Annotated in this window: 58 protein-coding genes, 1 pseudogene and 2 riboswitches (2 of these 61 only partly in view); of the genes and pseudogenes, 22 read left to right on the top strand and 37 right to left on the bottom strand. The window is 67.4% G+C overall.

Annotated features, from left to right (window positions below):
- The 12 genes from BGO82_RS01930 to BGO82_RS01875 all read right to left on the bottom strand — a co-directional run.
- A protein-coding gene (locus BGO82_RS01930; RefSeq protein ID WP_291303857.1) for an extracellular solute-binding protein crosses the window boundary here: on the bottom strand, positions 1-764 show its 5' portion. The gene continues 664 nt to the left of window position 1, outside the view; 764 of the gene's 1,428 nt are visible here — the first part of the coding sequence; it begins with the start codon at positions 762-764; its stop codon lies off the left edge, out of view.
- A 316-nt stretch (positions 765-1,080) separates the two neighbouring features.
- Positions 1,081-1,992 (bottom strand): carbohydrate ABC transporter permease, encoded by a 912-nt coding sequence (locus BGO82_RS01925; protein ID WP_291303856.1) that lies wholly within the window; start codon positions 1,990-1,992, stop codon positions 1,081-1,083.
- Positions 1,992-2,966 (bottom strand): ABC transporter permease subunit, encoded by a 975-nt coding sequence (locus BGO82_RS01920; RefSeq protein ID WP_291303855.1) that lies wholly within the window; start codon positions 2,964-2,966, stop codon positions 1,992-1,994. Before BGO82_RS01920 ends, BGO82_RS01925 begins: the two co-directional genes overlap by 1 nt.
- A complete protein-coding gene (locus tag BGO82_RS01915) occupies positions 2,963-4,021 on the bottom strand; it encodes a LacI family DNA-binding transcriptional regulator (RefSeq protein ID WP_291303854.1) in 1,059 nt (352 codons plus the stop codon). The genes BGO82_RS01920 and BGO82_RS01915 overlap by 4 nt, the downstream gene beginning before the upstream one ends.
- A 136-nt stretch (positions 4,022-4,157) precedes the next feature.
- Entirely contained in the window at positions 4,158-5,330 is a 1,173-nt protein-coding gene (locus BGO82_RS01910; RefSeq protein ID WP_291303853.1) for a mandelate racemase/muconate lactonizing enzyme family protein, read from the bottom strand.
- Position 5,331: 1 nt separating this feature from the next.
- On the bottom strand, positions 5,332-6,243 hold the full coding sequence (locus tag BGO82_RS01905) for a dihydrodipicolinate synthase family protein (protein WP_291303852.1): 912 nt from the start codon (positions 6,241-6,243) through the stop codon (positions 5,332-5,334).
- The gene (locus BGO82_RS01900) at positions 6,240-7,076 is read right to left on the bottom strand and encodes a carbohydrate ABC transporter permease (RefSeq protein ID WP_291303851.1); all 837 of its coding nucleotides are present in this window, start codon (positions 7,074-7,076) and stop codon (positions 6,240-6,242) included. The genes BGO82_RS01905 and BGO82_RS01900 overlap by 4 nt, the downstream gene beginning before the upstream one ends.
- Position 7,077: 1 nt before the next feature.
- On the bottom strand, positions 7,078-8,022 hold the full coding sequence (locus BGO82_RS01895; protein ID WP_291303850.1) for a sugar ABC transporter permease: 945 nt from the start codon (positions 8,020-8,022) through the stop codon (positions 7,078-7,080).
- A gap of 51 nt (positions 8,023-8,073) precedes the next feature.
- A complete protein-coding gene (locus BGO82_RS01890) occupies positions 8,074-9,351 on the bottom strand; it encodes an extracellular solute-binding protein (RefSeq protein WP_291303849.1) in 1,278 nt (425 codons plus the stop codon).
- A gap of 74 nt (positions 9,352-9,425) precedes the next feature.
- The gene (locus tag BGO82_RS01885; protein ID WP_291303848.1) at positions 9,426-10,232 is read right to left on the bottom strand and encodes an SDR family oxidoreductase; all 807 of its coding nucleotides are present in this window, start codon (positions 10,230-10,232) and stop codon (positions 9,426-9,428) included.
- Positions 10,229-11,317, bottom strand: a complete 1,089-nt coding sequence (gene ugpC / locus BGO82_RS01880) for a sn-glycerol-3-phosphate ABC transporter ATP-binding protein UgpC (RefSeq protein WP_291303847.1) — start codon at positions 11,315-11,317, stop codon at positions 10,229-10,231. The genes BGO82_RS01885 and ugpC overlap by 4 nt, the downstream gene beginning before the upstream one ends.
- A gap of 5 nt (positions 11,318-11,322) precedes the next feature.
- Positions 11,323-13,041, bottom strand: coding sequence for an SMP-30/gluconolactonase/LRE family protein (locus tag BGO82_RS01875; protein WP_291303846.1), 1,719 nt, complete (start codon positions 13,039-13,041; stop codon positions 11,323-11,325).
- A 100-nt stretch (positions 13,042-13,141) separates the two neighbouring features.
- Here BGO82_RS01875 and BGO82_RS01870 point away from each other — a divergent pair, with 100 nt between their 5' ends.
- The 5 genes from BGO82_RS01870 (at position 13,142) to BGO82_RS01850 (ending at position 18,597) form a co-directional block, all read left to right on the top strand.
- A complete protein-coding gene (locus tag BGO82_RS01870) occupies positions 13,142-14,293 on the top strand; it encodes a mandelate racemase/muconate lactonizing enzyme family protein (protein WP_291303845.1) in 1,152 nt (383 codons plus the stop codon).
- 105 nt (positions 14,294-14,398) lie between these two features.
- Positions 14,399-14,764, top strand: coding sequence for a DUF488 domain-containing protein (locus BGO82_RS01865; protein ID WP_291303844.1), 366 nt, complete (start codon positions 14,399-14,401; stop codon positions 14,762-14,764).
- A complete protein-coding gene (locus BGO82_RS01860; protein WP_291303843.1) occupies positions 14,757-16,169 on the top strand; it encodes a nitronate monooxygenase in 1,413 nt (470 codons plus the stop codon). The genes BGO82_RS01865 and BGO82_RS01860 overlap by 8 nt, the downstream gene beginning before the upstream one ends.
- A gap of 176 nt (positions 16,170-16,345) precedes the next feature.
- The gene (gene ctaD / locus BGO82_RS01855) at positions 16,346-17,962 is read left to right on the top strand and encodes a cytochrome c oxidase subunit I (RefSeq protein WP_291303842.1); all 1,617 of its coding nucleotides are present in this window, start codon (positions 16,346-16,348) and stop codon (positions 17,960-17,962) included.
- Between the two features lie 8 nt (positions 17,963-17,970).
- Positions 17,971-18,597 carry a Tim44 domain-containing protein gene (locus BGO82_RS01850; RefSeq protein WP_291303841.1) on the top strand — a complete coding sequence of 209 codons (627 nt, stop codon included), beginning with the start codon at positions 17,971-17,973 and terminating at the stop codon, positions 18,595-18,597.
- Here the strand turns inward: BGO82_RS01850 and BGO82_RS01845 are convergent.
- Complete coding sequence (locus tag BGO82_RS01845) at positions 18,594-19,463, bottom strand: LysR family transcriptional regulator (protein ID WP_291303840.1); 870 nt, start codon at positions 19,461-19,463, stop codon at positions 18,594-18,596. The genes BGO82_RS01850 and BGO82_RS01845 overlap by 4 nt on opposite strands.
- A gap of 218 nt (positions 19,464-19,681) precedes the next feature.
- Here BGO82_RS01845 and BGO82_RS01840 point away from each other — a divergent pair, with 218 nt between their 5' ends.
- On the top strand, positions 19,682-20,956 hold the full coding sequence (locus BGO82_RS01840; RefSeq protein ID WP_291303839.1) for an aminotransferase class I/II-fold pyridoxal phosphate-dependent enzyme: 1,275 nt from the start codon (positions 19,682-19,684) through the stop codon (positions 20,954-20,956).
- A 36-nt stretch (positions 20,957-20,992) separates the two neighbouring features.
- Here BGO82_RS01840 and BGO82_RS01835 read toward each other — a convergent pair whose 3' ends face one another.
- The 5 genes from BGO82_RS01835 to BGO82_RS01815 form a co-directional block, all read right to left on the bottom strand.
- Positions 20,993-21,622: a TerC family protein gene (locus BGO82_RS01835; protein WP_291303838.1), complete on the bottom strand. Its 630-nt coding sequence runs from the start codon at positions 21,620-21,622 to the stop codon at positions 20,993-20,995.
- A 66-nt stretch (positions 21,623-21,688) separates the two neighbouring features.
- The gene (locus tag BGO82_RS01830; RefSeq protein ID WP_291303837.1) at positions 21,689-23,206 is read right to left on the bottom strand and encodes a tripartite tricarboxylate transporter permease; all 1,518 of its coding nucleotides are present in this window, start codon (positions 23,204-23,206) and stop codon (positions 21,689-21,691) included.
- Positions 23,203-23,739, bottom strand: a complete 537-nt coding sequence (locus tag BGO82_RS01825) for a tripartite tricarboxylate transporter TctB family protein (protein ID WP_291303836.1) — start codon at positions 23,737-23,739, stop codon at positions 23,203-23,205. The genes BGO82_RS01830 and BGO82_RS01825 overlap by 4 nt, the downstream gene beginning before the upstream one ends.
- A complete protein-coding gene (locus tag BGO82_RS01820) occupies positions 23,736-24,686 on the bottom strand; it encodes a tripartite tricarboxylate transporter substrate binding protein (protein WP_291303835.1) in 951 nt (316 codons plus the stop codon). The genes BGO82_RS01825 and BGO82_RS01820 overlap by 4 nt, the downstream gene beginning before the upstream one ends.
- Positions 24,687-24,862: 176 nt before the next feature.
- Entirely contained in the window at positions 24,863-25,927 is a 1,065-nt protein-coding gene (locus BGO82_RS01815; protein WP_291303834.1) for an ABC transporter substrate-binding protein, read from the bottom strand.
- 68 nt (positions 25,928-25,995) lie between these two features.
- Here BGO82_RS01815 and BGO82_RS01810 point away from each other — a divergent pair, with 68 nt between their 5' ends.
- Both BGO82_RS01810 and BGO82_RS01805 read left to right on the top strand, forming a co-directional pair.
- On the top strand, positions 25,996-26,667 hold the full coding sequence (locus BGO82_RS01810; RefSeq protein WP_291303833.1) for a response regulator transcription factor: 672 nt from the start codon (positions 25,996-25,998) through the stop codon (positions 26,665-26,667).
- Complete coding sequence (locus BGO82_RS01805) at positions 26,664-28,040, top strand: sensor histidine kinase (RefSeq protein ID WP_291303832.1); 1,377 nt, start codon at positions 26,664-26,666, stop codon at positions 28,038-28,040. The genes BGO82_RS01810 and BGO82_RS01805 overlap by 4 nt, the downstream gene beginning before the upstream one ends.
- A 13-nt stretch (positions 28,041-28,053) precedes the next feature.
- Here the strand turns inward: BGO82_RS01805 and BGO82_RS01800 are convergent, their stop codons facing one another.
- On the bottom strand, positions 28,054-29,280 hold the full coding sequence (locus BGO82_RS01800; protein ID WP_291303831.1) for an NnrS family protein: 1,227 nt from the start codon (positions 29,278-29,280) through the stop codon (positions 28,054-28,056).
- A gap of 77 nt (positions 29,281-29,357) precedes the next feature.
- On the opposite strand from BGO82_RS01800, the gene BGO82_RS01795 reads away from it, so the two are divergent.
- Positions 29,358-29,645: a DUF1858 domain-containing protein gene (locus tag BGO82_RS01795; protein ID WP_366246921.1), complete on the top strand. Its 288-nt coding sequence runs from the start codon at positions 29,358-29,360 to the stop codon at positions 29,643-29,645.
- On the opposite strand, the gene BGO82_RS01790 is transcribed toward BGO82_RS01795, so the two are convergent.
- Complete coding sequence (locus BGO82_RS01790) at positions 29,584-30,294, bottom strand: Crp/Fnr family transcriptional regulator (protein ID WP_291303830.1); 711 nt, start codon at positions 30,292-30,294, stop codon at positions 29,584-29,586. The two genes, BGO82_RS01795 and BGO82_RS01790, sit on opposite strands and share 62 nt — an antisense overlap.
- A 201-nt stretch (positions 30,295-30,495) precedes the next feature.
- Here BGO82_RS01790 and BGO82_RS01785 point away from each other — a divergent pair, with 201 nt between their 5' ends.
- The 4 genes from BGO82_RS01785 (at position 30,496) to copD (ending at position 33,579) form a co-directional block, all read left to right on the top strand.
- Positions 30,496-30,933 (top strand): pseudoazurin, encoded by a 438-nt coding sequence (locus BGO82_RS01785; protein ID WP_291303829.1) that lies wholly within the window; start codon positions 30,496-30,498, stop codon positions 30,931-30,933.
- Positions 30,934-31,116: 183 nt separating this feature from the next.
- On the top strand, positions 31,117-32,280 hold the full coding sequence (gene nirK / locus BGO82_RS01780) for a copper-containing nitrite reductase (protein WP_291303828.1): 1,164 nt from the start codon (positions 31,117-31,119) through the stop codon (positions 32,278-32,280).
- Between the two features lie 18 nt (positions 32,281-32,298).
- Positions 32,299-32,694: a copper homeostasis periplasmic binding protein CopC gene (gene copC, locus BGO82_RS01775; RefSeq protein ID WP_291303827.1), complete on the top strand. Its 396-nt coding sequence runs from the start codon at positions 32,299-32,301 to the stop codon at positions 32,692-32,694.
- Positions 32,695-32,703: 9 nt separating this feature from the next.
- Positions 32,704-33,579 carry a copper homeostasis membrane protein CopD gene (gene copD, locus BGO82_RS01770; RefSeq protein ID WP_291303826.1) on the top strand — a complete coding sequence of 292 codons (876 nt, stop codon included), beginning with the start codon at positions 32,704-32,706 and terminating at the stop codon, positions 33,577-33,579.
- A 9-nt stretch (positions 33,580-33,588) separates the two neighbouring features.
- On the opposite strand, the gene BGO82_RS01765 is transcribed toward copD, so the two are convergent.
- From BGO82_RS01765 to BGO82_RS01750, 4 genes are all read right to left on the bottom strand, one after another.
- Positions 33,589-34,197, bottom strand: a complete 609-nt coding sequence (locus BGO82_RS01765; RefSeq protein WP_291303825.1) for a hypothetical protein — start codon at positions 34,195-34,197, stop codon at positions 33,589-33,591.
- A gap of 2 nt (positions 34,198-34,199) precedes the next feature.
- The gene (locus tag BGO82_RS01760) at positions 34,200-34,466 is read right to left on the bottom strand and encodes a hypothetical protein (RefSeq protein WP_291303824.1); all 267 of its coding nucleotides are present in this window, start codon (positions 34,464-34,466) and stop codon (positions 34,200-34,202) included.
- Positions 34,463-35,677, bottom strand: coding sequence for a YeeE/YedE family protein (locus BGO82_RS01755; RefSeq protein WP_291303823.1), 1,215 nt, complete (start codon positions 35,675-35,677; stop codon positions 34,463-34,465). Before BGO82_RS01755 ends, BGO82_RS01760 begins: the two co-directional genes overlap by 4 nt.
- 96 nt (positions 35,678-35,773) lie before the next feature.
- Positions 35,774-36,694 carry a sulfurtransferase gene (locus BGO82_RS01750; protein ID WP_291303822.1) on the bottom strand — a complete coding sequence of 307 codons (921 nt, stop codon included), beginning with the start codon at positions 36,692-36,694 and terminating at the stop codon, positions 35,774-35,776.
- A 223-nt stretch (positions 36,695-36,917) separates the two neighbouring features.
- Between BGO82_RS01750 and BGO82_RS01745 the strand changes: the two genes are divergently transcribed.
- Positions 36,918-37,340: a thioredoxin family protein gene (locus BGO82_RS01745; protein ID WP_291303821.1), complete on the top strand. Its 423-nt coding sequence runs from the start codon at positions 36,918-36,920 to the stop codon at positions 37,338-37,340.
- A 6-nt stretch (positions 37,341-37,346) separates the two neighbouring features.
- Positions 37,347-38,063, top strand: coding sequence for a cytochrome c biogenesis protein CcdA (locus BGO82_RS01740; RefSeq protein ID WP_291303820.1), 717 nt, complete (start codon positions 37,347-37,349; stop codon positions 38,061-38,063).
- A 92-nt stretch (positions 38,064-38,155) separates the two neighbouring features.
- On the opposite strand, the gene BGO82_RS01735 is transcribed toward BGO82_RS01740, so the two are convergent.
- From BGO82_RS01735 to BGO82_RS01720, 4 genes are all read right to left on the bottom strand, one after another.
- Entirely contained in the window at positions 38,156-38,386 is a 231-nt protein-coding gene (locus tag BGO82_RS01735) for a hypothetical protein (RefSeq protein ID WP_291303819.1), read from the bottom strand.
- Between the two features lie 58 nt (positions 38,387-38,444).
- Positions 38,445-39,278, bottom strand: a complete 834-nt coding sequence (locus BGO82_RS01730) for a spondin domain-containing protein (protein WP_291303818.1) — start codon at positions 39,276-39,278, stop codon at positions 38,445-38,447.
- A 91-nt stretch (positions 39,279-39,369) separates the two neighbouring features.
- Positions 39,370-40,056 (bottom strand): NrsF family protein, encoded by a 687-nt coding sequence (locus BGO82_RS01725; RefSeq protein ID WP_291303817.1) that lies wholly within the window; start codon positions 40,054-40,056, stop codon positions 39,370-39,372.
- The gene (locus BGO82_RS01720) at positions 40,053-40,664 is read right to left on the bottom strand and encodes a sigma-70 family RNA polymerase sigma factor (RefSeq protein ID WP_291303816.1); all 612 of its coding nucleotides are present in this window, start codon (positions 40,662-40,664) and stop codon (positions 40,053-40,055) included. Before BGO82_RS01720 ends, BGO82_RS01725 begins: the two co-directional genes overlap by 4 nt.
- Positions 40,665-40,713: 49 nt before the next feature.
- Here BGO82_RS01720 and BGO82_RS01715 point away from each other — a divergent pair.
- A pseudogene (locus tag BGO82_RS01715) lies at positions 40,714-40,887 on the top strand (SDR family NAD(P)-dependent oxidoreductase); the annotation flags it as partial.
- A gap of 9 nt (positions 40,888-40,896) precedes the next feature.
- Here BGO82_RS01715 and BGO82_RS01710 read toward each other — a convergent pair.
- Genes BGO82_RS01710 through BGO82_RS01700 form a run of 3 tightly spaced genes read right to left on the bottom strand, consistent with a single transcriptional unit; the run spans position 40,897 to position 42,479 of the window.
- Positions 40,897-41,301: a DUF2177 family protein gene (locus tag BGO82_RS01710; protein WP_291303815.1), complete on the bottom strand. Its 405-nt coding sequence runs from the start codon at positions 41,299-41,301 to the stop codon at positions 40,897-40,899.
- Positions 41,302-41,304: 3 nt separating this feature from the next.
- A complete protein-coding gene (locus BGO82_RS01705; RefSeq protein WP_291303814.1) occupies positions 41,305-41,949 on the bottom strand; it encodes a ChrR family anti-sigma-E factor in 645 nt (214 codons plus the stop codon).
- On the bottom strand, positions 41,946-42,479 hold the full coding sequence (locus BGO82_RS01700; protein ID WP_291303813.1) for a sigma-70 family RNA polymerase sigma factor: 534 nt from the start codon (positions 42,477-42,479) through the stop codon (positions 41,946-41,948). Before BGO82_RS01700 ends, BGO82_RS01705 begins: the two co-directional genes overlap by 4 nt.
- Before the next feature lie 233 nt (positions 42,480-42,712).
- On the opposite strand from BGO82_RS01700, the gene BGO82_RS01695 reads away from it, so the two are divergent.
- Together BGO82_RS01695 and BGO82_RS01690 are read left to right on the top strand one after the other, a co-directional pair.
- Positions 42,713-44,062, top strand: coding sequence for an FAD-dependent oxidoreductase (locus BGO82_RS01695; protein WP_298800582.1), 1,350 nt, complete (start codon positions 42,713-42,715; stop codon positions 44,060-44,062).
- On the top strand, positions 44,059-44,820 hold the full coding sequence (locus tag BGO82_RS01690) for a DUF1365 family protein (RefSeq protein WP_291303812.1): 762 nt from the start codon (positions 44,059-44,061) through the stop codon (positions 44,818-44,820). Before BGO82_RS01695 ends, BGO82_RS01690 begins: the two co-directional genes overlap by 4 nt.
- Here BGO82_RS01690 and BGO82_RS01685 read toward each other — a convergent pair.
- The 5 genes from BGO82_RS01685 to BGO82_RS01665 form a co-directional block, all read right to left on the bottom strand.
- Entirely contained in the window at positions 44,817-45,575 is a 759-nt protein-coding gene (locus BGO82_RS01685; protein ID WP_366246922.1) for an SDR family NAD(P)-dependent oxidoreductase, read from the bottom strand. The genes BGO82_RS01690 and BGO82_RS01685 overlap by 4 nt on opposite strands.
- Positions 45,576-45,678: 103 nt before the next feature.
- The gene (locus tag BGO82_RS01680; RefSeq protein WP_291303810.1) at positions 45,679-46,548 is read right to left on the bottom strand and encodes a universal stress protein; all 870 of its coding nucleotides are present in this window, start codon (positions 46,546-46,548) and stop codon (positions 45,679-45,681) included.
- Positions 46,549-46,608: 60 nt separating this feature from the next.
- The gene (locus BGO82_RS01675; RefSeq protein WP_291303809.1) at positions 46,609-48,438 is read right to left on the bottom strand and encodes a heavy metal translocating P-type ATPase; all 1,830 of its coding nucleotides are present in this window, start codon (positions 48,436-48,438) and stop codon (positions 46,609-46,611) included.
- A gap of 133 nt (positions 48,439-48,571) precedes the next feature.
- Entirely contained in the window at positions 48,572-49,006 is a 435-nt protein-coding gene (trxC, locus tag BGO82_RS01670) for a thioredoxin TrxC (RefSeq protein ID WP_291303808.1), read from the bottom strand.
- Positions 49,003-49,326, bottom strand: a complete 324-nt coding sequence (locus BGO82_RS01665) for a metalloregulator ArsR/SmtB family transcription factor (RefSeq protein WP_291303807.1) — start codon at positions 49,324-49,326, stop codon at positions 49,003-49,005. The genes trxC and BGO82_RS01665 overlap by 4 nt, the downstream gene beginning before the upstream one ends.
- Before the next feature lie 74 nt (positions 49,327-49,400).
- Between BGO82_RS01665 and BGO82_RS01660 the strand changes: the two genes are divergently transcribed.
- Genes BGO82_RS01660 through BGO82_RS01650 form a run of 3 tightly spaced genes read left to right on the top strand, consistent with a single transcriptional unit; the run spans position 49,401 to position 50,906 of the window.
- On the top strand, positions 49,401-49,616 hold the full coding sequence (locus BGO82_RS01660; RefSeq protein WP_291303806.1) for a DUF2892 domain-containing protein: 216 nt from the start codon (positions 49,401-49,403) through the stop codon (positions 49,614-49,616).
- Position 49,617: 1 nt separating this feature from the next.
- A complete protein-coding gene (locus BGO82_RS01655) occupies positions 49,618-50,517 on the top strand; it encodes an MBL fold metallo-hydrolase (RefSeq protein WP_291303805.1) in 900 nt (299 codons plus the stop codon).
- Between the two features lie 20 nt (positions 50,518-50,537).
- Positions 50,538-50,906, top strand: a complete 369-nt coding sequence (locus BGO82_RS01650) for a TIGR01244 family sulfur transferase (RefSeq protein WP_291303804.1) — start codon at positions 50,538-50,540, stop codon at positions 50,904-50,906.
- A 44-nt stretch (positions 50,907-50,950) separates the two neighbouring features.
- On the opposite strand, the gene metE is transcribed toward BGO82_RS01650, so the two are convergent.
- Positions 50,951-53,203 (bottom strand): 5-methyltetrahydropteroyltriglutamate--homocysteine S-methyltransferase, encoded by a 2,253-nt coding sequence (metE, locus tag BGO82_RS01645; RefSeq protein ID WP_291303803.1) that lies wholly within the window; start codon positions 53,201-53,203, stop codon positions 50,951-50,953.
- A 162-nt stretch (positions 53,204-53,365) separates the two neighbouring features.
- A riboswitch (cobalamin riboswitch) is annotated at positions 53,366-53,545 on the bottom strand.
- Between the two features lie 115 nt (positions 53,546-53,660).
- A riboswitch (cobalamin riboswitch) is annotated at positions 53,661-53,816 on the top strand.
- Between the two features lie 105 nt (positions 53,817-53,921).
- On the opposite strand from metE, the gene BGO82_RS01640 reads away from it, so the two are divergent.
- Positions 53,922-54,348: the start of a ribonucleoside-diphosphate reductase subunit alpha gene (locus tag BGO82_RS01640; RefSeq protein WP_291303802.1), read on the top strand. It continues 2,456 nt past the right edge of the window; the window shows 427 of its 2,883 coding nt (coding positions 1-427); it begins with the start codon at positions 53,922-53,924; the stop codon falls past the right edge of the window.

Below are 54,348 nucleotides of genomic sequence, written 5' to 3'. Positions count from 1 at the left end.
GTGACGAATTCCTTGTCGTAGAGCCCCTCCGCCGCCAGCTTGGCGTAGTAGGCGATCTTGGCCTTCTCCTGGTCGGTGATGCGCGCATTGACCCACTGCCCGCTCGCATCCTTCATCCAGGTGCCGGTGACGCCGAACGCCTGGTTGAAGATCGAGTCGAGCTCGGAGGTGTTGGCGTAGCCGGTCAGCCCCAGCGTGTCGCCGGTCTTGCCGTCGCCGTCGAGGTCGGCGTCGTGGATCGCCTTGAACAGCTTCTCGTAGTCGTCCACCGTCTGCGGCAGCGGCAGGCCCAGCTTGTCCAGCCAGTCCTTGCGCATCACCGGCTGCGGCGCGCGCGGAGGATAGATGTAGAGCAGGTACGGATAGTTCTTCAGCCGCTCCACATTGTGCGGCCACAGCGCCGCCTTGAGGTTGGGCTCCTTGTCGATCCACGGCGTCAGGTCTTCCAGCACGCCCTGGTCGGCCATCTTCTTGTCGCCGCCCTGGAAGTAGATGACGTCGGGAATGTCGCCCGACAGAAGCTTCACCCCCAGCGCATCGGCATAGCCGGCGCCCGGCATGTCGACGATCTCGATCTTGATGTCGCTGCCCGCGGCCTTCAGCCCGGCCTCGATGGCCTGCATCTCCTTGACGTCGTCCGGGTTGCTGGTCAGCAAATCCTTGCTCACCAGCCTGAGCGTCACGGGATCGGCCATCGCCGGCACCATGAACGCCAGCGACACCGACAACGCCGTCGCCCCCATCAGCAGAGTTCTACGAAGCATGGATCTCTCCTCCTGTTATGCTTGTTGATCATCATCATCACCAGCGGTTGGCCGAGCGGTCCTTCTCTCGGGACCGGTCGGCCAGAGCGCAAAAAAGACTCTCCACCTCCCCTCTCCCCTCCGGGGAGAGGGTGCCTCGCGCAGCGAGGCGGGTGAGGGGCCGTCGCACCATCTCGCAGTCGGGACTCCTTCTCCCGCTTGCGGGGGAAGGTGGCACGCGCAGCGTGACGGAAGGGGGCGGCCCCACGCGCCGGCGCCGGTGCTCCCATCACAAATGTGTGGGGGCCACACCCACCGGCCAGCAAACCCATGCCCCTCATCCCTTCACCGCCCCCACCATCGTCCCCTTGGTGAAATACCTCAGGATCAGCGGGTACACCGCGAGGATCGGCACGATGGTGATCAGGATCATCCCGGCCTTCAGCGCCCGGATGTTGATCTGCGCGATGCCGATATTGTTGGCGGCGTTGTCGGCGCCCACGATCGCCACCTTGTCGCCGCCGATCACGAATTGCCGCAGCACCACCTGCAGCGGCCATTTGCTCTGGTCGTTGAGGTAGATCATCGCCCGGAAGAACTCGTTCCAGTGGAACACCAGGTAGAACAGCGCGATCGTCGCCAGCGCCGGCCGCGCCAGCGGCAGAACGATGCTCCAGAAGATGCGGAACTGGCTGGCGCCGTCGAGCTGCGCCGATTCCAGCAGCTCCTCGGGGATTTCCTCGAAGAAGCGCACCAGGATGATCAGGTACCAGGCGTTCACCGCCTGGTAGAGGATCACCGACCATTGGTTGTTGATCAGCCCGAGATGCTTCATCAGGAAATAGTCGGGAATGATCCCCGGCTCGAACACGATGGTGACCAGCACCAAAATGAAGATGGTGCGCCGGAACGGCAGCTCGCGCCGCGACAGCGGCCAGGCCATCAGCGCCGTGCCGACGGTGCCGATCAGCACGCTCATCCCGGTCATCCACACCGAATTGAAGATGCCGCGCTGCACATAGGGGTGCTGCAGCAACAGCAGCCACACATTGGGCGAGAACCCGTCGGGAATGATCGACAGCCCCGAGAACCCCGCCACCTTGCTCGGATCGCTGAGCGACAGCGCCAGCAGGTTGAGCAGCGGCTGCACCGTCACCACCACCAGCAGCAGCAGCGTCGACAGGATCAGCGCCGATTCGATCCGTTCCATCGGCGTGCGCGCCCGGCGCTGGGTGAACTCGTCGGCCATCACCACAAGCCCCGGCCGGTCAGCCGCTTGCTGACGAAATGCGAGATCAGCACCAGCCCCATGCCGAGCACCGCCTTGAACAGGCCGGCCGCGGTCGCCAGCGAATATTCGCCGGTGTTGAGCCCGATGCGGTAGACATAGGTGTCGATGATGTCGATGGTCGACGAATTGACGTCGTTCTGGAAGTTGATGACCTGGTTGAGATCCGCCCGCAGGAACATCCCCATGTTGAGGATGAACAGCGTCGCAATGGTCGGCGTGATCCCCGGCAGCGTGATGTAGCGGATCTTCTGCCAGCGGTTGGCGCCGTCGATGTCGGCCGCATCGTACAGCGCCGGATCGATGGCGATGATCGCCGCGAGATAGAGCAGGCTGTCCCAGCCGGCCGAACGCCAGTTCTCGGATAGAACGAGAATCCAGCGGATGCTGCCGGTATTGGTCATGTAGTTGACCGGCGGAAAGCCAAGCGCCTGCGTGATCTGTCCCACCACCCCGTCGCTCGGCGACAGGAGCGCGATGAACACGCCGGCGATCACCACCCAGCTCAAAAAGTGCGGCAGGTAGATCGCCGACTGGATCCATTTGCGCGCGCCGCTGCTGCGCACCTCGTTGAGCAACAGCGCCACCACGATCGGCACCGGGAACACGAACAGCAGCTTCATGCCGGAGATGATCAGCGTGTTGAGCACCACCTGGTAGAACACCGGCGACGAAAACAGCATCTGGAAGTTCTTGAGCCCGACCCATATGTTGGGCGGAATGATCCGCACCTGCTCGAAGGCCATCTTGGCCTCCCAGATCGGCACGTAGTGCCAGATCAAAAAGAAGATCAGCCCCGGCGCCATCATCGCGTAGAACGGCCACCAGTGCCGGAAGCCGCCGCTCGGGCCACCGCGATTGCCGCCCTGCGAGACCGCCAGACCGGGAACGTTCCCGTGCGCGCGCGAACCAGCGATAGCCTGCGTCTGTGTCATGGTTGCGCCGCCATCTCGGCCACCGCCGCGGCGGCCGGCCGGCCGCTGCGATCGGCCAGCGAGCCCCGCTCCACCAGCCGGCATGGCAGGTACACCCGGCCATGGTCGGCGCGGCCGGCGAGCTCGTCGAACAGGCACTCCACCGCCCGCCGCCCCATGGCCCGCGCCGGCTTCTCGATGGTCGTCAGCCCGGGCCACGAGAACGCCCCGGCCGGCACCCCGTCGAACCCCAGGATCGACACGTCGTCCGGGCAGTTCCGCCCCGCTTCGCGCGCCGCCATCATCGCCCCGAGCGCCATCAGGTCGTTGGCGGCAAACACGGAAACATGCCCCGAGCGGTCGCGCTCGAGGATGCGCCGCATCGCCGCCTGGCCGCCGGCCACGGTGTATTCCCCCTCCTCCATCGGCAGGCTGGCGGGGTCCACGTCGCGCTCGACGCAATGCTCGGTGACGGCACGCAGGAACCGTGCCCGGGCGATGCGCCAGCGCGGTCCCAGCATCAGCCACGGCCGGAAATGTCCTTTGGAAACAAGGTGATCGAGCCCAAGCCGCACCGCCTGGGCAATGTCCGAGCCGACGCTCGAGGTCTCCGGAAAGCGCTCGGCGCTCGAGCCGATCAGCACGAACGGCAGCCCGAAGCGATGCAGATCGTCGAAATTGTCGGCCACCGGATTGACGATGGCGCCGTCCACCCGCGCCTGCCGCAGCGTCCTCAGATGCTGCGCCTCGAGCCCGTGGTCCCAGTCCGACGAAAAGATCATCAGCGACGAGCCGGCTTCCTGCGCCCGGTCCTGCGCGCCGCGCGCCACCTCGGCCCAGAACGGATTGGCGATGTCGGGGATCACCAGCCCGAGCAGCCCCGAGCGCCCCGAGCGCATGCCGACCGCCAGCCGGTTGCGCTCATAGCCCGCCGCCCGCGCCACCTTCAGCACCGCCTCGCGCGTCGCCTCGGAAATGTCGCCGTCGCCGGCCAGCGCCCGCGCCACGGTGCTCTTGGACACGCCTGCGAGTCGCGCCACATCGACGATCGTCAATGGCCGTGCCGCCCGCTTCATCGCCCCTCCCGCATCGACATGTCTATGCACGTCTTTCCGGGAACGATACCGGCGATTTTGCCGGACGGCAAGATGGCGCGCGCAGCCGCCATTCCGGCACCCGCAAACCACGGACTATCGCTGTAGATTCAACGTGCTAGCGCACGAAGGCGAACACCTCGTCCTTCGGCTCGGCGCCGATCCCCACCCCGGTCGGCACCAGATAATTCCCGGCCGCGCACGACATGTCTGTCCCCGTAAACTCGAGGTTCCGGTCGAAGATCGAGTGCTGGTATTCGTGGTACGGCACATCCCTCAGCGTCGACGCCACTTGCAGGCTCGCCGCCATGAACAGCCCGACGCTGATCGAGGCATGCGGGATCACCCGCATATGCGCCGCCTGCGCCATCCGGCCGATGCCCGCGAACTCGGTGATGCCGGTATGGCCCATCTCCGGCTGCACGATGCTCATCGCCCGCCGCTCGATGCGCTGCCGGTACTCGAACACCGTGCGCAGCTCCTCGCCCAGCGCCAGCGGCACGCCGATCCCCTGCGCCACCCGCAGCTGCCCCTCGAGATCCTCCGGCGCGCACGGCGCTTCGGCGAAATAGAGGTCGTACGGCTCGAGCTTGCGGATCAGCCGGATCGCCTCGGCCGCCTCGAATTTCCAGTGCAGGTCGACCATGATGTCGACCTTCGGCCCCAGCGCCTCGCGCAGCGCCGCCATCTCGGCGACGATGCCCTCGTCCGACACCACCGCCGCGAACTTCACCCCGGCAAAGCCCTTGCCCACCCACTCGACGGCGAACTCCACCCGCTCGCTGAGCGTCGCCCTGGGCAGCCCCGACACATAGGCCGGAATCGTCGCGTGCCGCCGGCCGCCGAGCAGCGTCGACACCGGCACCCCCAGCCCCTTGCCGAACAAATCCCACAGCGCGATGTCGAGCCCCGCCAGCGCGTCGACATAGAATCCGCCGAAAAAGCCGCGCACCCGCATCAGATCGTAGAGATCCTCGTGGATCACCGCCACGTCGCCGGGGTCGCGCCCCACGATCACCGGCCCCAGCACGTCGTCGACGATCGCTCTGGTCGCCTCCGGCGCAACGATGCCGTAGCATTCGCCCCAGCCGACCTTGCCGCTCTCGCCCGTGACCTTGATGAGCAGCGTCATGTCGGTCGAGGGATAGATCGTGCGGTTGCCCTTGCGCACCAGGTAGCCGCGCGCGTTGATCGCCTCGCCCGGCTTCAGCGGCCCCAGATACGGCACCTCGCGCGGGATCGAGATGATGAACGTCTCGACCTTGGCGATACTGTCGACGACATTGGCCATCTCACACCGGCGCGTTGAGCATGTAGGGAAGCTGCGCCTCGGCCAGCAGCTGATCAAGCTCGCGCCGGTCGCCGGCGTCGAATTTCGGCCCCTTCGCCCGCACGAAAACGTGCTTCAGCACGCCCCGCCGCCGCAGCACCTCCTTGGTCATGTGCATGCGGAACACCGCCTGGAAGTTGAGCAGCGGCAGCGACGCCGAATAGAGCCGGCGCGCCGTCTCGACATGCCCCGCCTGAAACGCATGCACCAGCGCCGCATGGATGTCGGCGAGCTCCGCGGCCGGCATCGTCCCGGCCGCGCCGCGCGCCATCTCGTCCATGATGTAGCGCCCGCCTGCCCCCCCGAAGATGCCCTTGACGCTGTCGTCGAGCACCGCCCGCATGCGCGTCAGATGCTGCCCGCAGGGGGGCGTTTCTTCCTTCACGTACTGGATCGCCGGCACCGCATTGGCCACCGCCGCCGCCTCTTCCGGCGTCAGCCCGGCGCCCACCGGCTTGGGCTGGTTCTGCAGCATGATCGGCACATTGGCCCCGGCCGCGACCTCGGTGAAATACGCCGTCTGCTGGGCCACGTCGTTGCCCAGCGCGAACGGCGCGATCACCATCGCCGCCGCCGCGCCGATCTCCGCCGCGAGCGCGATGTGCCGGCGCGCCTGCGCCGGATCGGGGTCGCTCGCCCCCACGATGATGGGGATGCGCCCGCCGATCCGGTCGGCGAGCAGCCGCACCTGCCGCGTGCGCTCCGCCGCGCTCAGTGTTTCCACCTCGCTGGCGACGCCCGGATAGACGACGCCGTCCGAACCGGCCTTGATGGCGAAATCGATGACGGCGACGAAATCGTCTTCGTCGATGCTGCCGTCGTCGCGGAACGGCGTCGGCAATACGGGGAACGAACCGGCGAGCGTCGGGGTCATTTGACGGCCCCGGCGGTCACGCCCTGGATGAAATAGCGCTGCAGGAACATGAAAGCGATCACGATGGGAAGGGACACGAGCAGTGAAGCGGCCATCGCGCCGCCCCAGTCTGCGTTGGTTTCGTTGAGATAGGTGAGCAGCAGGCCCGGCCCGATCGTGCGCTTGTCCTCCGACACGATCAGCGTCAGCGAATAGAGCAGATCGTTCCAGCTCCACATGAACGAATAGAGGAACACCGTCACGATCGGCGGCACCGAGATCGGCAGCACGATGGTGTGGAAGATCCTGAGGTCCGACGCCCCGTCGGCCCGCGCCGCATCGATCAGCTCGTCCGGCACCTGGCTGAAATAGCTGTAGAGCATGTAGGTCGCCACCGGCAACGCGAACACGATGTAGCTGAGGATCAGCCCCGGCCGCGTGTCGAGCAGCCCCAGGCTCGTCATCACCGGATAGAGGCTGATCAGCAGCAGCCCGAACGGGAACATCTGCGCCGACAGCATGAACAGCATGATCGGCTGCCGCCCGGCATAGCGGTATTTGGCGAAGCTGTAGCCGGCATAGATCGCAAGGATGGTGTTGATCGTTGCGCTGGCGCCCGAGGTGATCAGGCTGTTGCCCAGATAGACCAGCAGCCGGCTCTCGGCGATCGCCGACCAGAAATGGCTGAAGGTGATCTCGTGCGGAAAGAAGGTCGGGATGATCTGGTACAGCTCGGCATTGTTCTTCAGCGCCGAGGTGATCATCCAGTAGATCGGAAAGAACAGGTAGAACCCGATCACCACCAGCAGGCCGCCGAACACGATTTTGGAGATGCGGCTCGAAAGGTCGAACATCTCAGCGCCTCACCAGCAGGCGCAGGTAGAAGAACGCCGGCGGCAGCAGCGTCGCCACCCACAGCACGCCGATGGCCGAGGCCATGCCTACATCCCATTGCTCGAACGCCTTGCGGTAGACCTCGACCGACAGCACCGCCGTGGCGCGCACCGGCCCGCCGCCCGTGAGCGCGTAGATGGTGTCGAAATCCTGCAGCCCGCCGATCACGCCCAGCACCACCACCACGATCAGCACCGGCCGCAAATGCGGCAGCACGTGGTCGCGCAGGATGGCGAAATTGCCGGCGCCGTCGACCCGCGCCGCATCGAGCTGCTCGGTGTCGACGTTCTGCAGTCCGGCGAGGAAGAACGCCATGAACAACGGGATCGAGCGCCAGACGCGCGTCAGGATCACCGCCAGCATCGCCCCCTCCGGCGTCGACAGCCACGCCTGCGGCACCTGGATCAGGTGCAGCTCGAGCAGCAGCCCGTTGATCAGCCCGAAGCGAGAATTGAAGATCCAGGCCCAGATGAAGGCGCTCACCGTGCTCGGCACCACCCACGGCATCAGCGTCAGCGCCCGGATCACGCCGCGGCCGCGGAATTTCTGGTTGAGCAGCAGCGCCCAGCCGAGCCCGAGCACCAGCGTGCCCAGGGTCGAGCAGCCCACATAGATCACCGTCGTGCCGAACGAGCCCCACACTTCCGGATCGGTCAGCACCTGCTCGAAATTGCGCAGGCCGATGAAGGTCGGCGTGATCGATTGCAGCGTGTCCTCGAACAGCGACAGCGCCAGCGCCTGCCCGAAGGGATAGAGAATGACCACGGCGAAGGCGATCGCCGCCGGCGCCAGCATCAACAGGCCGATCCGGCGCTGCACGGCCTGCAGCCCGCCGCGGCGGGCGTGGCGCGAGACCGGATAGTCTTCGATGCGGGTCGGTACGGGGCCGGCGGTGTCGCTGCTCATGTCGTGTATCCGAAGGATAGGCGTCCGGAGGTCCCGGACGCCCTGCTTTGCTTACTGCGCGTGACCGGCCTTGATCATCGACTCTTTCATGCGCGCGCCCATCGAGGTGATCGCATCGTCGGCCGACTTCTGCCCGAGCAGCGCCGCCTGCACTTCCTCGGCGAGGATGTCGGTCAGCTCGCCGCTGTTGCTCCAGATGCCCACTTCGTTGCGCTTGGGATTGGTGTTGTTCTTGGCCCAGGCGCTGAGATAGGCGTCGTCGGCGACGATCGGATTGGCCCGCGCCGAGATGGTGCCCGGCAGCGCGCTCTGTTCCACCGGGAACTGCGTCTCCACCGCATCGTCACCCAGCCAGGCCACGAACTGCATGTTGGCGTCGTCCTTGGTCGGCGGGTTGCTCTGCTGGAAGGCGATGATCAGATGCGCCCACTGGATCGAGGTCGGCTCCTGCCCGGCATTGGCCACCGGCACCTGCATCGGCTTGATGTTGACGTCGAAATCCTTGCCCTTGCCCGAGAAGCTGCGCAGGAACGTGCGCGACTGCGGCGCATCGAGATAGAACGCCGCGGCGCTCTGGCCGACGAGGCGGCGTGCGTCGGGACGCCCGATCTCGGGCGCGATCAGCCGCTCCTTCATCAGGTCGACGAGGAAGCCCAGCGCCTTCTTGCTGGCGTCGCTGTCCACCACCACCTTGCCGTTGGCGTCGATGATGTCGGCGCCGAACGCATATTCCCAGGTCTGGAAGTCGACCAGGATGTCGGAATTGTTCTTGGTCGCCATCGCATAGGGCACCGAGTTCGGCACCTTGTCGCGGATGGCGATCAGGTCCTTCTTGAACTCGTCGGTGGTCTTGGGCATCTCGGTGATCCCCGCCTGCTGCAGCACGGCGTTGTTGGCGACCATGCCGATCGAGCCCGACATCAGCGGTAGCGCCAATTGCTTGCCGTCGACCTGCCCCATCGCCAGCGCCTCGGGGGCGTAGATCTTGGCGAGATTGTCGGCGCCGAACACCGTGTTGTAGTCGACCAGGCCCGGCAGGCTGGCGAACGACGGCAGCCAGCGCTCCGAGATCTGCACCACGTCGGGCTGCGTGTGCGAGCGCACGCGCAGCAGCAGGTTCTTCTGCAGATCGCCGAACGCCGAGGCGATCGGCTCGACCGTCTTGCCGGTCTTGGACGTGAACCCGGCGATGATCTTGTCGACCGACGGCTTGGCCGATTCCTCGGCATAGCTGTAGCCCATCCAGCTCACATCGGCCGCCTGCGCGGCGCCGATGCCCAGCATGGCAACCGCCAGCGCGGTCCCCATCAGTCCTTTTACGTGCTTCACTTCAGTCCTCCCTTGGAACTCGGTTTCAAGTGGTCGAAAACCCGCAAAGCCCCCTATGGGCGTCGCGGTATTGCTTAGACGACGCCTCCATCCACGATGAAGGTCTGTCCGGTGATGAGGCGTGAATCGTCGGCGGCGAGGAACAGCGCCATGCGGGCGATGTCGCCCGGCAACAGATGTTCCTTGAGGCATTGCGCCTCCAGATATTCGGCGAACTTGCCCTGGTAGATGCGCTTGGCGCGTTCGACCTGGCGCTCGGTCAGCACCCAGCCCGGCGCGATGGAATTGACGCGGATGTTGCGTTCGCCCAATTCGCGCGCCAGCGACTTGGTCATCCCCATCACCGCCGACTTGGCGGTGGTGTAGAAGATGAGCCCCGCCGCCCCGCGCATCCACGAGATCGAGCCCATATTGATGATGGCGCCGCCGCCGGCCTTCGCCATCCCCGGCGCCACCGCCTGCACCGCGAAGAACTGGTGCCTGAGATTGGTCGCCATGCGCTCGTCCCAATAGTCTGGCGTCACCTCTTCGAGCGGCCGCCGGTCGTCATTGCCGGCATTGTTGACGAGCACGCGGGCGGGTCCGACGCGCTGCTGCAGCCGGTCGAGCGCCGCGTGCAGCGCCTCGATGTCGCGCAGATCGGCCACTTCGGTCTCGGGACGATGGCCGGTCGCTTGATCGACCGCCTCGGCCGTCGCCTTCGCATAATCGGCGCTGAGCTCGATGAAGCCGACCTTGCATCCCTGCGCGCAGAAATGCTCGACGAGGCCCGCGCCGATCCCCGAACCGCCGCCGGTGACGATCACGCTCTTGCCCGCGAGGCTCGGATAGCGCGCCACCTCGACTGCGACCTTGGGGATCAGTTCGGCGTGCATGGTCATGCCGCCTCCAGCGCCACGGGACGGGCCGATGCGAGCATGGTGCCGTCCGCGGCGAACACATGGGCCATGCCCGGGTCGAGCGCCACGCCCACCTTCTGGTTGGTCTTGAGCGCCCGTTCGCCCGAAAGGCGCACCACCAGCAAATCCTCGGTCCCCGGCAACGCCACATAGGCGTAGGTGTCGCTGCCCAGATGTTCGGTCATCGTCAGCGTGCCGCCGAGCGTGCCGCTGCGGCCCGCCTCGACGATTTCCAGATGCTCCGGCCGCACCCCGATCGTCGTCGCGCCCTCGAGGCCGGCGCGCAGCGCGATCTCGCCGCCCGGCAGCGCGTAGCTGTCGCCGTGGCGCGCGCCCAGGGTCAGGAAATTCATCTTCGGCGAGCCGATGAAGCCGGCGACGAACCGGTTGACCGGCGCATTGTAGAGCTCGAGCGGCGAGCCCACCTGCTCCACCCGTCCGGCGTTCAGCACCACGATCTTGTCGGCGAGCGTCATCGCCTCGATCTGGTCGTGCGTCACATAGATCATCGTCGTGCCGAGCCGCTCCTTCATGCGGGCGATCTCGATGCGCATCTCGACGCGCAACGCCGCATCGAGGTTGCTGAGCGGCTCGTCGAACAGGAAGATGCGCGGCTCGCGCACGATGGCGCGGCCGATGGCGACGCGCTGCCGCTGTCCGCCCGAAAGCTGCCGCGGCTTGCGCTCGAGATAGTCGGCGATGCGCAGCACCTTGGCCGCCGCCAGCACCCGCTGCTCGATCTCGGCCTTGGGCGTGCCGGCGAGCCTGAGCGCGTAGCCCATGTTCTGCGCCACGCTCATATGCGGATAGAGCGCATAGGACTGGAACACCATGGCGATGCCGCGCTTGGCCGGCGGCACGTCGTTGACGATCTCGCGGTCGATCGCCATCTGCCCCGCGGTGATCTCGTCGAGCCCGCAGATCAGCCGCAGCAGCGTGGACTTGCCGCATCCCGACGGCCCGACGAAAGCGACGAACTCGCCATCCTCGACCGTCAGGTCGATGCCCTTCAGCACCTCCGTGGTGCCGAAACTCTTGCGAACATCCTTGAGCTCGAGCCGGGACAAGTGCGCTAGCCTCCATACACGTTCTCGGGCAACCCCTTGATGCCCGTATCGATCGCAAACACGCTCCCCGACAACGGTGCCTCCGCCAGTTGCCCCGCCGAGAGGCGGATGCGGGCCGAGGTGACGAACAGCGTCTGCATGTCCGGCCCGCCGAACACGCAGCTCGTCGGTCGCGGCACCGGCAGGTTGATGACGCGGTCCACCTTGCCCTGCGGGTCGTAGCGCGTGACGCACCAGCCGTCCCAATGCGCCACCCACAGGAAGCCCTGGGCGTCGACGGTCATGCCGTCCGGCTTGCCCTCGCCCTCCGGCACGGTGATGAACGGCCGCCGGTTGGCGATCTCGCCGGAGGCAAGATCGAAATCGTAGGCGTAGACCACCTGCTTCTGCGTGTCGGTGAAATAGAAGGTCTTGTCGTCCGGGCTCCAGCCGAGGCCGTTGGCGACGTGGAAGCCGCGGTCCATCTCCATCGCCCGGCCGTCGGTATCGATGCGCCACAGCCGCCCGCGATCGGGCGCCGTGTCGATGGCGAGCGTCCCCGCCCACAGCCGCCCCGCGCGATCGCATTTGCCGTCGTTGAAGCGGTTGCCCGGCCGGTCCGCCTCGGGGCGAACAATGGTGGTGATGTCGCCGCTCGCGAGATCGAGGCCGCGGATCTCGCCATGCATGGCCGCGACGAACCCGCCGCGCCGGCGCGGAATGACGAAGCCGATCAGCTCCGGCAGCGGCAGCGCCCGATAGGTGCCCGCGACCGGATCGCCGATGCACACGGCAGGCGCCAGGATGTCGACGAAATACAGCTTGCCGTCCGCCGCCGACCAGTGCGGCCCCTCGCCGAGGAACGCGCTCGCCGGAATCGCGCAATGCACGTCGGCCCGGTCGGGACCGAGCGGCCGCGGTTGCACGGCGATGGACATGGCGAACTCTCCGATATTGCCCGAAATGCGTCGTGCCGCCTCGATCACGTCGCGGCCGAGCGCGTGCAGCCGGTCGACCGGCAGCCGGAACGACGGCCCGATGATGCCGATGGCGCCGATCGGCTCGCCGCGATGGTTGAGCACCGGCGCCGCCACCGACGAGATGCCGACATTCTGCTCGTCGACCGAAATCGCGTAGCCGCGCGCCTTGGTCAAATCGAGCTGGTGGATCAGCTCGTCGCGATTGACGATGGTGTTCGGCGTGAGCCGCTCGAACTCCACCGCGCTGAGCAGCGCCCGGCGGCGCTCCAGGCTCAGATGCGCGAGGATCGCCTTGCCCAGCCCGCTGGCATAGGCGTCGACCTTGCTGCCGACGCCATTGTTGAGCCGGAGCGGCTGCGGCACCTCGCGCTGGTCGACATAGAGGACGCTGTCATCCTCGAGCACGCCCAGCCGGATGGTCTCGCCGGTCAGGTCGCGCAGGCGCACCAGCTCGGGCTCGGCGGCGCCGCGCAGATCGAATTCGTCCCACACCTTGTGCGCCCACTGGAACACCCGGGACGCCAGCCGGTACGTCTGGTCGCGCGCGTCGAGATTGAGCAGCCGTTCCTCGGTCAGCGCCTGCAGCATGCGGTGCAGCGTGCCTTTCGGCATGCCGGTGCGCTCCAAAAGCTCGGTGAAGCGCAAGCCACGCGCCGTCGAGGCAACCTCTTCGAGGATCTGGATCCCGCGGGTGAGCGCTTGTACGCCCGGAATCCCGCCCAGCTCGGCCTCAGACTCCTCCGATTTGAGCTGCGTGCGCGCCATTCCCCATCCCTGCCGGCCGCCCCCTTGCGCGGGAGCTTGTGCCTTGCGACGGCCTGTGCTGTATCTTGGAACTGAGTTCCAAGTCAACAGGGAGAGTTTCGTGCGCATCACCAGGGTCGACCACATGCTGGTCCGGATGCCCTTCACCGAGGATATCCTGTGGGGATCCGGGCGGCGCATCGGCACCACCCGGCTGATCTGTAAAATCGAGACGGATCAAGGGATTAGCGGCTGGGGCGAGACGATTTCGCTGATCGCCGCAGTGCCGGCGGTATTCGCCGACATCGTCGCGCCCCTCGCCGTCGGCTACGACGTGGCCGACGCCGAACGTTTCCACAGGCATGTGCTGGGTGCCGGCTACTACCACCACAAGCGCGCCGCCGTGATGGCCATCGCCGCGCTCGAGATGGCGATGTGGGACGCGCTGGGTAAAAAGGCCGGCCTGCCGCTCCACGCCCTGTGGGGCGGCCGCTGGCGCCGGGAGGTCGAGGCCTCCGCCTACCTGTTCACCAACGACCGCCAGGGCCTGGCCGAGCGGCTCAAGCGTTTCCTCGACCTCGGCTACACCACCTTCAAGGTCAAGATCGGCTTCGATGAGCCCTCCGACATCGGCCTCGCCGAAACCGCACGGCAGGTGATCGGCGACAAGCCGCTCCGCCTCGACGTCAACGGCGCCTGGACCGTTCCCACTGCCAAGCGCCAGCTCGAAAAGCTGCGCGCCTTCGATCCTGCCTATGTCGAGCAACCGCTCGAGCTCGACGACCTCGCCGGCCACGCGGCGCTGGTCGCCGCTTCGCCGGTGCCCATTGCCCTCGACGAGAGCGCCTATACGCTCACCGATGTCGGCAACATCGTCCGCGCCGCCGCCGCCGACGTGGTGCTGCTCGATCCGCACGAAGCCGGGGGGCTGTGGCAGACCGTCAAGGCCGCCGCCATCTGCGAGGCCGTCGGTATCCCGGTGACGCTGCATTCGGGCGCCGAACTGGCGCTGTCGCAGGCCGCCTACATCCACCTCGCCGCCTCGATCCCCAACATGAACATCGCCATCGACACCGAGCGCGCTTACCTCGGCGGCGACATCTCGCCCAATCCGCCGGTGCTCGCCAATGGCCGCTTCGCCGTGCCCGAGGGGCCGGGCCTTGGCGTCGAGGTCGACGAATCGGCGCTCGAAAAATACCGCGTCGACGGCATCGCCGGGGCCTATCTCGACAAGGCCCGCCCCGACTGGTTCCCCGTCAAGCCCGCCTATTGAGGGCAGCCCGCGCCCTGCGACGTTGCGGCCTGCGATTTGCCCTTACCTGCGGCGGTGCCGCCTGCCTACATTGGCGCCTTGCGGCATCTTGGGTGGCGGTGAAGCATGACCGGCAGCTTTCGGATAAAGCGCATCTACCTGCCCGCGGACGACGCGGATGGCCAGCGCGTGCTGGTCGACCGCCTGTGGCCACGCGGCATCCGCAAGGCCGACGCCGGGATCGATCTCTGGCTTAAGGACATCGGCCCGAGCACGGCCCTGCGCCAATGGTTCGGGCACGATCCCGAGCGATTCGCCGAATTTGCCCGCCGCTATCGCGCGGAGCTCCAGTCCCACGCCGACCTGCTGGCGCAACTCCACCAGCTCGCCGCCAGGCATCGTGTAACGCTGCTCTATTCGGCGCATGACGAGGCCCACAACCAGGCGGTTGTGCTCAAGCAGGTTCTGGACGAAGCTGCACCGCATGACTGACCGTGCGCCAAGCCGCATCCTGTCCCTGCTCGGCTGCCGGCACCCATTGGTGCTCGCCGGCATGGGCGGCGTCGCCCGCTCGGAGCTGGTCGCCGCCGTCAGCGAAGCCGGCGGCTTCGGCTTTCTCGGCATGGTGCGCGAGCCGCCGGCGCTGATCCGGCGCGAAGTCGAGGCGGTGCGCCGGCGCGGCATCGAGCGCTTCGGCGTCAACATCATTCCCGCCGCCACCGACCGGCTGCTGCTCGAGCAGCAGGTCGACACCATCCTCGAGCTCGAGGTGCCGGCGGTGGCGCTGTTCTGGGATTTCGACGCAGCGCTGGTGCGCCGGCTGACCGACGCCGGCATATGCGTCGTCTACCAGGTCGGCTCCGCCGCCGAAGCCGCGGCGGCACGGGACGCCGGCGCCGCAATCGTCATCGCCCAGGGATGCGAGGCCGGCGGGCATGTACGCGGCACCATCCCGCTCGCACGGCTGCTGCCGGACGTGGTCGCCGCCGTCGATATCCCGGTACTGGCCGCAGGCGGCCTTGCCCGCGGCGACGATCTCGTCACCGCCACCGCGCTCGGCGCCGAAGGCGTCGTGCTCGGCACGGCGCTGATGGCCGCCGAGGAATCCTTCGCCCACCAATACCACAAGCAGCGCCTGCTGCTTGCCGCCGCCAGCGACACGCTGCTCACCGACACCTTCCACATCAACTGGCCGATCGGCGCCAGGGTGCGCGTGCTGTCGAGCGCCGTGGCCGCCGGCGAGCGGGGGCCGGACGCGCCTGATCGGCGTGTCGTCATCGGCGAGGAGGACGGCCGCCCGATCTACCTGTTCAGCACCGACTCGCCGCTGCGCTCGATGACCGGCGACTTCGAATCCATGGCTCTTTACGCCGGCACCGGCGTCGGCAGCATCTCGGCGATCCGCCCCGCCGCCGACATCATCGGCGCCCTGCTCGCCGAAGCCGACACCGCGCCGATCGGGGCCGCCGCCGCGCGCGACGCCGCCAACGAGCTCGCCTCGCCCGTCTGCTACATCGGTGAAATGAGCGGCGCCTATGTCGGCCAGCTCGAAGCGGGCGAAATTGCCGAGGAGATGACGAAACTGCTCGGCGAATTGCAGGCGCTGCTGCGCAACGTGGCTGGCCACGAGGTGGCCAGGAATGCGCCGCCCTTCGGGCCTCGCAGCAAGGCGCTCGCCCGCTGGCTCGCCGGTCTTGCATCTGCCTGGCCGCAGTCCGTCGCCGCGTCGCAGCATATCGAGGCGGTGGGGGCCGGTATCCTGCAGGACCACCTCGGACGCCTGATCCCACGGCTTCCCGACAATGATTTGCGCACCGGCCTGTCCGAGCTTCGGGCCTGGATCAACGACACCTGCGACCAACCACAGCCGCAAGCCCCCACGCCCGAGCCGGCCTGACGCCTTGGCTACCGCATGCCGCCGCCGCTCGACGAATAACAGCAACAATACTGCGTATAACGACGAATAATATTCGTTTGTCATATATAAAAGTGCAGCATTAGCTGGCCGGCGAAAGCGTCGGCGACGGCCCCTCCCGGCCGCCGCGCGCGAGGCACGCAGCAAAGAGCCGGACCATGGATATCGCCGAGACCCCCGCCCCGTCATCGTTCTCGATGCAGGTGAGGCGATGGGCCTTCTCGACCAACCACAAGGACATCGGCACCCTCTATCTGGTGTTCTCCGTACTCGCCGGCCTGCTCGGCACCGCGCTGTCCTTCCTCATCCGCTTCGAGCTGCAGCAACCCGGGCTGCAACTGTTCCACGACACCGACGCCTACAACGCTGTGGTCTCCGCCCATGGCCTGGTGATGATCTTCTTCGTGCTGATGCCGGCGCTGATCGGCGGCTTCGGCAACTGGTTCGTGCCGCTGCTCATCGGCTCGCCCGACATGGCATTCCCGCGCATGAACAACGTCTCGTTCTGGCTGCTGGTCGCCGCCTTCCTGCTCTTTCTCGTCTCGCTGTTCGTCGAGGGCCCGGCCGGCTCCAACGGCCACAGCGGCGGCTGGACCATCTACCCGCCCTACTCGACCATCGGCGAGCCCGGCCCGGCGGTCGATTTCGTCATCCTCGCCATCCACCTTGCGGGCGCGAGTTCCATCCTGGGCGCCATCAACTTCATCACCACCATCTTCAACATGCGCGCGCCCGGCATGACGCTGCACAAGATGCCGCTCTTCGCCTGGGGCATGCTGGTCACCGCCTTCATGCTGCTGCTGTCGCTGCCGGTGCTCGCCGGCGCCATCACCATGCTGCTGACCGACCGCAATTTCGGAACCACATTCTTCGAGCCCGAAGGCGGCGGCGATCCGATCCTCTATCAGCATCTGTTCTGGTTCTTCGGCCACCCCGAAGTCTACATCATGATCCTGCCGGCCTTCGGCATCGTCAGCCACGTGATCTCGACCTTCTCGAAAAAGCCGATCTTCGGCTACATGGCGATGGTCTATGCCATGGTGGCCATCGGCGGCATCGGTTTCGTGGTCTGGGCCCACCACATGTTCACCACCGGGCTCAGCCTCAACGTCCAGGGCTACTTCATGTTCGCCTCGATGGTGATCGCCGTGCCGACGGGCGTGAAGGTGTTCTCCTGGCTCGCCACCATGTGGGGCGGCTCCATCACCTTCCGCACGCCCATGCTGTGGGCCACCGGCTTCATCATGCTGTTCACCATCGGCGGCGTCACCGGCGTGGTGCTGGCCAGCGCCGGGGTCGATCACTCGCTGACCGACACCTATTACGTCATCGCCCACTTCCACTACGTGCTGTCGCTGGGCTCCGCCTTCGCCATCTTCGCCGGCCTCTACTACTGGTTCCCCAAGATGACCGGCTACATGTACAGCGAGAAACTGGGCAAGCTGCACTTCTGGACGATGTTCATCGGCGTCAACATCGTCTTCTTCCCGCAGCATTTCCTCGGCCTCGCCGGCATGCCGCGCCGCTACGTCGACTACCCCGACGCCTATGCGATGTGGAACCTCGTCTCCTCGATCGGCGCCTACATCTCGACCTTCGGCGTCATCCTCTTCGTCGCCACCATGATCGAGGCGTTCGTCCGCAAGCGTCCCGCCGTCGCCAACCCCTGGGGCGAGGGCGCCACCACGCTGGAATGGACGCTGACCTCGCCGCCGCCGGAGCACACCTACAACGTGCTGCCGCGCTTCGACGAGGCCTCGTCCGAGCATGCGTGAGCCGTCCGATGCAAGAGCTTGATGCCCTCGCGGTGTTCAACATCGTCATCATCTTCGCCATCGCCGGCTTGTGGGTCTTTCTGCGCGATGCCGCCAACGCCGATCCCGACGACAAGGACGATCTGCGGCACCGCCTTGCGATGATCGGCCTGCCCGGCGGCGACGTGCTGGTCCCGCCGCCGGAGGCGTCTGCGGCGGAGCGGCCGGTCCCGCTTCGCGTCGCCGGCCACAGCGAGCCCGATTTCATCGTCAATGCCCGCAACGCCTACGAGCGTATCGTCGCGGCGGTGGCGCATGACGACCTCAAATCCGTCGAGCAATTGCTGACCGATGAGGCGCGTGTCGACTTTGTCACCTTCCTCGCGGCCCGGCGCCTGCGCGGCGAGGTCGCGTCGCTGACCTTCATCGGCTTTCGCGGCGCCGAGCTCATCGATTCGGGCGTGGCCGGCAACACGGCCTGGGCCGAAATCCGCTTTGCCACCGAGCTCGTTTCGGTGGTGCGCGACCGGGCGGGACAGGTGATCGAAGGCGACCCGCGGCGCGTCGTGCAATGCGCCGAACGCTGGACCTTCGAGCGCGACCTCGAAGCCAGGCAATCGCAATGGCGGCTGGCGGCGACCGACAGCGACGGCTAGAGCCGCGCCTGCCCCTCGCTCGCCTGCGCCGCCGCGCTCGTCCGAAAGCCACGCCGGACGAGGTCGACCAGCCCCTGTTCGACCCGGCTCGAATAGACCATGTGCACCGAATAGGCGAATTCCGGCGCCGCAGCGATACGGTAAAGCTCGCCATGCTCGAGATAGGGCCCGATGGCGCTCAGCCGGAAATAGCCGGCGCCTCCGGCCTGAATCAGGTACAGCAGCGCCAGCGGCCCGTGCGAGGTCGAGATCCCCGGGCTCGCATGCTGCGGAAACGCCGCCTGGTGGCTGGCCTGGAACAGCGGGCCCCAATCGACATGCACATACTCGTCGCTGTCGATCCGGCCGCGTGGATCGGTGCTGACCATCACCAGCTTTTCCTCGTGCAGCAGTTCGACCACGATCGCCGGACCCTGCGGCGGCGGATCATAGAGCACCGCGAGGTCCAGCGCCCCCGCATGCACCGCCTCGAGCAGGCGCGCCGGCGTATCCACCTCGGCGCGCAGTGCGATGTCGGGCGCTTCGCGCTTCATCCACACCAGCCAGTCGACGAGGATCGGGTTCCACAGCGCGAGCTCGGCCCCGACGCTGACCACGTCGGTGCGGCCCTGCGGCAGCGCCACCTGCAGCCGCGCCCGGTCCCACACCTGCACCAGCGTGCGCGCATGGCGTAGGAAGCGCTCGCCGGCCGGCGTCAGCCGCGCGCCGGCCTTGTTGCGCACGAACAGCCGCCGCCCGAGCTGCTCCTCGAGCGCCCGGATGCGGGCGCTCACCGCCGTCTGCGTGATGTTGAGCCGCGCCGCCGCCGCCACGAAACTGCCGGTGTCGGAGATTTCGAGGAAGGTCCGCGCCTGCGTGATGTCCATTGGTTCACTGCATCATCGTTGTACACAAACCGAATATCATTCGCTTGACGCGGTTTGAAGCCGGATGCGAGGGACAACCCGATCGCGGAATGGCTTGCTCCCGATGCCGCCCACCATGGCAAGGCCGTCTCCCCGACCCCCTTGGTCGCGGCGGGGCAGCGTTTATTGTGCAGGCCAACCCGGATCGATCACGACCGGGACGAAAGAGGACGACATCCATGAAGCTCGAGACGCTGGCCCTGCACCACGGTTACACGGCCGAACCCACCACCAAAGCGGCCGCCGTGCCGATCTACCAGACGACGTCGTACACCTTCGACGACACCAAGCATGGCGCGGACCTGTTCAACCTGGCCGTGCCCGGTAACATCTATACCCGCATCATGAACCCCACCACCGACGTGCTGGAAAAGCGCGTCGCCGAGATGGAGGGCGGCATCGCCGGGCTGTGCGTGGCCTCGGGTATGTCGGCGATCACCTATGCCATCCAGGCCATTGCCGGCGTCGGCGACAACATCGTCTCGACCAGCCAGCTCTATGGCGGCACCTACAATCTGTTCATGCACTCCTTCCCGCGCCAGGGCATCGAAGTGCGCATGGCCAAGGCCGACGATTTCGATGCCTTCGACCGGCTGATCGACGACAAGACCAAAGCCGTGTTCTGCGAATCCATTGGCAATCCGGCCGGCAACGTCGTCGACGTCGAGCGCCTCGCCGCCATCGCCCACAAGCATGGCGTGCCGCTGATCGTCGACAACACCGTGGCCACGCCCTATCTCTGCCGCCCCATCGATTTCGGCGCCGACATCGTGGTGCACGCGCTGACCAAATATATCGGCGGCCACGGCAATTCGATCGGCGGCATCATCGTCGATTCCGGCAAGTTCGACTGGGTCGCCAACAAGGCCCGCTTCGCCGTGCTCAACGAGCCCGACCCGTCCTACCACGGCGTCGTCTATACCGAGGCCCTCGGGCCGGCCGCCTATATCGGCCGCTGCCGCGTCGTGCCGCTGCGCAATACCGGCGCCGCGCTGAGCCCGCACAGCGCCTTCCTGATCCTGATGGGCCTCGAAACGCTCGGCATCCGCATGGAGCGCCACTGCGAGAACGCCGAGGCGCTGGCGACGCATCTCAAGAACCACCCCAAAGTCGCCTGGGTGAACTATGCCGGCCTGCCCGGCGACAAATACAACGCGCTCGCGAGGAAACTCGCCAAGGGCAAGGCCTCCGGCATCGTCAGTTTCGGCATCAAGGGCGGCTCGGCCGCCGGCAGCCAGTTCATCGACGCCCTGCAGATGATCCTGAGGCTGGTCAATATCGGCGACGCCAAATCGCTCGCCTGCCACCCCGCCTCGACCACGCACCGGCAGTTGAGCCCGGAGGAGCTTGCCCGCGCTGGCGTCTCCGAGGATCTGGTGCGCCTCTCGGTCGGCATCGAGCACATCGACGACATCATCGCCGACGTCGACCAAGCCCTCGCCAAGGTTGCGTAGGACACTCAGGCCGGACGCGTTCCCCGCGTCCGGCCGTCAGGATTTGAGCAGCGGCAGGTGTGGTAGCTGTCCGCCGACAAGCTGGTCGGCGCCTTCATAGATCATCGCCAGCGCCACATAGGCGATGATCGCGAGGCCGACCCACGCAATCCAGCGGAATCGGTGCAATAGCCGCGCGATCCACGACGCCGCGACGCCCATCAGCACCACCGACAGGATCAGCCCGAAGATCAGTGCCGACAGATGGCCGCGCGCCGCGCCGGCGACGGCCAGCACATTGTCGAGCGACATCGATACGTCCGCGAGCACGATCTGCACGATCGCCTGCCCCAGCGTCTTTTGCCGCCCGCCGGTGCCCTCGCCCTCCTCCGACGCCTCGCCGCTGACGCGCAGCTCCGAATACATCTTCCAGCACACCCACAGCAGCAGCAGCCCGCCGGCCAGCAGCAGCCCGGTGATCGCCAGCAATTGCGTCGCGGCCAGCGCGAAGGCGATGCGGATCCCCGTCGCCGCCACGATACCGATCATGATGGCCTTGCGCCTGAGCTCGAGACGCAAGCCCGCCGCGGCGAGCCCGATCACCACCGCATTGTCGCCCGACAGCACGACATCGATGAAGATCACCTGCAGATAGGCGGCAATGGTCGACGGGGCGAGGCCCAGCATCACGGCATCACATGTTGAGGAAAGAACGACGGCGGACGGCCGGCATCGATGCCGGCAGCCCTGGCGCTAGTCATCGTCGGCACCGACCGCCGCCAGGATCTGCCCGCGGCCCCGTGCCCTCAGGATCAGCGGCAGCACCAGCGCGATCAGCGCCAGCCCGAGCAGGACCGCGGCGATCGGCGAGGCGACGAGCACGCCGACATCGCCCTGGCTGATCGCCAGCGCCCGCCGCAATTGCTGTTCCGCCATCGGCCCGAGGATCAGCCCCACCACCACCGGGGCGATGGGAAAGCCGAAAACCCTGAGCCCGTAGCCCATGAGCCCGAACACCAGGAGCATCACCAGCTCGGCCACCGACGGGTTGGCGCCGATCGTCCCCAGCGTCGCGAACAGCAGGATGCCGGCATAGAGCCACGGCTTCGGCACCGCCAGCAGCCGCACCCACATGCCGACCATCGGCAAATTGAGCACGACCAGCATGAAATTGGCGATCAGCAGCGAGGCGATCAGCCCCCACACCAATTGCGGGTTGGTGGCGAACAGCAGCGGGCCCGGTTGCAAGCCGTATTGCTGGAATCCAGCCAGCATGATCGCCGCCGTCGCCGAGGTCGGCAGGCCGAGCGTCAACAGCGGCACCAGCGTGCCCGCAGCCGAGGCGTTGTTGGCCGCCTCGGGCCCGGCGACGCCCTCGATCGCGCCATTGCCGAACTCGTCCTTGTGCCTGGAGAGCCGCTTTTCCACCGCATACGAAAAGAACGTCCCGATCTCGGCGCCGCCCGCCGGCATGGCGCCGATGGGAAAGCCGATGATCGTGCCGCGCAGCCATGGCTTCCATGAGCGCGCCCAGTCGGCCGCGTTCATCCACAGCGAGCCGCGCACCGGCTCGACCCGGTCGGGCGCGCGCCGCCCCTGCGCCGCGACGAACAGCGTCTCGCCGATGGCAAACATCGCCACCGCCAGTGTCGTCACCTCGACGCCATCGAGCAGATCGGGCACGCCGAAGCTGAGCCGCGCCTGCCCCGTCTGCTGGTCGATGCCGATGAGCCCGAGCGCCAGCCCGACGAACAGCGAGGTCAGGCCCCGCAGGGTGGACTCGCCGAACGCCGCCGACACCGTGACGAACGCCAGCACCATCAGCGCGAAATATTCGCGCGGCCCGAACGCCAGGGCGAACTTTACGATCCACGGCGCAAGGAACGCCAGCGCCATGGTCGCGATCAGCCCGGCGACGAACGAGCCGATGGCGGCGGTCGACAGCGCCGCCCCGCCGCGGCCGTTCTTGGCCATCTTGTTGCCCTCGAGCGCCGTGACGATCGAGGCGCTTTCGCCCGGCGTATTGAGCAGGATCGACGTGGTCGAACCGCCATACATGCCGCCATAATAGATGCCCGCGAACATGATCAGCGAGCCGCCCGGATCGAGCCGGTAGGTCACCGGCAGCAGCAGCGCCACCGTGGTCGCCGGGCCGATTCCCGGCAGCACGCCCACCAGCGTGCCGAGGGTCACGCCGACCAGGGCGTAAAGCAGATTCATCGGCTGGATCGCAACGCCCAGCCCCTGGATGAGCAGATCGAGCGTATTCATGCGGCGGATCCCGGAACGACCAGTGTCAACAGGGCCGACAGCGCGGCGGAGAGGGCGTGCTCGAGCGGCCCGCCTGGCAAGGTGAGAGCCAGCCCGCGCGCAAACAGCAGCCAGACCAGCATCGAAATCACCACCCCGGCCGGAACGCTGATCCACCAGCGCCGTTCGCCGAAGCCACGCGCCACCAGCGCGAACAGCAGTCCGGTTGCGATCGAAAAGCCCACGGTGCGAATCGTCAGCAATTGCAGCAGCAGGCCGCCGACGATCCACAGCACCGGCCGGACCTCCTGCGGCTCGCGTTCGGGAAAATCGCCGCGCAGCGCCTCGATGATCGTCCAGAGGCCGAGCCCGGCGAGGCCGACCGCCACCACATAGGGAACGGTCTGCGGGCCGATGCGGGCATAGCGCACCGCGGCATTGAGATGGCTCGCATCCCAGGCGATGACGCCACCCACGGCGATCAGCACCGCCGCGACGGCAAGCGCCGCCCGATCCGGGCGGCGCGCAGGTTTTTGGGAGAGCTCGGTGCTCACGAAACGAGCCCGATGTCCTTGAGGATGGCCGTGGTGCTGTCGATTTCCTTGGCGAGTTGCGCCTTGAACTCGTCACCGGCGAGATAGGTATTGATCCAGCCCTTGGTTTCGAGCGTCTTCTTCCACTGCTCGGACTGCACCATCTTCTCGATATCGGCGTTGATCGCGGCAATCTGCTCCGCGCTGAGGTCCGGGCCGGCGCCGATCATGCGCCAGTTCTGCACCACGAGGTCGACCCCGCCCTCCTTGAAGGTCGGCGCATCGACGATGGCGATGCGGTCGGGCGCCGACACGCCGAGCACGCGCAGCGCCCCGGCCTCCACCTGCGACTGGAACTCGCCATAACCCGAAATGCCCACCGTGGTCTGGCTGCCCAGCACTGCGGCCAGCGCCTCGCCGCCGCCCGAAAAGGCGACATAATTGACGGATTTGGGATCGACCCCCACGGTCTTGGCGTAGAGGCCGGCGGTGATGTGGTCGGTGCCGCCGGCCGAGCCGCCGGCCCAGGACACCGAGCCCGGATCCGCCTTGAGCTTCTTGGTCAGATCGTCGAGCGTCTTGAGGTCCGACGAAGCCGGCACCACGATCACCTCGTACTCGCCGGTCAGCCGCGCGATCGGAGTGATCGCATCGAGCCCGACGGGCGACTTGTTGGTGAGGATCGCGCCGACCATGACATAGCCGGAAACGATCAGCTTGCTCGGATCTCCCTTGGCCTCCTGCGCGAACTGCGCAAGCCCGATGGTGCCGCCGGCGCCGGGCACGTTGGTGACCTGTACGTTGCCCGCGATGCCGGCGCCGGTCAGGGCGTCCTGGATGGCGCGGGCCGTCTGGTCCCAACCGCCACCCGGCGCCGCCGGGGCCATCACGGAATAGTCGGCCGCCTGCGCGGCAAAGGGCAGTGCGAGGGCAGCGGCCAGAATGGACGCAGCGATGGTGTGTTTCATGCTTCCTCCTCGTGCGGCCGTGCAGCAGCAGGCCGCGCCATGGGGAGACCCCGGGCGCCCACAATGGGCAGTCAGTGTTGTCCGAGTCCTCCCAGACTCCTCAGGTCGCTCCGCTTATTGTGGAGTCGGCCCTTGCAGCATGGGAGCACACCAAGCTGTCACCAACCTGTCGCCGCTCATTGGCGGCGCAGGGCGTCGTTCCAGCGCTTGATCAACCGGGCGCTCTTGACTTGGTCGAGATAGACCATGAGGCCGGGACTTACCGGCACCGGCCGGAGCTGCTGGCCCAGCGCCGCCTGCATGGCGTTGGCGGTATTGTCGCCGGTGACGTCGGGATTGAGCGCAGCGATCTGCAGCTTCTGCGCCATGATCGTCTGCCCCTCCGCCGACATGAAGAACTCCAGCATCGACCGCCCGAGATCGGCATTGGCCGCGGCGCTCGGCACCAGCCCGATGCGCGAGGTGACGATGGTGAAATCGCGCGGCAGCACGATGCCGAGGTCGGGATTGCGCGATGCCGCCTCCGCCGCATACGAGCCGAGGATGTTGTAGCCGAACACGAACTGGCCATTGGCCACGCGCTCGACGATGGCCGAGGTGGTCGAGTAGAGCTTGACTCCCGCCGCTCCCATCGCTCCGACCAGCCGCCAGAGGTCGGCATACTGCTCCTGGTCGCGGGAAAAGAACATGAACCCGACCCCCGAGCGCTCGATGTCGTAGGTGCCGATCCGGCCGAACACGCTGTCCGCATTGTCCTCGAGATAGTCGAGCAGCTCGCCCCGCGTCGCCGGCGGCGTGCGGCTGGCAAAGGCCGGCTTGTTGTAGATGAACACCGCCGGCTCGTAGGTCAGGGCATAGGCGGTGTCGCGCCAATTGGCCCAGCGCGGCCAGCTCGCCGCCAGCGCCACATGCGCCGGCTGCGCATAGCCGTCATTGGCGAGCTTCATCTGCAGATCCATCGACGACGAGAAGGCGAAATCGGCGGTGACCCCGCCGGCATCGGTCTCCTTGACGATCCGGTCGTAGATATCGGCCGTCTGCAGATCCTCGTACGACACGGCGATCGCCGGATACTTCGCCTGGAACGCCTCGATCATCGGCCGCGCCAGCGGCGCGTCGAGCGAGGAATAGACGGTGACCGTCCGCGGCGTGGGATTGCCGTCGCGCGCCGGAAACAGCGTGGGCTGCGCCAGCGCCGGCGTCGCAACCAGCACGGCAAGGAGCGCGAGGCGGGCAAACATCGGCGCAGCATGCCGCCTGCCTTGCGCCCCGGCAACCCCTGCGACTAGCATCGGCGGGGAGGGGTGGGATGCGCATACTCGTTGCCGAGGACAATACGACGCTTGCGGACGGGCTTGCAGCGGTGCTGCGGACGGCCGGCTACGCCGTCGATGTCGTCCATGACGGCGTCTCCGCCGACGCGGCGGCCAGCAATACCGATTTCGACCTCGTCATCCTCGATCTCAATCTGCCCGAAATGGATGGCCTCGACGTGCTGCGCGCCCTCAGGCGGCGGCACAGCACCTCGTCCGTTCTGGTGCTCACCGCGCGCGGCGCCATAGACCAGCGCGTGCGCGGCCTCGACCTCGGCGCCGACGACTACATGAGCAAGCCCTTCGACATCCCCGAGCTCGAGGCGCGTGTCCGCGTGCTGCTGCGCCGCCGCGCCGGCCTGCACACGGCGCAAATCTCGTTCGGCGACATCAGCCTCGACACCGTGACGCGCACCGTCACCGCCGGCAGCGTCACGCTCGACGTCCCGGCGCGCGAGCTGAAGCTGCTCGAAACGCTGCTGATGCGGGCCGGCAAGGTCGTTGCCAAGCAGGCGATCATCGACTCGCTCGCCGATTTCGACGACGACCTCAGCGCCAACGCCGTCGAGCAATACGTCTCGCGCCTGCGCAAGCGGCTGGCGCCCTACGATTTGACCGTACGCACCGCTCGAGGGCTCGGCTACTACCTCGATCGGACCGACGCGTGAGCAGAAGCTATTCCCTCCGCCAGCGGCTGCTCGCCGGCCTGCTGCTGGCGCTTGTCGCCATCGCCGCCGCGGCTGTCGCCGACAGTTGGCGCGAGGCGCAGCAGACCGCGACACAGGTCTCGGACCGCGTGCTGGCCGGCTCCATCCTCGCCATCGCCGAGCGCGTCATCGTCGCCGAGGATGGCGGCCTCGAGGTCGACGTCCCTTACGTCGCGCTCGAAATGCTCACCTCGTCGGCGCAGGATCGGGTGTTCTACCGCGTCGACGGGCCCGCCGGCTTCATTACCGGCTACAACGCCCTTCCAACCGTACCCGGTGCCGGCTCCGACATCGTCTATGGCGACAGTACCTTTCACGGCGAGCCGATCCGCCTGGGCTCGCTGCAGCGCGCTGCCTCCTCCGGCGTCAGCGCCATCCCCTTCACCGTGACCGTCGCCGAAACCATGATCGCCCGCAGCTTGCTGGCCCGCTCGCTGCTGCTGCAGGCGGCGATCCGGCTGGGCGTCCTGATCGCTGCCGCCGCGGTCGTCGTCTGGCTCGCCGTCGGCCTGTCGCTGCGCCCGCTCTACCGGCTGCGCGGCGCCATCGCCGAGCGCAGCCCCTCCGATCTGAGCCCGATCGCCCAGGCGGTGCCGCGCGAAGTCGAGGGTCTCGTCGACACCATCAACTCGTTCATGACGCGCCTGAGCTCGGCGCTTGGCGCCCTGCGGCATTTTACCGGCAATGCCAGCCACCAATTGCGCACTCCGATGGCGATCGTGCGCACGCAACTGGCGCTGGCCCGGCGCGCCGGCACTGCTGCCGACCGCGACGCCGCCATCGCCCAGGCCGACGCTGCGGTGGAGCACGCCGAGCGCGTGCTGGCGCAGTTGCTGCTGCTGGCGCGGATCGATGAGGCGGCCTCCGACCGCGCCCATCTGCCGCTGGTCGATCTCGCCGAGATCGCCCGCGCCGTCGCCGCCGAGCGCGTGCCGGAAGCCAACAGCGCCGGCATCGACCTTGGGTACGAGGGCGCCGAACATGCGCTGGTCCGGGCCGACGCCATGCTCACCGGCGAACTCATCGGCAACCTCATCGCCAATGCCATCGCCTATGCGGGACGTGGGGCCGAAGCGACAGTGTCGGTGACCGAGACGGCCGACGCCGTCATCCTGTCGGTGACCGACACCGGCGCAGGCCTTGCCGCCGACAAGGCGGCACATCTGGGCCAGCGCTTTTCCCGCGAGCACGGCGACAAGCCGGGCCAGGGTCTCGGCCTCGCCATCGTCGGCGAGATCGCCGGCCTCAGCGGCGGCAGCGCCGAAATCCGCTCCGACCGCGGCAAGGGCTTTGCCGTCACCGTGTCCTTTCCATCAAGCGTCGGCGACGTCTGAACGGTCGTCGTCGCTATTTTGGAGCCGACCGCGATGGCCGCATGAGCATCGGAGCATGCTCGAACACGAAGATCGCGAACCCGGCGATCCAGCCGGCGGCGCTCACCGCCAGGATCGGATGGTAGGCCTCCGGCAACATCTCAGCGAGGGGCCGCAGCAGCGCCACCACGGCAATGCACGCATAGGCGGCCGTCGTGCTCCAAGACGCCGTCAGCGGTCGGCCCGTATGGCCCCGGCTTGCCCGCGTCATCACCGCCAGCGTGGTGAGGCCGATCACTCCGACCGTGAGCACATGCAGCGCCGACGCCGGCGATACGACCTCCAGCGCCGCCGCTGCGACGCAGAGGAAGCCCAGCGGAATGAAGCTATAGGCGATATGCAGCACCAGCAGCAGCGGCTCGCGCCACGTCTGTTGCCCCTGCCAGCCCGCGAGCCGCCAGGCATGGAGGATCGCCGCCCCCACGGCGAGCAGCACCGTCGGCCAGCCGTCCGGCAGGATCGCCCAGGCGAGTCCGGCGAGCACCGCCGCCAGCAGCGCGGCATGGTCGATCCGCCCCAGCGGCCGCGGCAGCCGCTGTGCGCCGCGCCGGGCCAGATAGTTCCGCGTAAAGCTCGGAATGATGCGCCCGCCGACCTGGCAGACCAGCGCCACGAACAGCGCCACCGTGCCGCGCAGCAGCGCCGTCTCGTCCCAGCCGGCAAAACTCGCCGCATGGAAGGCGACGTTGAGCAGCCCCAGCGCGGAAAGCGCCAACGCCACCCGCAAGTTCGGCCAGTTGCGGCCGACCACCACCTCGCGCGTCACCACGAACGCCAGCGCCGGCAGATACAGGCAGTCGACCACCGCGCTCACCGGGCTGCCGGCGGTGACCGGCAGCATCAGCAGCACGCGTCCGGCCGCCCACAACGCCACAAGCCCGAGCAGCGGCAGGCCCGAAACCGGCAACCGGCCGGTCCAGTTCGGCACTGCCGTCAGCACGAAGCCGCTGAGCGCGGCAGTGGCATAGCCGAACAGCATCTCGTGCGCATGCCAGGCGATCGGCCCCTCCGGGCCACCTACCTCCCACCAGCCCGACAGGGCACCGATCCACAGCACCATGTCGAGCACCGCGACGATGCCGGCGAGGAGGAAGAAGGGCCGGAAACCGTAGGAAAGCACGGCCGGTCCCGACCGCGCGATACCGCGTGGCACCGGCTTGCGCGCGGCGGCGGGCGGCGGAGTGGAAATGCTCTGGTTCATGACACCCGACCCATGCCGCGCGCGCCTCCCGCCGTCTTTGCGCCAGCGCAAGGACACGGGACCTTTCGCGATTGCACATGCGGGCTCTTTGGAGGCCGAGCATGCCGCCGCTTCGGACCATGTCACTGCACGAGATCATGTCGCGCTGGCCGGGCACGATCCGCGTCTTCGTCGATCATGGCCTGCATTGCGTCGGCTGCCCGATCGCGCGCTTCAACCGCCTCGCCGACGCCGCCCGCGAGCACCGGCAGGATCTCGCCGGATTACAGCGTGCCGTGGAAGCGGCGATTGCCGCCGACGAGGCTAGCCCAGCAGCCCCGGCTGCAGACCGTCGGCGATCAGCAGCAGGCGGTGCGGGTCCTTGACCAGCAGCTTCTGCCGGCCGCTGTCGACCAGCCCGGCCTCTTCCCATGCCATGAGGATGCGCGACACCGTATGCAGCGTCGTGCCCGTCATCTCCGCCAGATCCTGCTTGGAAATCGGAAAGTCGATGCGGATGCCCTCCGCTTCGCGCTTGCCCGATTGCTGCGCGAGACGCAGCACCATGTGGCCGACGCGCCGCTCGACCACCTCGGTCGACATCTCGCGGATACGAGAATGCGCATCCTGCAGGCGGTCGCCGATGGTCTGGATGGTGCTTGCCGCGAAGGCCGGATGGTGCGCCACCATCGCGTCCCAGTCCGTCATCGGCCAGCTCAGCGCGAGGCTCTCCACCACCGCCGTCGACGTGCCCGGATAGGTGGAGCGCCGCAGCGCCTTCGCCAGGCCAAACAGATCGCCGGGATTGATCATGCGAACGACGATCTGCTCGCCCTGCGGCGTCACCTGCGTGACGCGCAGCCGGCCATGCACCAGCACGAAGAAATGCTCTGCCGCATCGCCCTGGCCGAACACCACGCTGCCGGGAGCAAGGCGGCGGCTCGCCGCACGCGCCGCGACCTTGTCGAGCTCGGCATCGTTCAACTGCGCGAACATCGGCAGGGATTTGAGGATGCTGCGGTCCGGTGCCGTCACGATCAGATCGTCTCGCCTGCTGTCGGGTCTGTGACCCGTCCATAGCAGCCGATGCCGCCGCCGCACAGGCCGTGCGTGTCGCTCATGGGAGCCATGCAGCGAAATACCGCGCTCTTTGTCCCAGAGCAAAGTGACCGAGGGGCCCCCGCTCTATTCCCCGCATCGTCACTTCGGTGACCCGGAACGTCATAGGAGAATATCATGAAAGCCCTCGGTCTCGCACTCGTCGCCGCCATGCTGCTTGGCGGCGCGGCGCCGGCGCTCGCCGCCAATGTCGACGTCAACATGCTCAACAAGGGCGCCAAGGGCGCCATGGTCTTCGAGCCCGATCTGGTGAAGGTCGCGGTCGGCGACACGGTGACCTTCCAGCCGGTGGACAAGGGTCACGACGCCGTCGCCATGACCGAAATGATCCCGCCCGGCGCGACCCCCTTCAAGGGCAAGCTGAGCCAGCCGCTCGCCGAAACCTTCACCGTGCCGGGCGTCTACGTCGTGCGCTGCGAGCCGCATTTCGGCCTCGGCATGGTCGCCGTGGTCGTCGTCGGCGACGACCTGAGCAACCTCGATGCCGTCAAGGCCGCCAAATACCCCAAGAAGGCCCAGGACCGCCTGAACGAAATCCTCGGGGAGCTCAAATAGCTCCGCGATCACCCTCCGTCCCGAGCCGGCCAGCTCCGGCTGGCCGCAGCAGACGTCCGGAGGAGGCTCGGGACCGGCCGGCCGGGACGCTTCACCTGGGGCGCCCCGGCCGGAACCCAGCCACCCCTGAGCACACGCCCACCGCATTCAACCGTCGTCCCGCAGCAAAGGAGCAGGGATCAAATGACTGACAGCAAGAGCACCACCAGGCCGGACCACGAAGCTCACGGCCTGTCGCGCCGCGACCTGCTTGTGGGGTCGGCCGGACTGACCCTCGGCGCCCTCGCCACCCCCGCCGTGGCGCTGGCCGAAGACCAGATGGCGATGGGCGGCGGCCACGTCATGCCGGCGGCACACACCATGACCTCGACCTCGCTGGGCGACCGGCTCTATGCCATCAACGTCCGCAACGGCGTTGCCGACATCGCCCACGATCCCACCGACATCCCGCCACCGATCACCCGCACGACGTCGCAGAAGGTCGTGGTCCAGCTCGAGACGGTGGAGGTCGAGGCGCGCCTCGATGAACACACCACCTACCAGTTCTGGACCTTCAACGGACGCGTGCCCGGACCCTTCGTGCGCGTGCGCGTCGGCGACACCGTCGAGGTGCATCTCAAGAACAACGACAACAGCGTGATGATGCACAACGTCGACTTCCATGCCGTCAACGGCCCTGGCGGCGGTGCCGGCGCCACCTCGGCCAACCCCGGTGAAGAACACCAGTTCACCTTCAAGGCGCTCAATCCGGGCATCTACGTCTATCACTGCGCCGTGACGCCGGTCGCCATGCACATCTCGAGCGGCATGTATGGCCTGATCCTGGTCGAGCCCGAAGGCGGCCTGCCGCCGGTCGACCACGAGTTCTACGTCATGCAGGGCGAGATCTACACCGAGGAAGCCCTCGGCACGCCCGGCCTGCTGACCGCGAGCTACGACAAGCTGCTCAACGAGACGCCGGAATATTTTGTCTTCAACGGCCATGTCGGCGCCCTCACCGACCACTATCCGCTGAAGGCTAAGGTCGGCGAGACGGTCCGCATCTTCTTCGGTGTCGGTGGGCCGAACTTCACCTCGTCGTTCCACGTCATCGGCGAGATCTTCGACAAGGCCTACCAGCTCGGCTCGGTGACCAGCCCGCCGATCGAGAACGTGCAGAGCATCTCGGTGCCCCCCGGTTCGGCCAACATCGTCGAGTTCAAGCTCGAAGTCCCCGGCCGCTACGTGCTGGTCGACCACGCCCTGTCGCGCGCCGAGCGCGGACTGGCCGGCTACCTCGTCGTCGAGGGCGACCCGAACCCCGAAGTGTTCGACGCTCCACCCAATCCCAACGCTTCGGGCCACTGACAGCAACAGGAGATCATCATGCGCTTCAAACCTTTCCGCACCGCCTTCCTCGTCGTCGCGACCGCCGCGCTGGCGCTCGCCGCCGGCCCTGCCTTCGCCCACGCCAAGCTCCTCTCGGAGGTGCCGGCGGCCGTGGACGCGGCCACCCCGGCGCCCGCACCGGCGCCCCTCACCGAGCTGCGGCTGGTGTTCTCGGAGCAGCTCAATTTCGCCTTCAGCAAGCTGAAGCTGACCGACGCCGCCGGCAAGGAGGTCGCCCTGGGCGCCCTCGCCCTCGATCCCAAGGACGACAAGACGCTGCTGGCGCCGCTGACCGGCGCACTGCCGGCGGGAGACTACACCGTTGACTGGACGGCGGTATCTGCCGACGGGCATAAGACGACCGGAACCTATACGTTCAAGGTCGCACAATAAGGACTGACGATGGAGATCGCGCTCTCGATCGCTCGCTTTCTCCACTACTCGGCGGCCATCCAGCTCTTCGGGACGGCCGTCTTCGAAACCTGGATCGCGTCGGCGGCGCTGAGCAACAGCCTGCTGACGCTGTCCCGGCGGATCGCCGTCTTCAATGCCTGGCTGCTTCTGCTCAGCGCCATCGCCTGGCTCGGCTTCGAGGCCGGCAACATGGGCGACGGCTGGGCCGACGCCATCAACCCCGCGACCCTGTGGCTGGTGCTGACCGCGACCAGTTTCGGCAAGGCCTGGATCGCCAATCTGCTGCTCGGCGCCGCCTGCGTGCTCGCCGCACATCTGTTCGGACCACGCCGCGGCGCAGTGCTGGCGATCGCCGCCCTGCTGGCCCTCGGGGCCCTCGCCTTCGTCGGCCACGCCGTGGCCGAGACCGGCGTGCTCGGCACGCTGAGCGAGATCAGCCAGGTCGTCCACCTCATCTCTTCGGGCTTCTGGTTCGGCTCGCTGCTGTCGCTGGTGCTGGTGCTGCGCCAGATCTCCGACCCGCGTTACGCCGCCGACGCCGACCGCGCCCTGCGCCGCTTCTCGGGGCTCGGCCACTTCGCAGTCGCCCTGGCGCTGGCCAGCGGCCTTTCCAACAGCTGGCTGGTGCTGCGCGACACGCCGCTGAGCTTTGCCTCGGCCTACCAGGTGCTGCTGCTGGTCAAGGTCGCGCTGGTCGGCACCATGTGCATCCTGGCCCTGGTCAACCGCTACGTCTTCATGCCGAAGATCCCGACCGGCCCCACCGGCGCCAACGCCCTGCGCGACGGCACCGTCGCCGAACTGATCATCGGCACCCTCGTCATCGCCATCGTCAGCCTGCTGGGCGTGCTGTCGCCCGGCTGAGCGATCTGCCTACAGCCCCAGGCTCTTCGCCGTCGCCGCCAGATCGACCCGCAGTTCCGACGTCACCTCGAGTTCGCGGTCGTCCACCGCGGACGTGCCGTCAGGCGGGCGATGCGCGGCCAGGGTTGCGTCGCGCTGCCGGATCAGCTCGGCGATCTCGTCGCCGTAGAGCCGCAGGACCGCCGTCAGCCAGCGGTTGGTGAGATAGGACGGCTGCGGCATCTGCATGTCGAAGCGCTCGATGAGGCCAATGCTTGCCTCGGCCCCGAGCCAGGTGTCGCCGACCACCCATTGGTTGACCGTGAACAGTCGCCGCAGTCGCCCATGCGCGTCGACGCCGACCGCCACCAGATGGTGCACCGGGCCGTTCTTGCCGTCTGGCCGCACGAAGCAATGGAAATGCCCGTGCTCGCCCTCCTCCGGCGGCAGGTGGCAATGATAGTACCACTGCCCACCCGACGCCGGGTCGAACACGTCGCCCGGCGGATAGTGGCTCCAGGCCGTCACCGGCGCATCGCGGAGCGTCGCGTGCAGCACGTTGTCGCCGCCCTTGGCGAGAATCTGCTCGCAGAACAGCGCTTCCTGGGCCGCCCGCTGCCTGTCCGCGTCGGACGCCATCGTCAGCCGCCGGCGGCGCAGGGCGCTGCAGCGGCGCACGGGGCGGCCGCAGCGCAAGGTGCAGCCGCAGCGCAGGGCGCCGCTGCGGCGCAGGGGGCGCCGGCGGCACAGGGATTGGCCGCCTCGTCGGGCGACGCCGCATCGGCAGCAGCGGCCGTCGCGGCTGGGGCCGCCGGTCCGCGGCCGCGCGCCACCTGGTCGGCGGCGACGGCGGCGGTCGCCGCCAGCAGCGCCGCGCCGAACAGCAGGGTGTTGCGTGAGCTGCTCATTTCTTGAACCCGTCCATCCCGAACAGCGGCCGCAGCGCGACGCCGGCGAAGCTGCCCACGAACGCCGCCGCGAACCACACCCAGCCATGCAGGCTGCCCGACGCGATGCCGCTGAACAGCGCCCCGATATTGCAGCCGAACGATAGCCGCGCGCCATAACCCATCAGCACGCCGCCGATCGCCGCGGCCAGCGCCGACAGCAGCGGCAGCTTCGCCTTCGGCGCGAATTTCCCGGCGAGCCCCGCGGCCAGCGCCGCGCCCAGCAGGATGCCGAAATTCATCACCGAGGTCACGTCGAACAGCACGCTGCGGTTGAGCGCCAGCGCCTGCGCCGGCCAGGTCCAGAACTCCCAGCCCGCGACGGGCACGCCGACAGCCTGCGCCGCCTTCGCGCCCCATAGCCCGAAGCCATAGGTGATCGACCAGGGATGGCCTGCAATCAGCAGCGTCGCGATATTGAGCAGCGCCAGCGCCACCGCCGCGCCGAGCAGCGGCCATGGCCCCTGCAGCAGTCGCGACAGCCCTTGCGTCTTCGGCGTGGAAGGCCGCTCCAGCGCGCCATGCGAGCGCCGCTCGATCAGCACCGTGATCCCGGCGACCGCCGCGAGCCCCGCCAGCGTCACCGCCACCGCCGCCGGTGCGCCCAGTGCCGTGCCGAGACTGATCGTCGGCAGCGACGGCCGCGCCAGCCACCACGGCAGATGCGCCGTACCCAGCACGGCGCCGACGATGAAGAACACCAGCGTCACCAGCATGCGGGCGCTGCCGCCGCCGACCGTGAACAGCGTGCCCGAACCGCAGCCGCCGCCCAGTTGCATGCCGAGCCCGAACATCGCCGCGCCGACCAGCACCGAGACGCCGACCGGCGCCACCGCGCCGGCCAGCGGCTGGCCGAAAGCGCTGCCCTGCGCCAGCAGCGGAATGAACACCACGGCGGCAATCGCCACCATCAGCATCTGCGCCCGCACCGCCGCGCCGCGTTTCTCGACCACCAGCCGGCGCCAGCCGCCGGTGAAGCCGAACGAGGCATGGTAGAGCGTCGCCCCCAGCAGGCCGCCGATGGCAAACAGCACCGCCTGCCGCGCATCGACGATCTGCGCGATCGCCACGGCGCCGAGCACGAACATGGCGAGCACCACCAGCACCGGGCCGCGATCGAGCTTGGGCCAGGCAAGAGCGGGAGCGGGCGGGGAAGCGCTGAGGTCTGTCACGTGAAGTCCGATCCGGGTCGAGTGTCCGACCGCATGTCTCATAAAAGCCGGCGCCCGAGACCGCAATCTCGGGCGCGCGTCAGGATGGCGGGGCCGTCAGTTCTGCACGACGACGGGGCGCGCCGGATCGAGCGTCCACTGCGACATCGAGCCGTCATAGAGCCGCACATGCTTGAGCCCGGCAACCTCCGACAGGCCGAACCAGGCGATCGACGCCAGGTGTCCGGTGTTGCAGAAGGTGATCACCCCGTCCTTGTCGACCAGCCCGGCCTGCTGCACCAGCGCTTCGATCGCCGCTTTGCTGGCGAAGCGATTGGTCTGCGGGTCCCAGAACTTGTCGAAATTGATGTTGACGGCGGTCGGGATGGTGCCCAGCTCCTTCACCGTCGAGGTCTTCTCCTTGCCGATGAACTGCGCCACCGAGCGCGCGTCGATCAGGTTGACGTCGTCCTTGATCGCCTGCTGCACTTCGGCGACCTCGGCCCGGAGCTCGGGACGGAACTTGGCGACAAAGGTGCCGGCCTTCGGCGTCACCACGTCGGTCGATACCGGCTCGCCCGCCGCGGTCCACGCCTTGTAGCCGCCATCGAGGATCGTGACGTTGTCGTGCCCGAGCACCTTGAACGTCCAGTAGACGCGGGTGGCGCCGCCGAACTCGCTGATGCTGCTGCCGTCCGGCACGATCACCACCTGCGTATCGTCGTTGACGCCGAGCGCCGCGATCCTGGCGCTGATGTCGTCGAGCTTGGGCAGCAGGCCCGGCGCACCATCGATGCTGGCGCGCCAGCCATAGGCCGAATATTGCGCTTCCACCGCGCCCGGCACGTGCCCCGCGGCATAGGGGGCCCCGTCCTTGGTCTTGTCGCGGATATCGATGATGACCAGCCCCGGTTGGCCGAGATGGCCGTTGAGCCACGCAGCATCGACCAGCGGCTGGTCGGTGAGCCGTTCGGCATGGGCGCTGCCCACGGCCGCAAGGCCGAGCACCAGCGCCGTGGCGAGAACGTTGAAACGCATCGAATGATCCTGTGAGGTTGGATGAGCTGGCCTTATCATAAGCGCATCGCCATGGCGGGCGCTGCTCACAGCATTCCAATTGCGGGCCGCAAGGCTGAATTTTCTATCCCCGCCACAGCGCCCCGACGGCAATGAAATTCCGTGTGAGCCCATAGGCATGCGCCGCCGCGCCGGCGATAATGCCGACCTGTCGAACGGCCGTGCGCCGCACCGGAATCCTCCCATGCCCTCCTTGCTTCGCCGCCTTCTCGCCGCCCTGGTTTTCGTGCTGCCCATCCTCGCCGCCGTGCCGGCGCTGGCCGATGATCGCGCGGCCACGGCGGCGCCCGCGCCGGCGCAGGTGCTCTCCTTCGAGAGCGACGCGCAGCTCGATGCCCTCGCCGCCAGGGGCACCACCGTCGTCTTCTTTTACGCCGCCTGGTGCCCCGATTGCCGCGCCACCGTGACCGAGCTCAATGCACGCTGGGACAAGGTGCGGCCCGGCCTGACCCTGGTCATTGCCGACTACGACAAGGAAACGGCACTGAAGGCTAGGTTCGGCGTCACCTACCAGGATACGTTCGTGCTGCTCGACAAGGCCGGCAAGGGCGTCGATCTGTGGAACAGCGGCGGCGTCAACGGCCTCAACGCCCATACGAGCCTCTGATCCGACATGGTGCTGAGCCTGGCGCTCGCCTTCGTCGCGGGCGTGATCACCATCCTGTCGCCCTGCGTGCTGCCGCTGCTGCCGATGCTCCTGGCGACGGCGACGCAGGACGGCCGCGCCCGGCCCTTCGGCGTCATCATCGGCTTCATCGCCGCCTTCAGCGCCGCGACCCTGGCGCTCAGCACCCTGGTGCGCACGCTGGGCGTGCCGCCCGACGTCAACCGCACCTTGAGCGCCATCGTGCTCGTCGTCCTCGGCCTGGTGCTGGTCGTGCCCCGCCTGCAAGTGTCGTTTGAACGCTGGACGGGCGGCCTCGCCGGTCGGGCTCCAGCCACGGCGACGGCCGGCTTCGGTGGCGGCCTCGTCGTCGGGCTCGGCCTCGGCCTGGCCTGGACGCCCTGCGTCGGCCCGATCATGGCCTCGGTGATCACCCTGGCGCTCAACCAGAACGTCGGGCCCGGGGCCGTCGCCATCACGCTCGCTTTCTCGCTGGGCACTGCCTTGCCCATGGCTGCCGTGCTCTTCGGCGGCCGCCAATTGGTGCGCCGCCTGGACTGGTTCCAGCGCCACGCCGCCACCATCCAGCGGCTGTTCGGCGTGGTGCTGCTGCTCACCGGCCTCGCCATCTGGTTCGGCTGGGACCGGACGGCGCAGATCGCCCTGCTCGAATGGTTCCCCGGCTGGGACGCCCTGCTGACCGGCTGGGAACCGGCCGCGGTATAGATACGCGGCCCACTCTCGTTGGCCACACGCGACCGACCTGCACGGCGTCTCTGACACCGCGCCGCTTCCTGCCAACAAATCTTGCCGTCCGCCTAAGCCTCGTTCGGCGGACTGACGGTGATCGATACGCTGTCGATGTCGAGGCCGCTTGCCGTGGCGTGCAGCCAGGCGTGGCAGCCGTCCTCCGTGTCGAACGCCTTCGGGCCGATCTGCGTCTCGACCAGCTGGCCATGCCGGCTCGTGACCACCAGCCCACGCGCTGCCCAGCCGCCCCGCCGGAGCGCTCTGATCGTGCCCTCGAACGCAATGCTGCTACGTTTCATGCGGCATCCCCCAAAGCAGAACCGGCCGCACCACGGGCGCAGCCGGCATCAGGATCAATTACTTCACCACCTCGAAGGTCACGTGCGCGACCGGCCCCTTGACGTCCCAATTCCAGGCCTTGGGCGCATCGGCGTCGCCACGGATGCCGGTGTGGTAGGTGATCACGCCGTTCTCGGGATCGCGGTCGTTGCCTCCGCCGAGCGCACCGAGAAAGCCCTTCTTCTCATTGTTCTTCTCCGAGCCGGCATCGTAGCCGCGCACATCGAGGCTGGCCGAGCCCTTGAGCTTGTAGCCGTCGAAGCCGCTGAAGCCCGAGAAGCCGTCATTGGTGTTGCCCAGCATCCACACCGCATCGATGAGCGGGTGCTTCTCGTCGACATGCACCAAGAAGGTCCGCGTCTGGCCCGGCAGGGTGTGGATGGCGAGCTGCGCATCGCCGATCGCGGAGTCCTTGTTCATCGCGGCCGCCACCGAGAACATGCCGATATTGCCGCCTTCCGCCACGGCCACCAGCGCGTCGGACGCCTTGGCGCCGAGCTTGAACAGCGGCGCCGAGCCGGCCGTCCGGCTCTCGGCATAGGTCGGCGAGAACGGCTGGCCGGTGACGACGTCCTTGATGGTGATCTTGATGGTCTTGCCACCCATCATCATCGGGGCGCCCATCGCCGAACCGTCATCGGCCATCGCCATGTCGTTGGACATCATCGCATCGCCCCCGGCCATCGGGCTCGCCATGGCGTCGGTCGACATCATGGAGCTGCTCGCCCCCATGGCATCGCCGGACATCATGGAACTGCTCGACATCGCGTCGGCGGCGAGGGTCGGAGCGGCAAGCGCCAGCAGGGCGGTGGCGGAGACAACAGCAGTTGTGTGGCGCAGAGCGTGCGTCATGGCAAACATCCTTCGATGAGGGTTCAGATCCTGGTCTGGACGGCGAGTGCCGCCGTCCATGTCAGCAGTTTCGACGGAGGATCAGGGAAGGTTACGCGCGGCGGCGAAAATTATTGGCCGGCACGAACAGCCGGCCGCCCACCAGCACGTTGAGGCCGACGACGACCGCCACCGCCAGTGCATGCGAGCAGATGTCGAGCACGGCGGAATCGTGCGGGTGCACCAGGATGAGCAGGGTCGCGCCGGCGGCCGAGGCCGCGAGGCCCCCGAGGACCGCGACGGGCAGCGGCCGGAGCGGCCGGGCGCGCCGGATCATGACGATCGTTGCCACCGACAGCGGAATCGACAGCGCGAAAATGATCGACAGGCAGGTGAAGAACTGCGGCACGTTGCTCTGCACTGCCGGGTTGGCGAGACTGGCGACGCAGCCGAGCCCGTTGATCGCCACCCATACGGCAAAGGCCGGCACCGGCAGCAGCGCCCAGGCGCCGGAGCGATCGGGCAGGCTCAATTGAAACGCCGCATAGGCGGCAAGGATTGCCGTCACGCCCGACGCCAGCGCTCCCGGGAGCACGTAAGGGTCCACCTCCGGCTGGCCGGACCAGTCGAAGACCACCCGAATGGCGATGAGCACCAGCGCGAGGCACATCACCGCCAGCAGCCAGTAGAGCGAACGCAGCCAGGGCGGCGCCAGGCGCCGCACCGGCTTCAGATCGGCGCTCAGCTCGCCGATCAGTCGGGAAATGTCGCCGCTCTCGGCCATGCTCTCCTTGCTCACTGCGTCTCTCCACCAGGCTCGACGCCGAGGCGGGCGCGCAGCGTCTTGATCGCGCGGTGAAGATTGACCTTCAATGCCGATTTCGTTCGGCCGGTGCGTTTGGATGCATCCTCGAGCGAATTTTCCGCCAGCGCCAGCGCTTCCACCGCTTCGCGCTGCCCCTCGGGCAGCGTCGCCACCGCGGCGCGGAGCTCGCGTGCCTCGCTGGCCCGGCTGGCCGCGCGTTCCGGGTCGCCTTCCGCCGCCTGCGTTTCGGCGGCGATCGGCGCGTAGACCTCGCGCATCGACCGGCGGCTGCGCTTGCGCAGGATGTCGATGGCGCGGCGTTGCGTGATGGCGGTGAGCCAGGCGACGAACGACCGGCTCGGATCGAACGTCGCCCGCGCGCCGTGCAGCGTGATCAGCACGTCCTGCACCACGTCGTCGAGGATATTGGCGTCGGCGCCCTGCGCCCGCGCGATCCGGCGCACGACCGGCACACACTCCCGCAGCACCAGTTCATATGCCGCCCTGTCGCCGCCCTGCGCCGCAGCCATGGCGTCCGTCAGCCGCCGATCCGTCGCGACGCGCTCGGCGGCATAGTCGGTGCTGTGATCGGCTGGTGGCATCGGCCCACGCTACAAGACGCTTTTCTCCAGCATAGCGCGATCCATCCTCGGCCGCATCGACATCCTCGTCAACATCGCCTCGATCGCCGGCAAGGAAAGCAACCCGAACGCCGCCGCCTATGCCGCCGCCAGGGCCGGCGTCATCGGCATGACCAAGGCGGTCGGCAAGGAATGCGCCAGGTACGACATCGCCATCAACGCCATCACCCCCGCACCTGAGCCGAAGACGGCCCTATCTCGCGCCGAACGCCGCCACGGCGACATAGCCGGCGGTGGCCGCCACGGCGCTCAGTGCGGTGCCCCAGGCAAGGTCGAGCACCGTTACCGTCAGCGACCAGCCGCGGAGCGTGGAAAGATTGGTGATGTCGTAGGTTCCGTAGGCGACCAGGCCGAGCAGCGCCCCCATCCACAGGGCTCGCCACCAGCTGCCCGCATCGACGCCCGGCAGCACCGCCAGGAAAACGAGGCCGAGGATGAAGATCAGGTAGAACAGGCCGGCGACCGCGAGGTTGGGGCTGTCGAGCAGGAGCGAACCCAGCTCGCGCCGGTAGATGCCGAGGGCGAGCTGGCTGAGCCACAAGGCGTCGAGCGCCAGAAACACCACGGCAGTTGCGAGATAGGCGATGACGAAGCGCACGGGCTAGATTCCAAGCAAAGGCTGCACTGCACGAACGAGCCAGCTGCGAAAGCGCAGCGGCGCATCGGTGACCGCGAGGCAGATGCAATCGGCACCCGGCGTCGCCGTCGGCGTGTGCTGAACCTCTTCGTCGGCATCCTCGATGTCGCCGCGCGCGAACACCGCCGCTCCGTCGCTGAACGCGCCCGACAGCACGACCGTCAGCTCCCGGCCGCGATGGCCATGTTCGGGCACGGGCTGGCCCGCCGGGATCTTCAGCAGACGCACCTGCGTCGTGCCGTCGGACGTCTTGATGCGCAATTGCGCGCCGGCCGTTCCGATAGCTTTCCAGCGGATCGTCTCGACGTCACCGCCGATATAGTCGCGCAGTGGCGACGGGATCACCGCCTGCGCAGGCCGGCGCCTGTCCTCCGCCGGAACGCTCGAACCGAGCCGGTCGCGCACGCTGGCCCACGCATCGGCGGCGACGGGCATGGGCGCCATAGCCTCGAGCAGCGCGCCGCCGGCGGCTTCTGCGGCGGCAAGCCTGGCGCGGCACTCCGGACAGAGCGCAAGGTGCGTGCTCACGGCAAGGCTCCACCCCTCGGCAAGGCTTCCCGCCGCGTAGCTGAGCAGCAGATCGTCATCGACATGGTGGCGAGGCATCATGCGGTGTCTCCGCCCAGCGCCGACCGAAGCTTTGCCACGGCAAGCCGCATCCGCGACTTCACCGTGCCGAGCGGCACCGACAAGGCGGCCGCAATGTCGGACTGCGACCGGTCCTCGAAATAAGCGAGGCGCAGCACCTCGACCTGGTCGGCCGGCAGGGTGTCGAGCGCTGCCTTGAGGGCCTCTACCGACTGCACATTCTCCATCGCGGCATCGGCCGCCGGCGCCGCTTCCGGCACGAAAGCCGGATCGTTCTCATCGAACTCGGGATGCTTCTCGCGGCGAAACGCGTCGATACGCAGGTTTCGGGCGATGGTGAAGATCCAGGTCGACGCCGCGCCCTTCGAGCGATCGTACAGCGCCGACTTCTTCCAAACGGCGACCATCGTCTCCTGCATCAGTTCCTCAGCCGCGGCGGCGCTGCCGGTGCGCGCCATGTAGGCCTTCACCCGGGGCGCGAAATGGCGAAAAAGCTGCTCGAACAGTTCGACGTCGCGGGTCCGCCCCACCGTCTCCAGCAGCTCCGACATGTCTCGTTCGGGTTGTGTGCTCGGCATCACGGCCAATGTCTTGCGCCACACCGCCGGCTGCCCTGGCGATGGAAACCTCCTCAGCCACAGGCCTGCGGCAGTCGAAATTTCGAGGCTCATGTCGCCATTACGGACGCCGAACGCAAGCGGATCATTCCGCCGGAAAATTTCTTCGCCCGGTGCATCCGAACGTCTCGCCGGCTCGTACCTGCTTTGACAGCAGCAGGTGGCGAGTGTTCATCGATCGACCCGACAGAGCGCCTTTCGCAGGCCGGCGCATTGCAGTAATCGGCTCCGGCATCGCTGGCCTTTCGGCGGCCTGGCTGCTCGGCCGCAGGCACCGCGTGACGCTCTACGAGGCCGACGCCCGGCCGGGCGGGCACTCCAACACCGTCCTCGTACCGATGGCCGGCGTGCTGGCGCCGGTCGACACCGGCTTCATCGTCTTCAACGAACGCAACTATCCGAACCTGACGGCGCTGTTCGATCACCTCGGTATCAAGACCCAGGTGACCGATATGTCGTTCTCGGCATCGCTCGACGGTGGCCGGTTCGAGTACGGCTCGACCGGGATCCGCGCCATGCTGGGACAGCCCGGCAATGTCGTGAACCGGCGCTTCCTTGCAATGCTGCGCGATATCGTCCGGTTCTACGCTACGGCGCCTCGCCTGCTGGACGACCCCCGGAGCTGCGAGCTGACGCTGGGCGAATATCTCGATCGCGGCCGATACTCGGCAGCATTCGTGGAGGATCACCTCCTGCCGATGGGCGCCGCCATCTGGTCGACGACCGCGGCGCAGATCCGCGACTATCCGCTCGCCGCCTTCGTGCGGTTCTTCAAATCCCACGAGCTGCTCGACCTGACCGGCCGCCGCTCGTGGCGAACCGTCAGCGGCGGCTCCACGCGCTATGTGCAGGACATGCTGCGAGCCGTTCCCGACCTGCGGCTCGGGGCTGGCGTCGCGCGGATTCGGCGTACCGCGGACGAGGTAACCGTCATCGATGCGCGTGGCGAGCAGCGCTGTTTCGACGACGTGGTCGTCGCGACGCATGCCGACCAGGCGCTGGCGCTGCTCGAGGATGCGGACGAGGCCGAGCGGGCGCTGCTCGGCGCCTTCCGCTACACACCGAACACCGCGATCCTCCACACCGACCGCAACCTGATGCCCAGGCATGAGCGCGTCTGGTCGAGCTGGAACTACGTCGGAGACCGCGGCGACTGCCGGCCGCTCTGCGTGACTTACTGGATGAACCTGCTGCAGGATCTCGATCGCCGATACCCCGTCTTCCTGACGTTGAACCCCACGAGGCCGATCGCGGCCGACAAGATCCTGCGCACCATCACCTACACGCATCCGCTGTTCGATCGGCGTGCGCTCGACGCGCAGCAGGAGTTGTGGCGGCTGCAGGGCGGGCGGCGCACATGGTTCGCGGGCAGCTATTTCGGCTCCGGCTTTCACGAAGACGCATTGCAGGCGGGCCTTTCGGCGGCCGAGGACATCGGTGGCGTACGGCGCCCCTGGAGGGTGGCCGGCGAGTCGGCGCGGATCAGGCTTCGACCGCAACTCGAGGCGGCGGAATGACCTCGGCGATCTACACCGGCCGTGTCGTGCATGTGCGGCTGCGGCCAAAGCGGCACAAGCTCGGCTACCGGGTCTTCTGCCTGCTGCTCGACCTCGACGAGATCGACGCCCTCGCGGCCCGCCTGCGGCTCTTCGGGCACAACCGCGCAGCGGTGTTCTCCTTTTACGACAGCGATCACGGCGCCGGCGACGGCAACCTCCCGGCGTGGGTTGCAGCCCAGCTGGCCGCCGCAAGTCTGCGCCTCGCGACCCCGCGCATCTCGGTGCTGTGCTATCCGCGCATCTTCGGCTACGTCTTCAATCCGCTGACGGTCTATTTCTGCAGCGACGGCGACGAGCTCCGGGCGATCCTCTACGAGGTGCACAACACCTTCGGCGAGAAGCGAACCTATGTCATCCGCGTTGAAGAAGGCGTTGCCGAAACCATCGTGCAGCGCTGCGACAAGGCGCTTTACGTCTCGCCGTTCGTCCCCATGGATTGCGCCTACCGCTTTCGTATCCTGCCGCCCGGCCAGCGGGTGATGATCGCGATCGACGAGACCGACGCCGACGGTCTGCTGCTGCACGCGAATTTCATCGGCGCCCGGCAGACGCTGTCCGATCGCATGCTGCTGCACGCCTTGTTCGCCTATCCGCTGATGACGCTGAAGGTCACCGCGGCCATCCATTGGGAGGCCCTGAAGCTCTGGCTGAAAGGCGTCCCTTATATCCGCCGCCGGCCGGCGAAGACGCGCATCGCAACGACGGTGGTCGACTAGCGTGGTAGCATGCGCCGGGTGATCGCGAATTTTGCCCAGTTGGGCAAGACCTGCAGCAGACGGATTGCCGCCCGCATCTGCCAGGGAAAGCTGATGTCGAACTGCCGGCGCGCGATGCCCGCCATGATGTGGTCGACCGCTTCGTCCACGCCGATCAGGAACGGCATTGGAAATGTGTTTCTGTCGGTGGCCGGCGTCTTCACGAACCCCGGATTGATCACCGAGATCGTGATGCCGAAGCGTTCGAAGTCGGGCTTGAAGGCCTGCGCCATGTTGTTGAGCGCCGCCTTGGTGGCGCCATAGGACGCGGCCGTGGGCAGGCCCACGAAGCCGGTCAGCGATCCCATCAGCACGATGTGGCCCGAGCGCCGGGCAAGCATCGACGGCACCACGCCAGCCATGCAATTGACCTCGCCCAGCAAATTGACGTCGACGGTCTTGCGGAAATTGGCGACCGAAAAGTCCTCGGCGGTGGTAGGAAAATAGGCGCCGGCGTTGAACACCGCGAGCTCGATGGGGCCCAGCTCGCCTTCGATGCGACGGGTCGTCCGCGCGCAGCCCGCTTCGTCGGTGACGTCGAGCGGAAACGCGGCGATCGCCTTCGACTCGGCGGCGAGCGCATCGAGGTCCGTCGCCGTCCGGGCGCTCACTGCCACGCGCCACCCGTCCCGGGCGAGGCGCAGCGCCAGGCCGTGGCCAATGCCGCTGCCGGCTCCCGTTACCCACGCAACCCTGTGCCTGACGTCCGATTGCATCGTCATCCAACACATACGATGCAACAGACCCGATGGTTCACATCCTTGCGCGATTCACGATGTGACTGCGGGCGCCGGCCAGCAACGGCCACGACCCAATGGCTTAGTGCGCCATCAGCACCGGCAGCGTCGCATGCCGCAGGATGGCTCGGGTGGCGCCGCCAAAGACGAGCTCGATCAGCCGCATGCGGCCATATGCACCCATGACGATGAGATCGGCAGCCTGCTGATGGGCGATCTGCTCGATCTGTTCACCCGTATCGCCGGCAAATGGCACAATGATCGTCTCGGCGTACACCCCGTGACGCCGGAGGTGGCCGGCAACGCTGGAGAGCTCCTGGGCCGGATCGCGGTTGTCGTCCCAGGTCGAAGCAACGTGTATCAGCCGTACCGCGGTGGCGCGCACCAGGAACGGCATGGCCTCCGCCACGGCCCGCGCCGCTTCCCGCGTATTGTCCCAGGCGATCACGATGGTATCGAAGCGCCGGTGCGGCGTGCCGCCGGGCGGCACGAAAAGGCAGCCATGCCCGGAGTTGAACAGGACCTCTTCCTCGATCCGATAGCGCCCTTCCGGATCACCATAGGGCCGGGTGCCGATGAACAGATCTGCGCGGCGCACCATCTGGGCCAGTTCGATGGCGACATCCGCGAGCAGACCGTGCAGTCGGTGTATCTCATGCGATGCCCCGAGCCTCGACATGCGCATCTCCAGCCGCTCGAACGCCATATCCGCTTCCCGTTCCGACGCTTCGAGCAAGGTGCGCACCTCAGCGCTGCCCAGCGGATCCGCAATGTCGAGAATGTCAGGCAGCAGATGCAGATGCACGCCGATGATGTGTGCACCGAAGGTGGTGGCGACCGCCTCTGCCATCGCCAGGCGGGCCTCGTCCTCGCTGGAGCCGGTGAGCTGGACGACGACATCCTGATAGCCGCCGGCGGAGCCAGTCGGTGATTGTACGGAACCTTGGGTCATTGCTGTCTCCCGGTATCGGCAGACGATGCCAGCCGGGCCGGCAGCGGGCTTTGATGCCGGTCAAGCCGCGAGCGAGCCGGAAGGCGAGATGCGCAGAGCACGCAAGGCGTTCAGGATGACGGCGACGTCGATGGCCTCCTGCAGCACCGCCCCCTCTACCGGCGTCAGGTAGCCGAACGCAGCCGCCACCATCCCGAGTATGGACAGGCCGATGCCGGCGACGACGCTTTCGACGGCGATGCGCCGTGCCGCCTTCGCGATTTCCATGCCTGTCCCCAGCCGATCGATGCGGTCGATCAGCAGCACGACGTCCGCGGCCTCGGCCGACGCCGCGGCGCCGCGCGCGCCCATGGCCACGCCGACATCGGCTGCAGCCAGGGCAGGCGCATCGTTGACGCCATCCCCGACCATCATCACCGGGCCGTTCTTTCGCTCCGACAGCACGATGAGAACCTTCTGGTCGGGCGTCAACTCGGTCCGCAGCGCGTCAAACCCCAGGCCCGAGGTCACCCGCTCGGCCACAGCGGCGCGGTCGCCCGTCGCGAGCAGTATGCGCTCGACACCGTCCCGGCGAAGCCGCTCGAGCATCACCCCGGCGTCATCCCGCAGCGGATCGGCCATCACCAGATACCCCACCAGGAGATCATCCGCTGCCACAGCCACCAGCGCGGCGCCGGCCAGCAGCGCGGGGTGATCGGCCATCGGGGCTTTCACCTGCTTCATCACGAAGCCATGGCTGCCGACAACGACCCTGTGCCCGTCGACCTGACCGGCAACCCCCTCGCCGGCCGTCTCGGCAATCTCCGAAGGCGCGGGCAATTCGAGGCCCTGTGCTTTCGCCGCGGCGACGATCGCCTGCGCGACGGGATGTTTCGATGCCTGCTCGACCGCCGCCGCCAGGCGGAGCACCTCCGTCGCGGCCATGGCCGACGTCGTATCGATCGAAACGATCCGCGGACGACCGTCCGTCAGCGTGCCGGTCTTGTCGAGAACGAGCGTGCGTATGCGCGCCATCGCCTCGAGGGGCGCCGCGCCTTTGACGAGCACGCCGAAATGCGCGGCCCGCGAAATCCCGGCCACCAGCGCGACCGGCACCGCAAGGATCAATGGACAGGGCGTGGCCACCACCAGCACCGCCACCGCCCTGATCGGATCGCCCGTCAGCCACCACGCGCCGGATGCGATCGCCACCGTGATCGCAAGAAAGCCGAGGGACCACCGATCCGCCAGCCGCGACATCGGCGCCTTCGACCGCCCGGCCTGCTCGACCAGCCGGACGATGCCGGCATAGGTGCTCTCGGCTGCGCGCCGCGTCGCCAGCAGGTCGAACGCATCGCCGCTGTTGGTCGAACCGCTCAGCGCGTCGGCGCCACGGAGCAGGCGCACCGGCAGCGATTCGCCGGTCAGCGCGGACATATCGAGGAAAGCGGCGTCCGCAGCGACCGTTCCGTCGACAGGCACCACGTCGCCCTGGCGGATCAGCAGCCTGTCGCCCGGCCGCACGTCGTCGAGCGCAACGTCTTCGAGCCCGCCATTCCGATGGCGCGTCGCGGTCCGCGGCACGCGCGACAGCAGATCGCGCATGTCCCGCTGGGCGCGGCCCTCGGCATAACTCTCGAGGAACGTGCCGCCTGTGTACATGACCGCCACGACGGCCGCCGCCAGGGTCTCGCCGAACGCGAGTGCGGCGGACATCGACAACGCCGCGACGATGTCGAGGCCGACCTCGCCGCGCCACAGGCTGCGGGCGATTTCCGCCACCAGCACGACGAGAACCGGCACCACGCCGACGCGCCAGACCATGCTCGCGCCAGCAAGGTTGCCGACAAAATACAGCACCAGCCCGCTCGCAAGGCCGACGACCGCCAGCAGCAGCAGGCCCTTGTTCATCCAGCCGGCGAGAGCTCGCTCCACGGACGTCCTTTCGCCGATAGTCTCCGTCGAGATCGACTTCGGCACCCAGTAGGGGATGGCGGACGAGAGTTCTTGATCTTTCTCAATGGCTGTAGGGACACCCCCTACTCTAGCCGATGCGTTGGCTCAGCCACGAATTGATCTGGCTTGCCGGCATTGCGCCCGAGACGCGGTCGGCCTCCTTGCCGTCCTTGAACAGGATCATGGTCGGAATGCCGCGGATGTTGAGAGCGCCTGCAAGCTGCTGTTCGTTGTCCGAATTGAGCTTGAGGAAGCGGGCCCGCGGCTCGAGCGCCTGGGCCACCTTCTCGTATTCGGGCCCCATGAACTGGCATGGGCCGCACCAGGGCGCCCAGACATCCACCACCACCGGCACCGTGCCCTTCTGCACCTGCCGCTGCAGCATGTCGCCGCTCACATCGGCGGGCCTGCCCGAAAACAGCGGCGCACCGCAGCTTCCGCACTTTCCGGCGCTGGCGTCTTTCGTTTCGGGCACACGGTTCACCGCGCCGCAGGCCACGCACACCACCTGGTTGTCGTTCATTTCTTGCTTCTCCTCCGCGCCGTGTCCGTCTGCGGCGCGCAATAGATCCCGTGGAGCGTTGTCAGGATGCGCGCGACCTCTTCGGAGGCGAGCCGGTACAGGATCATCTGGCCGTCGCGGCGCGTCGTCACGAGCTTGAGCGCTCTCAGCTTGCTCAGATGTTGGCTGAGCGGACTTTGCGCAAGACCCACCAGATCGCCCAATTGATTCACGCTGAGCTCCCGGTCGAGTAGGTGGCACAGGATCAGCAGGCGCTTGGGATTGGCCATCGCCGTCAGCAGTTCCGCCGCCTCGTCCGCCCGAGGCTCGAGTTCCGTCATGTCCATGCTTGACATATTAGAATATTCTAATATCTATGTCAATGAACCACCGCACACCGTCATCGGAGGCACTCATGTCCAACCTCGGCACCATCGATCGCATCATCCGCGCCATTGTCGGGCTCGCGCTCATCATCGTCCCCTTCGTGGCCGCCTGGCCCACGCTCGCGCTCGTCATCGCCGTCATCGTCGGTGTCGTCCTCGTCGCCACGTCGACCCTGAGCTTCTGCCCAATCTATGCGGCGCTGGGCCTGTCCAGCAAACGCGGCCGCCACGCCGGGAACCATTGAAATGACAGCTGCAGCGATTCCCTTCGACGTCGATCTCGGCGTCGCGCCCGACATCGTTCCGTTCTTCGATCCCGAGACCAACACCATCAGCTACGTCGTCCATGACCCCAGATCGGACGCCTGCGCGGTGATCGATTCGGTGATGGATTTCGACTACGCCTCCGGCCGCATCAGCTTCGCGCATGCCGATGCGATAATTGCGCACGTCAGGGCGCAGGGCTGGCGGGTCGAATGGTTGATCGAGACGCACGCCCACGCCGATCATCTGTCGGCCGCCCCTTACATTCAGCGCCATCTCGGCGGCAAGCTCGGCATCGGCGAGAACATCAGGATCGTCCAGGACGTCTTCGGCAAGGTGTTCAACGAAGGCACCGAGTTCCGTCGCGACGGCAGCCAGTTCGACCGCCTGTTCAAGGATGGCGACCACTACACCATCGGCACCATGACCGCGCACACGATGCTGACCCCGGGCCACACCCCAGCCTGCATGACGCATGTGATCGGCAATGCCGCCTTCGTCGGCGACACGCTGTTCATGCCCGACGCCGGCTCCGCCCGGGCCGACTTTCCCGGCGGCGATGCGGCGACGCTCTATCGTTCCATAAGGCGCATCCTGGCGCTGCCCGATCCGGTGCGGCTCTTCATGTGCCACGATTATGGCCCCAACGGCCGCGACATCCGCTGGGAGACGACCGTCGGCGAGGAGCGGGTGCACAACATCCATGCGCACGACGGCATCGGCGAGGCCGATTTCGTCAGCATGCGTGAAGCTCGCGACGAAACCCTGGCCATGCCACGCCTCATCATCCCGTCGCTGCAGGTCAACATTCGCGGCGGCGAGCTGCCGCCCAAGGACAAGGACGGACGCACCTTCCTGAAGGTCCCCGTCAACACCCTCTAACCCTGAAGGATCAGACTCTTATGTGGCCATTCTCCTCGAACGCCGGCGCCGGTCTTCGCTACCGCAAGATCGACCCCGCTTTTGCGGTCGCCGGGCAAATCTCGCCCGAAGACGTGCAGAAGGTCGCCGAAGCCGGCTTCAAGACCATCGTCTGCGCGCGCCCCGACAACGAGGAACCGGGCCAGCCCCGTTTCGCGGCCATCGCTGCGGCGGCCAGGCAGGCCGGCCTCCAAGCCGTCCATATCCCCGTTTCGGGCGGCATCGGCGAGGGGCAGCTCATCCGCATGGAAGAAGCCCTGAACACGCTGCCCTCCCCCATGTTCGGCTACTGCCGATCAGGCGCCCGCGCCGGCTCGCTGTTCACCGCCGCCAAATCGGCCCTGGGCTGAACCGCATACGGCAGTCCAGCCCGTCAGGCGGCCGTTGCTGAGGGCTAGGCCCTCAGCGCCCTGGCGGTCTGGACCAGATGCTCAAGCGAGGCTTCCACTTCCGGCCATCCCCGTGTCTTAAGTCCGCAGTCGGGGTTCACCCAGAGCTGCTCGGCGGGAATGGCGGTTGCGGCCTTGCGCATCAGCGCTTCCATGTCGGCCTGGCTCGGCACGCGCGGCGAGTGGATGTCCCAGATGCCGGGGCCGATCTCGTTGGGGTAGCGGAAGTTGCGGAAGGCCTGAAGCAGCTCCATGTCGGAGCGCGAGGTCTCGATCGAGATCACGTCGGCATCCAGCGCGGCGATGGACGGCATGATGTCGTTGAACTCGGCGTAGCACATGTGGGTGTGGATTTGCGTGTCGTCGGCCACGCCCGAGGCCGTGGCGCGGAAGCAGTCGACGGCCCAGCGGAGGTAGGCGTCCCAGTCGCGCCGGCGCAGCGGCAGGCCCTCGCGCAAAGCGGGCTCGTCGATCTGGATGATGCCGATGCCCGCCGCTTCGAGGTCGAGAACCTCGTCACGGATGGCGAGCGCGATCTGGCGGCAGGTGTCGGCGCGCGGCTGGTCGACGCGCACGAAGCTCCACTGCAGGATGGTGACCGGGCCGGTGAGCATGCCCTTCATCGGTCTGTCGGTGAGCGAGGCGGCGTAGGCCGACCACCGCACGGTCATCGGAGCCGGACGGGAGACGTCGCCATAGATCACCGGCGGCTTCACGCAGCGCGAGCCGTAGGACTGCACCCAGCCGTTCCTGGTGAAGGCGAAGCCCTCGAGCTGTTCGCCAAAATACTCGACCATGTCGTTGCGCTCGAACTCGCCATGGACCAGCACGTCGAGGCCGAGGCGTTCCTGGATGCGGACGGTCTTTTCGGTCTCGGCCTCAAGGAAGCTCTCGTAGACGGGAGCGTCGATGCGGCCGTGCCTGAAGGCGGCGCGCATCTCGCGCACGTCGCCGGTCTGCGGGAACGACCCGATGGTCGTGGTCGGGAATGCCGGGAGCCGGAAGCGGGCGCGCTGCGCATCTCGACGAGCCGGGAAACGGCTCCTGCGGTCGAGGTCGAGCGCTGCTCCGGCGCGCTCCTTCACCTGCGGCCTGTGGATACGCGTCGACTGGCGATGCGACTGGGTTGCGGCGGCGCTTGCGTCGAACGCCTCTTTGGCTGCCGCGCGGCCCTTCTGCATGGCGACCGTCAGCGCCGCGACCTCAAGCAGCTTCTGCTTGGCGAAGGCGAGCCACGACCGCAGCTCGGGGTCGAGATCGGTCTCTCCGTCGAGATCGACGGGTGCGTGGAGGAGCGAACAGGAGGGCGCGATCTCCAGCCGGTCCGGTCCGACGCTGTCCCACGCGCGGCTGACGAGGCCGAGCTGCCGGTCGAGATCGGCGCGCCAGATGTTGCGACCGTCGACGACGCCGACCGACAGCACCGTGTTGCCCGGAAGGGCCGTGAGGATGGCGTCGAGCTGCTCGGGCGCGCGCACGAGATCGACATGCAGGCCGGACACGGGCAGCGAGGCCGCCAGCTCGGTGGTGTCGAGGAGAGCGCCGAAATAGGTGGCGAGCATGATGCGTGGGGCCACCGGGGCCAGCACCTCGTAGGCACGACGCATTGCGGATTTCTGCGCGTCCGAGAGGTCGAGCGACAGCACCGGCTCGTCGATCTGCACCCACTGCGCTCCCGTCGCCTTCAGCGTGGCAAGCAGCTCGGCATAGACGGGCAGCACCGCATCGAGCAGGGAAATCGGGTCCAGCCCGTCATCCCTGGTTTTCCCGAGGCTCAGCCACGTCACCGGCCCGACGATGACGGGGCGCGTCTCGATGCCCAGCGCCTTGGCTTCGAGATATTCCTCCACCGCCTTGGCCGAGCCGAGGCTGAACTGCTGGCCGCGATGCAGCTCCGGGACGATGTAGTGATAGTTGGTGTCGAACCACTTGGTCATCTCCATGGCGGGAGCTTCTGCGGTGCCGCGCGCGACGGCGAAGTAGAGGGCCGTTTTATCGTCGATGTTTGCGAAGCGTTGCGGTGCCGCTCCCAGCATCATTGTCGTGTCGAGCACGTGATCGTAGAGGCTGAAATCGTTGGAGGGGATGACATCGATGCCGGCATCGCGCTGCAGCTGCCAATGACGCTTTCTCAGCTCGCGTGCGGTCGCCTGCAGCGCGGCAGTGTCGATGCTGCCTTTCCAGCAGGCCTCGAGCGCTTGCTTGAGCTCGCGATGGAGACCGATGCGGGGGAAGCCGAGGTTGGCGGAACGGGTCATATTGTTGTCCGATGCGTAAGAGGCCTGCGACCGCGAGGTGCAGGCGAAATTGCCGATGAGAGATGAGGGCCGGCTCGAAGCCGGTCAGCGCCGCATTCGGAAGCGGTGACGAGAGCTCGTCATGGTCTTTGTCCTCTCGCCAGTCCGCCCGACCGGCATGAAGTGGCACATCACTTCCAAGGTAGGTCTCCTGGCTCGCGGGTCGAACCGGCAGCCCCGCCTTCCCAGCTTCCGCCAGTGGCATGATGGGCAGCCGTCACCGCTTACAGTTGCGGGGGCAGCCTCGGACTGAACCGAGTTCCCTGTTATCCCCTCGCGGGGACCTTGGACGAGCCGACGATGCCGGACCGCCGCCCGGGTGTCAATCGGGATATAAAGAAGTCTTTATATCCCTGGTTCGGCGAAAATTCGTTGTGCGGCAAGATCTGCCTATTGACGAGACTCACGTGCACGACCACTAGATGTGGTGTGTCGTGGTCATCCGGGTCGCAAGGACGGGTGATAATAGGGAAGCCGGTGCGGGCAAATCGCTCCAGTCCGGCGCTGCCCCCGCAACTGTGAAAGTCGGAGCGATCCGGCCAGCCAGATACCTGCCACGACAGGTTAGATCGTCCACGGGCGGGGTGCACCGGTTGGCCGCGAAAGCGCTCGGCTGACGTCACGCCTGCGCCTTCGTGTCCGAGAATCCCCGCTGCCACTCACGGGGTTCTTGGGGCTCATGTCCGCAGCACAGCAGATCGTCCATTCCGACACCGGCGCGCCGGTGCTTACCACCTCCCTCGCGCACCGCTCCGGCAGCGAGCCGGGCTACTCGATAATCAAGCGCAATGGCGGCACCGTGCCGTTCGATCAAAGCAAGATCGCCGTGGCGCTCACCAGGGCGTTCCTCGCCGTTGAAGGCAACAAGGCAGCCGCGTCGCGCCGCGTCCATGAAATCGTCGAGACGCTGACGGGCGAGGTCGTCGCTGCGCTGACCCGACGCGCCAAGGGCGAGCGGGTGTTTCACATCGAGGACGTGCAGGACCAGGTCGAGCTGGCGCTGATGCGCGGCGAACACCAGAAGGTCGCCCGCGCCTATGTGCTGTATCGCGAGGAACGTTCAAAGGCGCGCGCCGAAAAGCTCACGCCGGTTGTGGCTGCGCCGG

It is taken from the genome of Devosia sp. 67-54 (assembly GCF_001899075.1).
Lineage (GTDB): Bacteria > Pseudomonadota > Alphaproteobacteria > Rhizobiales > Devosiaceae > Devosia_A.
The sequence above is the reverse complement of the archived record's forward strand: the minus strand, read 5'-3'. Positions and strand labels throughout refer to the sequence as shown.

Excerpts from the sequence above, each read along its gene's own strand:
- BGO82_RS01730 (WP_291303818.1), bottom strand. The coding sequence starts at position 39,278 with ATGACGCACGCTCTGCGCCACACAACTGCTGTTGTCTCCGCCACCGCC.
- BGO82_RS01865 (WP_291303844.1), top strand. The coding sequence starts at position 14,399 with ATGACCGGCAGCTTTCGGATAAAGCGCATCTACCTGCCCGCGGACGAC.
- BGO82_RS01740 (WP_291303820.1), top strand. The coding sequence starts at position 37,347 with ATGGTGCTGAGCCTGGCGCTCGCCTTCGTCGCGGGCGTGATCACCATC.
- BGO82_RS01815 (WP_291303834.1), bottom strand. The coding sequence starts at position 25,927 with ATGTTTGCCCGCCTCGCGCTCCTTGCCGTGCTGGTTGCGACGCCGGCG.
- BGO82_RS01875 (WP_291303846.1), bottom strand. The coding sequence starts at position 13,041 with ATGGCGCGCACGCAGCTCAAATCGGAGGAGTCTGAGGCCGAGCTGGGC.
- BGO82_RS01785 (WP_291303829.1), top strand. The coding sequence starts at position 30,496 with ATGAAAGCCCTCGGTCTCGCACTCGTCGCCGCCATGCTGCTTGGCGGC.
- BGO82_RS01665 (WP_291303807.1), bottom strand. The coding sequence starts at position 49,326 with ATGACGGAACTCGAGCCTCGGGCGGACGAGGCGGCGGAACTGCTGACG.
- BGO82_RS01660 (WP_291303806.1), top strand. The coding sequence starts at position 49,401 with ATGTCCAACCTCGGCACCATCGATCGCATCATCCGCGCCATTGTCGGG.
- BGO82_RS01700 (WP_291303813.1), bottom strand. The coding sequence starts at position 42,479 with ATGTCGGAGCTGCTGGAGACGGTGGGGCGGACCCGCGACGTCGAACTG.
- BGO82_RS01910 (WP_291303853.1), bottom strand. The coding sequence starts at position 5,330 with ATGGCCAATGTCGTCGACAGTATCGCCAAGGTCGAGACGTTCATCATC.
- BGO82_RS01680 (WP_291303810.1), bottom strand. The coding sequence starts at position 46,548 with ATGACCCAAGGTTCCGTACAATCACCGACTGGCTCCGCCGGCGGCTAT.
- BGO82_RS01915 (WP_291303854.1), bottom strand. The coding sequence starts at position 4,021 with ATGAAGCGGGCGGCACGGCCATTGACGATCGTCGATGTGGCGCGACTC.
- BGO82_RS01705 (WP_291303814.1), bottom strand. The coding sequence starts at position 41,949 with ATGATGCCTCGCCACCATGTCGATGACGATCTGCTGCTCAGCTACGCG.
- BGO82_RS01795 (WP_366246921.1), top strand. The coding sequence starts at position 29,358 with ATGCGGGCTCTTTGGAGGCCGAGCATGCCGCCGCTTCGGACCATGTCA.
- trxC (WP_291303808.1), bottom strand. The coding sequence starts at position 49,006 with ATGAACGACAACCAGGTGGTGTGCGTGGCCTGCGGCGCGGTGAACCGT.
- BGO82_RS01845 (WP_291303840.1), bottom strand. The coding sequence starts at position 19,463 with ATGGACATCACGCAGGCGCGGACCTTCCTCGAAATCTCCGACACCGGC.
- BGO82_RS01685 (WP_366246922.1), bottom strand. The coding sequence starts at position 45,575 with ATGCAATCGGACGTCAGGCACAGGGTTGCGTGGGTAACGGGAGCCGGC.
- BGO82_RS01840 (WP_291303839.1), top strand. The coding sequence starts at position 19,682 with ATGAAGCTCGAGACGCTGGCCCTGCACCACGGTTACACGGCCGAACCC.
- metE (WP_291303803.1), bottom strand. The coding sequence starts at position 53,203 with ATGACCCGTTCCGCCAACCTCGGCTTCCCCCGCATCGGTCTCCATCGC.
- BGO82_RS01745 (WP_291303821.1), top strand. The coding sequence starts at position 36,918 with ATGCCCTCCTTGCTTCGCCGCCTTCTCGCCGCCCTGGTTTTCGTGCTG.
- BGO82_RS01830 (WP_291303837.1), bottom strand. The coding sequence starts at position 23,206 with ATGAATACGCTCGATCTGCTCATCCAGGGGCTGGGCGTTGCGATCCAG.
- BGO82_RS01900 (WP_291303851.1), bottom strand. The coding sequence starts at position 7,076 with ATGTTCGACCTTTCGAGCCGCATCTCCAAAATCGTGTTCGGCGGCCTG.
- BGO82_RS01720 (WP_291303816.1), bottom strand. The coding sequence starts at position 40,664 with ATGCCACCAGCCGATCACAGCACCGACTATGCCGCCGAGCGCGTCGCG.
- BGO82_RS01675 (WP_291303809.1), bottom strand. The coding sequence starts at position 48,438 with ATGAACAAGGGCCTGCTGCTGCTGGCGGTCGTCGGCCTTGCGAGCGGG.
- BGO82_RS01860 (WP_291303843.1), top strand. The coding sequence starts at position 14,757 with ATGACTGACCGTGCGCCAAGCCGCATCCTGTCCCTGCTCGGCTGCCGG.
- copC (WP_291303827.1), top strand. The coding sequence starts at position 32,299 with ATGCGCTTCAAACCTTTCCGCACCGCCTTCCTCGTCGTCGCGACCGCC.
- BGO82_RS01920 (WP_291303855.1), bottom strand. The coding sequence starts at position 2,966 with ATGACACAGACGCAGGCTATCGCTGGTTCGCGCGCGCACGGGAACGTT.
- ctaD (WP_291303842.1), top strand. The coding sequence starts at position 16,346 with ATGGATATCGCCGAGACCCCCGCCCCGTCATCGTTCTCGATGCAGGTG.
- BGO82_RS01820 (WP_291303835.1), bottom strand. The coding sequence starts at position 24,686 with ATGAAACACACCATCGCTGCGTCCATTCTGGCCGCTGCCCTCGCACTG.
- BGO82_RS01690 (WP_291303812.1), top strand. The coding sequence starts at position 44,059 with ATGACCTCGGCGATCTACACCGGCCGTGTCGTGCATGTGCGGCTGCGG.
- BGO82_RS01765 (WP_291303825.1), bottom strand. The coding sequence starts at position 34,197 with ATGGCGTCCGACGCGGACAGGCAGCGGGCGGCCCAGGAAGCGCTGTTC.
- BGO82_RS01850 (WP_291303841.1), top strand. The coding sequence starts at position 17,971 with ATGCAAGAGCTTGATGCCCTCGCGGTGTTCAACATCGTCATCATCTTC.
- BGO82_RS01895 (WP_291303850.1), bottom strand. The coding sequence starts at position 8,022 with ATGAGCAGCGACACCGCCGGCCCCGTACCGACCCGCATCGAAGACTAT.
- BGO82_RS01800 (WP_291303831.1), bottom strand. The coding sequence starts at position 29,280 with ATGAACCAGAGCATTTCCACTCCGCCGCCCGCCGCCGCGCGCAAGCCG.
- BGO82_RS01885 (WP_291303848.1), bottom strand. The coding sequence starts at position 10,232 with ATGACCATGCACGCCGAACTGATCCCCAAGGTCGCAGTCGAGGTGGCG.
- copD (WP_291303826.1), top strand. The coding sequence starts at position 32,704 with ATGGAGATCGCGCTCTCGATCGCTCGCTTTCTCCACTACTCGGCGGCC.
- BGO82_RS01655 (WP_291303805.1), top strand. The coding sequence starts at position 49,618 with ATGACAGCTGCAGCGATTCCCTTCGACGTCGATCTCGGCGTCGCGCCC.
- BGO82_RS01760 (WP_291303824.1), bottom strand. The coding sequence starts at position 34,466 with ATGAGCAGCTCACGCAACACCCTGCTGTTCGGCGCGGCGCTGCTGGCG.
- BGO82_RS01750 (WP_291303822.1), bottom strand. The coding sequence starts at position 36,694 with ATGCGTTTCAACGTTCTCGCCACGGCGCTGGTGCTCGGCCTTGCGGCC.
- BGO82_RS01835 (WP_291303838.1), bottom strand. The coding sequence starts at position 21,622 with ATGCTGGGCCTCGCCCCGTCGACCATTGCCGCCTATCTGCAGGTGATC.
- BGO82_RS01925 (WP_291303856.1), bottom strand. The coding sequence starts at position 1,992 with ATGGCCGACGAGTTCACCCAGCGCCGGGCGCGCACGCCGATGGAACGG.
- BGO82_RS01650 (WP_291303804.1), top strand. The coding sequence starts at position 50,538 with ATGTGGCCATTCTCCTCGAACGCCGGCGCCGGTCTTCGCTACCGCAAG.
- BGO82_RS01735 (WP_291303819.1), bottom strand. The coding sequence starts at position 38,386 with ATGAAACGTAGCAGCATTGCGTTCGAGGGCACGATCAGAGCGCTCCGG.
- BGO82_RS01810 (WP_291303833.1), top strand. The coding sequence starts at position 25,996 with ATGCGCATACTCGTTGCCGAGGACAATACGACGCTTGCGGACGGGCTT.
- BGO82_RS01905 (WP_291303852.1), bottom strand. The coding sequence starts at position 6,243 with ATGACCCCGACGCTCGCCGGTTCGTTCCCCGTATTGCCGACGCCGTTC.
- nirK (WP_291303828.1), top strand. The coding sequence starts at position 31,117 with ATGACTGACAGCAAGAGCACCACCAGGCCGGACCACGAAGCTCACGGC.